This window comes from Pseudomonas sp. Irchel 3E13 (genome assembly GCF_900187455.1).
Classification (GTDB): Bacteria; Pseudomonadota; Gammaproteobacteria; order Pseudomonadales; family Pseudomonadaceae; genus Aquipseudomonas.
Window position 1 is genome coordinate 1 of the sequence record NZ_FYDX01000002.1, and the last position, 57,671, is coordinate 57,671.

Annotated in this window: 47 protein-coding genes and 2 pseudogenes (1 of these 49 running past the window's edge); 22 read left to right on the forward strand and 27 right to left on the reverse strand. The window is 63.4% G+C overall.

Annotation, left to right across the window (positions count from 1 at the left end):
- The coding region (locus tag CKW37_RS02400) for a retention module-containing protein (RefSeq protein WP_143501863.1) at window positions 1-6,256 on the reverse strand (6,256 nt) is incomplete at its 3' end.
- A 513-nt stretch (window positions 6,257-6,769) separates the two neighbouring features.
- Here CKW37_RS02400 and CKW37_RS02405 point away from each other — a divergent pair.
- The 3 genes from CKW37_RS02405 to CKW37_RS02415 are packed head-to-tail and all read left to right on the forward strand — an operon-like array spanning window position 6,770 to window position 11,699.
- Window positions 6,770-8,143 carry a TolC family outer membrane protein gene (locus CKW37_RS02405; protein WP_095153852.1) on the forward strand — a complete coding sequence of 458 codons (1,374 nt, stop codon included), beginning with the start codon at window positions 6,770-6,772 and terminating at the stop codon, window positions 8,141-8,143.
- Between the two features lie 45 nt (window positions 8,144-8,188).
- A complete protein-coding gene (locus CKW37_RS02410; protein WP_371864265.1) occupies window positions 8,189-10,333 on the forward strand; it encodes a type I secretion system permease/ATPase in 2,145 nt (714 codons plus the stop codon).
- Window positions 10,334-10,352: 19 nt separating this feature from the next.
- A complete protein-coding gene (locus CKW37_RS02415; protein WP_095153854.1) occupies window positions 10,353-11,699 on the forward strand; it encodes an HlyD family type I secretion periplasmic adaptor subunit in 1,347 nt (448 codons plus the stop codon).
- Between the two features lie 168 nt (window positions 11,700-11,867).
- On the opposite strand, the gene CKW37_RS02420 is transcribed toward CKW37_RS02415, so the two are convergent.
- The 4 genes and pseudogenes from CKW37_RS02420 to CKW37_RS02430 all read right to left on the reverse strand — a co-directional run bounded on the left by CKW37_RS02420 (window position 11,868) and on the right by CKW37_RS02430 (window position 15,131).
- Entirely contained in the window at window positions 11,868-12,467 is a 600-nt protein-coding gene (locus CKW37_RS02420) for a tRNA-uridine aminocarboxypropyltransferase (RefSeq protein ID WP_095153855.1), read from the reverse strand.
- A gap of 77 nt (window positions 12,468-12,544) precedes the next feature.
- Window positions 12,545-13,519: pseudogene (locus tag CKW37_RS33485) on the reverse strand (methyl-accepting chemotaxis protein); the annotation flags it as partial.
- Between the two features lie 309 nt (window positions 13,520-13,828).
- Window positions 13,829-14,179, reverse strand: a pseudogene (locus CKW37_RS33490) (PAS domain-containing protein); the annotation flags it as partial.
- 58 nt (window positions 14,180-14,237) lie between these two features.
- Window positions 14,238-15,131, reverse strand: coding sequence for a LysR family transcriptional regulator (locus CKW37_RS02430; protein WP_095153857.1), 894 nt, complete (start codon window positions 15,129-15,131; stop codon window positions 14,238-14,240).
- Between the two features lie 224 nt (window positions 15,132-15,355).
- Between CKW37_RS02430 and speB the strand changes: the two genes are divergently transcribed.
- Both speB and CKW37_RS02440 read left to right on the forward strand, forming a co-directional pair.
- Window positions 15,356-16,306 carry an agmatinase gene (speB, locus tag CKW37_RS02435; RefSeq protein ID WP_095154326.1) on the forward strand — a complete coding sequence of 317 codons (951 nt, stop codon included), beginning with the start codon at window positions 15,356-15,358 and terminating at the stop codon, window positions 16,304-16,306.
- Window positions 16,307-16,445: 139 nt separating this feature from the next.
- Entirely contained in the window at window positions 16,446-17,825 is a 1,380-nt protein-coding gene (locus CKW37_RS02440; protein ID WP_095153858.1) for a sodium:solute symporter, read from the forward strand.
- A 103-nt stretch (window positions 17,826-17,928) separates the two neighbouring features.
- Here CKW37_RS02440 and CKW37_RS33095 read toward each other — a convergent pair whose 3' ends face one another.
- The gene (locus CKW37_RS33095; RefSeq protein ID WP_256587674.1) at window positions 17,929-18,051 is read right to left on the reverse strand and encodes a PA1414 family protein; all 123 of its coding nucleotides are present in this window, start codon (window positions 18,049-18,051) and stop codon (window positions 17,929-17,931) included.
- Between the two features lie 112 nt (window positions 18,052-18,163).
- Complete coding sequence (locus CKW37_RS02445) at window positions 18,164-19,057, reverse strand: LysR family transcriptional regulator (protein WP_095153859.1); 894 nt, start codon at window positions 19,055-19,057, stop codon at window positions 18,164-18,166.
- A gap of 106 nt (window positions 19,058-19,163) precedes the next feature.
- Between CKW37_RS02445 and CKW37_RS02450 the strand changes: the two genes are divergently transcribed.
- The gene (locus CKW37_RS02450; protein ID WP_095153860.1) at window positions 19,164-20,345 is read left to right on the forward strand and encodes an MFS transporter; all 1,182 of its coding nucleotides are present in this window, start codon (window positions 19,164-19,166) and stop codon (window positions 20,343-20,345) included.
- A 237-nt stretch (window positions 20,346-20,582) separates the two neighbouring features.
- On the opposite strand, the gene CKW37_RS02455 is transcribed toward CKW37_RS02450, so the two are convergent.
- Together CKW37_RS02455 and CKW37_RS02460 are read right to left on the reverse strand one after the other, a co-directional pair.
- Complete coding sequence (locus CKW37_RS02455) at window positions 20,583-21,515, reverse strand: DMT family transporter (protein ID WP_095153861.1); 933 nt, start codon at window positions 21,513-21,515, stop codon at window positions 20,583-20,585.
- A gap of 107 nt (window positions 21,516-21,622) precedes the next feature.
- Entirely contained in the window at window positions 21,623-22,018 is a 396-nt protein-coding gene (locus tag CKW37_RS02460) for a transcriptional regulator (protein WP_095153862.1), read from the reverse strand.
- A 126-nt stretch (window positions 22,019-22,144) separates the two neighbouring features.
- Here CKW37_RS02460 and CKW37_RS02465 point away from each other — a divergent pair, with 126 nt between their 5' ends.
- Window positions 22,145-22,414, forward strand: a complete 270-nt coding sequence (locus tag CKW37_RS02465; RefSeq protein ID WP_095153863.1) for a hypothetical protein — start codon at window positions 22,145-22,147, stop codon at window positions 22,412-22,414.
- A 59-nt stretch (window positions 22,415-22,473) separates the two neighbouring features.
- On the opposite strand, the gene CKW37_RS02470 is transcribed toward CKW37_RS02465, so the two are convergent.
- Window positions 22,474-23,799 carry a DEAD/DEAH box helicase gene (locus CKW37_RS02470; RefSeq protein WP_095154328.1) on the reverse strand — a complete coding sequence of 442 codons (1,326 nt, stop codon included), beginning with the start codon at window positions 23,797-23,799 and terminating at the stop codon, window positions 22,474-22,476.
- Window positions 23,800-23,945: 146 nt separating this feature from the next.
- Between CKW37_RS02470 and CKW37_RS02475 the strand changes: the two genes are divergently transcribed.
- Window positions 23,946-25,250: a mechanosensitive ion channel family protein gene (locus CKW37_RS02475; protein ID WP_095153864.1), complete on the forward strand. Its 1,305-nt coding sequence runs from the start codon at window positions 23,946-23,948 to the stop codon at window positions 25,248-25,250.
- On the opposite strand, the gene CKW37_RS02480 is transcribed toward CKW37_RS02475, so the two are convergent.
- The 3 genes from CKW37_RS02480 to CKW37_RS02490 form a co-directional block, all read right to left on the reverse strand.
- Window positions 25,188-26,066: a carboxylate/amino acid/amine transporter gene (locus CKW37_RS02480; RefSeq protein WP_095153865.1), complete on the reverse strand. Its 879-nt coding sequence runs from the start codon at window positions 26,064-26,066 to the stop codon at window positions 25,188-25,190. The two genes, CKW37_RS02475 and CKW37_RS02480, sit on opposite strands and share 63 nt — an antisense overlap.
- A 212-nt stretch (window positions 26,067-26,278) precedes the next feature.
- Entirely contained in the window at window positions 26,279-26,878 is a 600-nt protein-coding gene (locus tag CKW37_RS02485; protein ID WP_095153866.1) for an FMN-dependent NADH-azoreductase, read from the reverse strand.
- A gap of 108 nt (window positions 26,879-26,986) precedes the next feature.
- A complete protein-coding gene (locus CKW37_RS02490; protein ID WP_095153867.1) occupies window positions 26,987-27,307 on the reverse strand; it encodes a 3-phosphoglycerate kinase in 321 nt (106 codons plus the stop codon).
- A 49-nt stretch (window positions 27,308-27,356) separates the two neighbouring features.
- Here CKW37_RS02490 and CKW37_RS02495 point away from each other — a divergent pair, with 49 nt between their 5' ends.
- The 4 genes from CKW37_RS02495 to CKW37_RS02510 all read left to right on the forward strand — a co-directional run bounded on the left by CKW37_RS02495 (window position 27,357) and on the right by CKW37_RS02510 (window position 31,558).
- Window positions 27,357-28,280 carry a LysR family transcriptional regulator gene (locus CKW37_RS02495; RefSeq protein WP_095153868.1) on the forward strand — a complete coding sequence of 308 codons (924 nt, stop codon included), beginning with the start codon at window positions 27,357-27,359 and terminating at the stop codon, window positions 28,278-28,280.
- A 12-nt stretch (window positions 28,281-28,292) separates the two neighbouring features.
- Window positions 28,293-29,108: an alpha/beta fold hydrolase gene (locus CKW37_RS02500; RefSeq protein ID WP_095153869.1), complete on the forward strand. Its 816-nt coding sequence runs from the start codon at window positions 28,293-28,295 to the stop codon at window positions 29,106-29,108.
- Entirely contained in the window at window positions 29,102-29,659 is a 558-nt protein-coding gene (locus CKW37_RS02505) for a peptidylprolyl isomerase (protein WP_095153870.1), read from the forward strand. Before CKW37_RS02500 ends, CKW37_RS02505 begins: the two co-directional genes overlap by 7 nt.
- A 66-nt stretch (window positions 29,660-29,725) precedes the next feature.
- Entirely contained in the window at window positions 29,726-31,558 is a 1,833-nt protein-coding gene (locus CKW37_RS02510) for an ABC transporter ATP-binding protein (protein WP_095153871.1), read from the forward strand.
- 12 nt (window positions 31,559-31,570) lie between these two features.
- On the opposite strand, the gene CKW37_RS02515 is transcribed toward CKW37_RS02510, so the two are convergent.
- The 4 genes from CKW37_RS02515 to hrpA all read right to left on the reverse strand — a co-directional run bounded on the left by CKW37_RS02515 (window position 31,571) and on the right by hrpA (window position 39,716).
- The gene (locus CKW37_RS02515) at window positions 31,571-32,695 is read right to left on the reverse strand and encodes a GNAT family N-acetyltransferase (protein ID WP_095153872.1); all 1,125 of its coding nucleotides are present in this window, start codon (window positions 32,693-32,695) and stop codon (window positions 31,571-31,573) included.
- 130 nt (window positions 32,696-32,825) lie between these two features.
- Window positions 32,826-34,139, reverse strand: coding sequence for an OprO/OprP family phosphate-selective porin (locus CKW37_RS02520; RefSeq protein WP_095153873.1), 1,314 nt, complete (start codon window positions 34,137-34,139; stop codon window positions 32,826-32,828).
- A gap of 301 nt (window positions 34,140-34,440) precedes the next feature.
- Window positions 34,441-35,562 carry a beta-ketoacyl-ACP synthase III gene (locus tag CKW37_RS02525; RefSeq protein ID WP_095153874.1) on the reverse strand — a complete coding sequence of 374 codons (1,122 nt, stop codon included), beginning with the start codon at window positions 35,560-35,562 and terminating at the stop codon, window positions 34,441-34,443.
- Window positions 35,563-35,804: 242 nt separating this feature from the next.
- Window positions 35,805-39,716 (reverse strand): ATP-dependent RNA helicase HrpA, encoded by a 3,912-nt coding sequence (hrpA, locus tag CKW37_RS02530; protein ID WP_095153875.1) that lies wholly within the window; start codon window positions 39,714-39,716, stop codon window positions 35,805-35,807.
- A gap of 184 nt (window positions 39,717-39,900) precedes the next feature.
- Here hrpA and CKW37_RS32920 point away from each other — a divergent pair, with 184 nt between their 5' ends.
- The 3 genes from CKW37_RS32920 (at window position 39,901) to CKW37_RS02540 (ending at window position 42,867) form a co-directional block, all read left to right on the forward strand.
- Window positions 39,901-40,059, forward strand: a complete 159-nt coding sequence (locus tag CKW37_RS32920) for a hypothetical protein (protein WP_177454392.1) — start codon at window positions 39,901-39,903, stop codon at window positions 40,057-40,059.
- A 101-nt stretch (window positions 40,060-40,160) separates the two neighbouring features.
- A complete protein-coding gene (locus CKW37_RS02535; protein ID WP_095153876.1) occupies window positions 40,161-41,525 on the forward strand; it encodes a glutamine synthetase family protein in 1,365 nt (454 codons plus the stop codon).
- Between the two features lie 34 nt (window positions 41,526-41,559).
- On the forward strand, window positions 41,560-42,867 hold the full coding sequence (locus tag CKW37_RS02540) for an FAD-binding oxidoreductase (RefSeq protein WP_095153877.1): 1,308 nt from the start codon (window positions 41,560-41,562) through the stop codon (window positions 42,865-42,867).
- A 64-nt stretch (window positions 42,868-42,931) separates the two neighbouring features.
- On the opposite strand, the gene fadD1 is transcribed toward CKW37_RS02540, so the two are convergent.
- Window positions 42,932-44,629, reverse strand: coding sequence for a long-chain-fatty-acid--CoA ligase FadD1 (gene fadD1, locus CKW37_RS02545; RefSeq protein ID WP_095153878.1), 1,698 nt, complete (start codon window positions 44,627-44,629; stop codon window positions 42,932-42,934).
- A gap of 296 nt (window positions 44,630-44,925) precedes the next feature.
- A complete protein-coding gene (gene fadD2 / locus CKW37_RS02550; protein ID WP_095153879.1) occupies window positions 44,926-46,614 on the reverse strand; it encodes a long-chain-fatty-acid--CoA ligase FadD2 in 1,689 nt (562 codons plus the stop codon).
- Window positions 46,615-46,826: 212 nt separating this feature from the next.
- Between fadD2 and CKW37_RS02555 the strand changes: the two genes are divergently transcribed.
- The gene (locus CKW37_RS02555) at window positions 46,827-47,771 is read left to right on the forward strand and encodes an alpha/beta hydrolase (RefSeq protein WP_095153880.1); all 945 of its coding nucleotides are present in this window, start codon (window positions 46,827-46,829) and stop codon (window positions 47,769-47,771) included.
- A 40-nt stretch (window positions 47,772-47,811) separates the two neighbouring features.
- Window positions 47,812-48,282, forward strand: coding sequence for a MaoC family dehydratase (locus CKW37_RS02560; protein ID WP_095153881.1), 471 nt, complete (start codon window positions 47,812-47,814; stop codon window positions 48,280-48,282).
- A 59-nt stretch (window positions 48,283-48,341) separates the two neighbouring features.
- Here the strand turns inward: CKW37_RS02560 and CKW37_RS02565 are convergent, their stop codons facing one another.
- The gene (locus CKW37_RS02565) at window positions 48,342-48,827 is read right to left on the reverse strand and encodes a GyrI-like domain-containing protein (protein WP_371864258.1); all 486 of its coding nucleotides are present in this window, start codon (window positions 48,825-48,827) and stop codon (window positions 48,342-48,344) included.
- 116 nt (window positions 48,828-48,943) lie between these two features.
- Between CKW37_RS02565 and CKW37_RS02570 the strand changes: the two genes are divergently transcribed.
- Window positions 48,944-49,747, forward strand: a complete 804-nt coding sequence (locus CKW37_RS02570; protein WP_095153883.1) for an AraC family transcriptional regulator — start codon at window positions 48,944-48,946, stop codon at window positions 49,745-49,747.
- Here the strand turns inward: CKW37_RS02570 and CKW37_RS02575 are convergent.
- From CKW37_RS02575 to CKW37_RS02590, 4 genes are all read right to left on the reverse strand, one after another.
- Window positions 49,725-50,369 (reverse strand): LysE family translocator, encoded by a 645-nt coding sequence (locus CKW37_RS02575; RefSeq protein WP_095153884.1) that lies wholly within the window; start codon window positions 50,367-50,369, stop codon window positions 49,725-49,727. The genes CKW37_RS02570 and CKW37_RS02575 overlap by 23 nt on opposite strands.
- Before the next feature lie 86 nt (window positions 50,370-50,455).
- A complete protein-coding gene (locus CKW37_RS02580) occupies window positions 50,456-50,788 on the reverse strand; it encodes a type II toxin-antitoxin system HicB family antitoxin (RefSeq protein ID WP_095153885.1) in 333 nt (110 codons plus the stop codon).
- Window positions 50,781-51,038 (reverse strand): type II toxin-antitoxin system HicA family toxin, encoded by a 258-nt coding sequence (locus CKW37_RS02585; RefSeq protein ID WP_095153886.1) that lies wholly within the window; start codon window positions 51,036-51,038, stop codon window positions 50,781-50,783. The genes CKW37_RS02580 and CKW37_RS02585 overlap by 8 nt, the downstream gene beginning before the upstream one ends.
- Window positions 51,039-51,096: 58 nt before the next feature.
- Complete coding sequence (locus CKW37_RS02590) at window positions 51,097-52,053, reverse strand: threonine dehydratase (RefSeq protein ID WP_095153887.1); 957 nt, start codon at window positions 52,051-52,053, stop codon at window positions 51,097-51,099.
- 89 nt (window positions 52,054-52,142) lie between these two features.
- Here CKW37_RS02590 and CKW37_RS02595 point away from each other — a divergent pair, with 89 nt between their 5' ends.
- The 3 genes from CKW37_RS02595 (at window position 52,143) to ada (ending at window position 55,332) form a co-directional block, all read left to right on the forward strand.
- Complete coding sequence (locus CKW37_RS02595; protein WP_095153888.1) at window positions 52,143-53,507, forward strand: PLP-dependent aminotransferase family protein; 1,365 nt, start codon at window positions 52,143-52,145, stop codon at window positions 53,505-53,507.
- Window positions 53,508-53,559: 52 nt separating this feature from the next.
- Window positions 53,560-54,186 (forward strand): DNA-3-methyladenine glycosylase, encoded by a 627-nt coding sequence (locus CKW37_RS02600; protein ID WP_095153889.1) that lies wholly within the window; start codon window positions 53,560-53,562, stop codon window positions 54,184-54,186.
- Between the two features lie 81 nt (window positions 54,187-54,267).
- The gene (gene ada / locus CKW37_RS02605; protein ID WP_095153890.1) at window positions 54,268-55,332 is read left to right on the forward strand and encodes a bifunctional DNA-binding transcriptional regulator/O6-methylguanine-DNA methyltransferase Ada; all 1,065 of its coding nucleotides are present in this window, start codon (window positions 54,268-54,270) and stop codon (window positions 55,330-55,332) included.
- 102 nt (window positions 55,333-55,434) lie between these two features.
- Here ada and CKW37_RS02610 read toward each other — a convergent pair whose 3' ends face one another.
- Complete coding sequence (locus tag CKW37_RS02610) at window positions 55,435-55,680, reverse strand: DUF2790 domain-containing protein (RefSeq protein WP_095153891.1); 246 nt, start codon at window positions 55,678-55,680, stop codon at window positions 55,435-55,437.
- Between the two features lie 277 nt (window positions 55,681-55,957).
- Here CKW37_RS02610 and CKW37_RS02615 point away from each other — a divergent pair, with 277 nt between their 5' ends.
- Window positions 55,958-56,419 (forward strand): GNAT family N-acetyltransferase, encoded by a 462-nt coding sequence (locus CKW37_RS02615; RefSeq protein ID WP_256587675.1) that lies wholly within the window; start codon window positions 55,958-55,960, stop codon window positions 56,417-56,419.
- Here CKW37_RS02615 and def read toward each other — a convergent pair.
- Both def and CKW37_RS02625 read right to left on the reverse strand, forming a co-directional pair.
- Window positions 56,371-56,910, reverse strand: coding sequence for a peptide deformylase (gene def / locus CKW37_RS02620; RefSeq protein ID WP_095153893.1), 540 nt, complete (start codon window positions 56,908-56,910; stop codon window positions 56,371-56,373). The two genes, CKW37_RS02615 and def, sit on opposite strands and share 49 nt — an antisense overlap.
- Window positions 56,900-57,671 carry the 3' portion of a YihY/virulence factor BrkB family protein gene (locus tag CKW37_RS02625; RefSeq protein ID WP_095153894.1) on the reverse strand. Its footprint extends 203 nt past the window's final position, so only the last 772 of its 975 coding nucleotides appear in the window; its start codon lies beyond the right edge, outside the window — the gene reads right to left on this strand; its stop codon occupies window positions 56,900-56,902. The genes def and CKW37_RS02625 overlap by 11 nt, the downstream gene beginning before the upstream one ends.

A 57,671-nucleotide genomic window follows, 5' to 3' on the forward strand; every position in this document is an offset into this window, starting at 1 on the left:
TATAGGTGTAGGAACCATCCGCCGCCAGAACCAATGTGCCGTAGGTGCCCGTGAAGGTGCCGGCGGTGATCGGTCCGGTGACACGGTCGGCGCCTTGGATGTCGTTGGTCAGCACATTCCCCGTCAGCACCGTCGATGCTTCGGTAGCAACCGACGCATTGGTATCCGGCGCAGCGGTTGGTACGTCGTCGACGATGTTTACGTCAAGGCTTCCGCTGGTGGTGCTGCCATCGGTGTCCGTCGCGGTGACGGTGAAGCTTTCGGTGAGGTTGTTGATGCCGCCAGCGTTTGGGTGAGCCTCGTTATCCAGCAGGGTGTAGCTGTAGGTCACCACGCCGGTACTTGCGTTGTAGCCGGTGACGGTCAGCGTATTGCCCAAAGGCGTCGTGGCGGTTTGTGGGAAACCAGCCGCCACACCACCAGAAACAACGTTGATGCCGCCCACGCTCAGGGTTTGTAGACCGTCCGGAGCGGTGACGGTAAAGGTACCGGTTTGGGTCAGTGCCGGCGTGTTCGGGTTGCTGCCGTCGCTGAGGTTTTTCTCGTAGACCGTCAGTTCACCACCCGCAGTATCGAGGCCGTTGAGGGTGACTGAGTCGTTCAGGTTCTTGATATCCAGAACCAGGTTCGCAGTACTGGTATCACCGTCGGCATCGGTCAGGGTATAGGCAAAGGTCTCAGTCCCCGTACCGCCACCATGCAAATTGAAGAAGTCCGGATCGCCAGGATTCAGCGTATAGGTGTAAGACCCATCCGCAGCCAGAACCAACGTGCCGTAGGTGCCCGTGAAGGTGCCGGCGGTGATCGGTCCGGTGACACGGTCGGCACCCTGGGTATCGTTGGTCAGGACGTTGCCGGTCAGGGTCAGTTGGGCTTCGGTTGCGGTGACGGCGTTGGTGTCAGGCGCAGCGGTTGGTACGTCGTCGACGATGTTTACGTCAAGGCTTCCGCTGGTGGTGCTGCCATCGGTGTCCGTCGCGGTGACGGTGAAGCTTTCGGTGAGGTTGTTGATGCCGCCAGCGTTTGGGTGAGCCTCGTTATCCAGCAGGGTGTAGCTGTAGGTCACCACGCCGGTACTTGCGTTGTAGCCGGTGACGGTCAGCGTATTGCCCAAAGGCGTCGTGGCGGTTTGTGGGAAACCAGCCGCCACACCACCAGAAACAACGTTGATGCCGCCCACGCTCAGGGTTTGTAGACCGTCCGGAGCGGTGACGGTAAAGGTACCGGTTTGGGTCAGTGCCGGCGTGTTCGGGTTGCTGCCGTCGCTGAGGTTTTTCTCGTAGACCGTCAGTTCACCACCCGCAGTATCGAGGCCGTTGAGGGTGACTGAGTCGTTCAGGTTCTTGATATCCAGAACCAGGTTCGCAGTACTGGTATCACCGTCGGCATCGGTCAGGGTATAGGCAAAGGTCTCAGTCCCCGTACCGCCACCATGCAAATTGAAGAAGTCCGGATCGCCAGGATTCAGCGTATAGGTGTAAGACCCATCCGCAGCCAGAACCAACGTGCCGTAGGTTCCAGTGAAAGTGCCCGCAGTGATCGGTCCAACAACTCGGTCAGCGCCCTGAACGTCATTAGTCAGCACATTCCCTGTCAGCACCGTGGATGCTTCGGTAGCGACCGACGCATTGGTATCCGGCGCAGCCGTCGGCACATCGTCGACGATGTTTACATCGAGGCTTCCGCTAGAGGTGCTGCCATCGGTGTCCGTCGCGGTGACCGTGAAGCTCTCGGTCAGGTTGTTGATGCCGCCAGCGTTTGGATGGGTTTCGTTATCCAGCAAGGTGTAGCTGTAGGTCACCACGCCGGTACTTGCGTTGTAGCCGGTGACGGTCAGCGTATTGCCCAGCGGAGTCGTGGCGGTTTGTGGGAAACCGGCAGCCACGCCACCGCTGATGACATTGATACCGCCCACGCTCAGAGTCTGTAGACCGTCCGGTGCGGTAACCGTGAAGGTGCCGGTTTGGGTCAGTGCCGGCGTGTTCGGGTTGCTGCCGTCGCTAAGATTTTTCTCGTAGACCGTCAGCTCACCACCCGCAGTATCGAGGCCGTTGAGGGTGACTGAGTCGTTCAGGTTCTTGATATCCAGAACCAGGTTCGCAGTACTGGTATCACCGTCGGCATCGGTCAGGGTATAGGCAAAGGTCTCAGTCCCCGTACCGCCACCATGCAAATTGAAGAAGTCCGGATCGCCAGGATTCAGCGTGTAGGTGTAAGACCCATCCGCCGCCAGAACCAACGTGCCGTAGGTTCCAGTGAAGGTGCCCGCAGTGATCGGTCCAACAACTCGGTCAGCGCCCTGAACGTCATTAGTCAACACATTCCCTGTCAGCACCGTGGATGCTTCGGTAGCGACCGACGCATTGGTATCCGGCGCAGCCGTCGGCACATCGTCGACGATGTTTACGTCGAGGCTTCCGCTAGAGGTGCTGCCATCGGTGTCCGTCGCGGTGACCGTGAAGCTCTCGGTCAGGTTATTGATGCCGCCAGCGTTTGGATGCGCCTCGTTATCCAAAAGGGTGTAGCTGTAGGTCACCACGCCGGTGCTTGCGTTGTAACCGGTGACGGTCAGCGTGTTGCCCAGCGGAGTCGTGGCAGTTTGTGGGAAACCAGCGGCTACACCACCAGAAACGACGTTGATGCCGCCCACGCTTAAGGTCTGCAAACCATCCGGAGCGGTGACGGTAAAGGTGCCGGTTTGGGTCAGTGCCGGTGTGTTCGGGTTGCTGCCGTCGCTGAGGTTTTTCTCGTAAACCGTCAGTTCGCCACCCACAGCATCGAGGCCATTGAGAGTGACTGGATCGTTCAGGTTCTTGATATCCAGGACCAAATTCGCAGTGCTGGTATCGCCATCCGCATCGGTCAGGGTATAGGCAAAGGTCTCAGTCCCCGTACCGCCACCATGCAAATTGAAGAAATCCGGATCGCCAGAATTCAGCGTGTAGGTGTAAGACCCATCCGCAGCCAGAACCAGCGTGCCGTAGGTTCCAGTGAAGGTGCCCGCAGTGATCGGTCCAACAACACGGTCAGCGCCCTGAACGTCATTAGTCAGCACATTCCCCGTCAATACCGTCGCCGCCTCGGTAGCAACCGACGCATTGGTATCCGGCGCAGCCGTCGGCACATCGTCGACGATGTTCACGTCGAGGCTGCCGCTGCTGGTGCTGCCATCGGTATCCGTCGCGGTGACGGTGAAACTTTCGGTGAGGTTGTTGATGCCACCTGCGTTTGGATGAGCTTCGTTATCCAGAAGCGTGTAGCTGTAGGTCACCACGCCGGTACTTGCGTTGTACCCCGTAACAGTCAGCGTATTGCCCAAAGGCGTCGTCGCAGTTTGTGGGAAACCAGCAGCCACACCGCCAGAAACAACGCTGATCCCACCCACGCTCAGGGTTTGCAGCCCGTCCGGAGCGGTGACGGTAAAGGTCCCGGTCTGGGTCAGCGCCCCCGCATCGGGGCTGCTGCCATCTCCAAGATTCTTCTCGTAAACCGAAAGCTCACCACCATTGTTATCCAGCCCGCTCAGCGTCACCGGATCGTTCAGATTGGAGATGTTCAACACCAGGTTCGCAGTACTGGTATCACCGTCGGCATCGGTCAGGGTGTAGGCAAAGGTCTCAGTCCCCGTACCGCCACCATGCAAATTGAAAAAGTCCGGATCCGCAGGGTTCAGCGTGTAGGTGTAAGACCCATCCGCAGCCAGAACCAACGTGCCGTAGGTCCCCGTGAAGGTGCCCGCAGTGATCGGTCCGGTAACCCGGTCGGCCCCTTGAATGTCATTGGTCAGCACATTCCCCGTCAGGACCGTGGCAACCTCAGTAGCAACCGACGCATTGGTATCCGCCACAGCCGTCGGCACATCGTCAACAATGTTCACGTCGATACTGCCGCTGGTGCTGCTGCCATCGGTATCGGTGGCGATAACACTGAAGCTTTCGGTCAGGCTATTGGTGCCGCCGGCATTCGGATGCGCTTCGTTATCCAGCAGGGTGTAGCTGTAGGTCACCACGCCGGTGCCCGGGTTGTAGCCGGTGACGGTCAGGGTGTTGCCGAGCAAGGTGGTGGTGGATTGCGGAAAGCCGGCCGCCACGCCGCCGCTGATCACATTGATGCCGCCGACACTCAGGGTCTGCAGGCCATCCGGCGCACTGATGGTGAAGGTGCCAGTCTGCGTCAGTGCCCCGGCATCCGGGCTGCTGCCATCACTCAGGTTCTTCTCGTAGACACTCAGTTCGCCGCCGGCGCTATCCAGGCCCGTCAGCGTCACCGGATCGTTGAGGTTGGTGATGTTCAGCACCAGGTTGGCAGTACTGGTATCGCCGTCCGCATCGGTGAGGGTGTAGGCAAAGGTCTCGGTCCCATTCCCGCCGCCATGCAGATTGAAGAAGTCCGGATCGGCAGGATTCAGCGTATAGGTGTAGGAACCATCCGCAGCCAGTACGAGCGTGCCGTAGGTGCCGGTGAAGGTGCCCGCAGTAATCGGTCCGGTTACCCGGTCGGCGCCTTGAATGTCGTTGGTCAGCACATTCCCCGTCAGCACCGTTGATACTTCGGTAGCGACCGACGCATTGCTGTCCGCCGCCGCGACAGGCTGATCATCGACGATGAGCACGTTCAGGTTGGCAGTGCTGGAGCTGCCATCGGTATCGCTGGCAACTACGGTGAAGCTTTCCGTCAGGGTGTTGGCGCCGTTGCCAGCCGGATGGGTTTCGCTGTCCAGCAAGGTGTAGCTGTAGGTCACCACGCCGGTGCCCGGGTTGTAGCCGGTGACGGTCAGGGTATTGCCCAAAGGTGTCGTCACGGTTTGCGGGAAAGTGACCGCCACGCCGCCGGAAATAACGTTGATACCTCCCACGCTCAGGGTCTGCAGGCCATCCGCCGCGGTGACGGTAAAGCTGCCGGTCTGGGTCAGCGCGGCCGCATCCGGGCTGCTGCCGGTACTCAGGTTTTTCTCGAAGACGGTGATCGCCCCGGCATTGGTCCCCACCCCGCCCAGCACAACCGGATCATCCAGGTTGGTGATGTTGAGCACGAGGTTGGCGTTGCTGGTGTCGCCATCGGCATCGGTCAGCGTGTAGGTAAAGGTCTCGGTCGCGTGACCACCACCGTGAAGGTTGATGAAGTCCGGGTCCGAGGGATTCAGGGTGTAGGTGTACGAGCCGTCCGCCGCCAGTACGAGCGTGCCGTAGGTGCCGGTGAACGTCCCCGGAATGATCGGATTGGGCGTGCGATCGGCGCCCTGGATATCGTTTGGCAGAACGTTGCCGGTCAGCACCGTCGAGGCTTCCGTGGCCACCGAGGCATTGGTGTCGTCCACCGCCCGTGGCACGTCGTCGAGAATGGTTGCATCGAGGCTGCCGCTGGTGACATCGCCATTGCTGTCACTGGCCGTGACCGGGATGCTCTCGCCCAGCGAACTGCCGGCGGTGGTCAGGGTGTAGGTGTAACCAACGGTGCCGCTGGCCGGGTCGTAGGCGGTGATGGTCAGGACGTTGCCTGTACCAGTGATGAAGGACTGTCCTACGCCGGTGACAACACCGGCCGTCAGCACATTCACGCCACCGACATTGAGGTTGAAGACACCATCAGGCGCGACCACGGTGAAGGTTCCGCCCTGGGTCAGGGCCCCGGCATTGCTCGCCGAACCCAGGGGCAGGTTGGCTTCGTTGACGATGACCTCGCCGCCCTGCACCGCCAGGCCATTCAGGCTGATGGGGTTGTTCACCTGGGGAGCGAAAGGCTGGTCGTGCGTCACATCACCGGTGCGCAGGTCCACCAGGTCGCCCTGGAAGTTGAAGCCGGCGGTAGGAAAACCAATGACCGGATCGACCCGGCCGCCCACTTCGGTCAACAGCACGAAACTGTGGCCGCCGCCCAGCGCACCGGGCGCGCCGTTGCCCGGGCCGGCGGCGGTCGCCTCGGCATCCTGGGTCGGGTCGCCGCCGGCGGCGATGGCTTGCTGGAGTCTCTCGACGTCGCTCAATTGCGCTTCAGTCGGGGTCACGACATCCGGGGCTTGCACATGAGGCGCGTGATGGTTCAGCAGGTTGCTGGAGAGGGTCAGGCTGCTGTCGCGGCCCAGGGTCAGTTCCCCGCCGTTGGCCAGGTGGACCGCCACCGCTCCAGCCGCGCCGGTCTCCAGTTGTTCGCCGACGAACAGGCGATCGCCTTCGACCAATGCCCGCCGGGTTCCGTCACTCGCGACCGCGAACACCAGACCGACCACCTTGCTGACCACACCGATTGACTGAGCCATGTACCCACTCCTCCACCGCCGAGTTCTGCAGGAAAGTGCGTGGTATCTCGTGTGCGGGCCAAATCCATCAGCGCCCGATTCGAAGTACCCGCGACCATCAGGACCGGGGGATTCCAGGGGAAATCCACGATCCCGATCGATGTCGCCGCAGCGGATAGAGAACACCTACTGGCAACTGGCCTTGCGCCAAATTTCCGTCGCCAAGATTTGCGGTGTTTCCCCTCCCCTCCACTCTTTCCATGCCCTATGCCGAAAAACCATCTGAAAACTTTCTGACGCCAGTAAAAAAGCGCTTCAGCGCCCGGTATACGTGGCGCGTGGGTTAAACAATGTGCCGGTTTCCTTAGACCGCATAAGTTTTTTTTCGCATAACCCTTATGAAAATTTCTTCTTAGCTTTGCGTGCAAATGTTCTTAGCTCTGTTGTTACAAGCCTGAAACGGTTTGAACTCAATTTTTCGTCATTTTATTGGCGATGCAGCACCTAAAAATGAAACTCAGGGAGAAGTAACCCATGCGCGTTTTGACCCCCCTCACCAGTGCAGTTTTACTGGCCATGACCTGTGCCAATGCCCAGGCAATGTCTTTGCAGGAAGCAGTGCAAAGCGCGGTGGATTACCACCCGGAAGCCAAGGCGGGAATAAACAGCAGGTTGTCCGCCGATGAAGATGTGAAGTTCGCTCGCGGTGGTTACTACCCGAGCGTCGATCTGGTCGCCGGCTACGGCCGTGAGCGCTCGGACAACACCAACACCCGCGGTATCAATGCCGACGGCACGCGCAACCACAACAAGGAATCCCTGAACTACACCCAGTCGGAACTGCGCCTGCGGCAGATGCTGTTCGACGGTTTCAACACCTCCAATGAAGTGGCCCGCACCGAGGCGGTGGTCAATTCCCGCGCCTACTACCTGCAAGCCACCTCGCAGACCATCGCCCTGCGCGCCATCGAGGTGTACCTCGAAGTGCTCAAGCGCCGCGAACTGGTGACCCTGGCCAAGAACAACCTGCAGGCCCACTTGCGGGTCAACGATCAGATTGGCCTGCGCAGCGAGCGCGGCGTCGGCAGTACCGCCGACCTCGACCAGTCCACCGCCCGCCGGGCACTGGCGGAAAACAACCTGTACACCGCGGAAGTCGACCTGGCCGATGCCGAGGCGAATTTCTTCAGCGTCACCGGCCGCACCGCCGACGAGCTGGAAGCCCCGCCCTCGATCAAGGGCGAAATCCCCACCAGCCTGGTCGACGCTCGCCAGGACATGCTGGCGAACAACCCCTACCTGAAATCGGCCCAGGCCGACATCCAGGCTGCCGAGCAACAATATGAAGTGGCGAAGTCGCCGTTCTACCCGCGCCTGGACGCCGAGCTGTCCACCGCCGCCAACAACAACCTGGGCGGCGAGCCCGGGCATGCCAACACCGACTGGCACGCCGGCGTGGTGATGACCTATAACCTGTTCCGCGGCGGCAGCGACAAAGCCCGCCTGCAGTCCGACGCGCACAAGATCAACCAGGCCATGGACATCCGCAACAACGCGCTGCGCACCCTCACCGAGGACCTGTCGCTGTCCTGGAACGCCCTGCAGAACGCTGCCAAACAGACCCCATCGGCCCGCCAGTACGCCGAGACCACCACCCGTGTGCGCGCGGCCTACCAGGACCAGTTCGGCCTCGGCCAACGTACCCTGCTCGACGTGCTCGACAGCGAAAACGAGCTGTACAACGCCAACCGGCGCTACGTCGAAGTGCGCTACATCGAGGAGTTCTCCGGCTATCGGCTGCTGGCCAACATGGGCGAACTGCTGAGCAAGCAGAAAATCTCGCTGCCGCCTGAAGCCGTCGCCCAGAGCGACGTCAAGACCGACGCGCGGTTGCCTGAAATGCGTTGAGTATTTTCCGCCGCCTCGACTGAGGAGTAGGCCATTGTGACCAGCATGCAACCGGCGAACTCGGCGGACCAACGCCAGAGTTTCGATGATCCGTTACTCGATGGGCTGTTGATTCTCTGCAAGCTGCACGGTTGCACGGCCAGCCGCGCCAGCCTGAGCAGCGGCCTGCCGCTGCCGCAACAACGCCTGAGCGTCGATCTGCTGCCGCGCGCGGCGGCGCGTGCCGGCTTGCAGGCGCGCGTGCTACGCCGTGAGCTGGGCGCGATTTCCGCGCTCAACCTGCCCGTACTGCTGCTATTCAAGGATGGCCGTTGCGCGGTGCTGCAGCGCTGGAAAGAGGGCGATCAGGCGCTGATCCTGCCTTGCGAAGCCGACGGCGGCGAGCAGTGGGTCAGCCGTCAGGAACTGGACGAGGCCTACGCGGGCCAGGTCCTTTTCGCCCGCCCCCGGCATGAACTTGAAGACCTGCGCAACCCGCTGGTGCCGCGGGTCAATGCGTGGTTTCGCGACACCCTCAAACAATCCCGCTGGCTGTACAGCGACGCCCTGCTGGCCAGCCTGCTGATCAACCTGCTGGGCCTGATGGTGCCGCTGTTCGTGATGCAGACCTACGACCGCGTGGTGCCGAACCAGGCCACCTCGACCCTCTGGGTGTTGGTCATCGGTCTGTTGATCGGCACCCTGTTCGAACTGGTGCTGCGCGTGGTCCGTGCGCACCTGCTCGATCAGGCCGGCAAGAAGACCGACATGATCCTCTCGGCAACCCTGTTCGAACGCATCACCGGCATGTCGATGAAAGCCCGCCCGGCCACCATCGGCGGCTTCGCCCAGAGCATCCACGACTTCCAGGGCCTGCGCGAATTCCTCACCGCGGTAACCCTGACCAGCGTTATCGACCTGCCCTTCGTGGTGCTGATGCTCGCGGTTATCGGCCTGCTCGGCGGCTGGCTGGTGATGATTCCACTGATCGCGTTCCCGGTGACCATCGTCTTCGCCCTGCTGATCCAGGTGCGCCTGCGCGACACCGTGCAGAAAAGCCTGAGCCTCGGCGCGGTGCGCCAGGCACTGCTGATCGAAACCCTCGGCGGCCTGGAAACCCTCAAGGCCTGCGGCGCCGAAAGCGAGCGCCAGTACCAGTGGGAAAGCACCCATGGCGCCCTTACCCAACTGGACGTCCACGCCCGCAAACTCTCGGCCCTGGCCACCAACGGCACGCTGTTCATCCAGCAGTTCTGCGGGATGTCCACCATCGTCGCCGGGGTCTACAGCATCATTGCCGGCAGCCTCAGCGTCGGCGCCCTGGTCGCCTGCTATATGCTCGGCAGCCGGGTGCTCGCGCCGCTGGGGCAGATCGCCGGGCTGATCACCCGTTATCAACAGGCGCAATTGACCATGCGCAGCACCGACGCCCTGATGGCCCTGCCGCAGGAACGTCGCAGCGACCAGCAACCGCTGGAGCACACCCGCCTGCAAGGGGCGCTGGAAGTGAGCCGGGTGAGCTTCCGCTATCCCGGGCAGACCGCGCCGGCGCTGAACAACGTCAGTTTCAGCGTCAAGCCGGGCGAGCGTATCGGCATCATCGGCCGCAGCGGTTCGGGCAAGAGCACCCTGGCGCGGCTGGTGATGGGCTTCTACGAGCCGGACGAAGGCCAGATCCTGCTGGACAACCTCGACCTGCGCCAACTGGACATCACCGATTTGCGCCAGCAACTCGGCTACGTCGCCCACGACCTGCCGCTGCTGGCCGGCAGCCTGCGCGACAACCTGACCCTGGGGGCGCGCTACGTGAGTGACGCGCGGATGCTCGAAGTCGCCGAACTGACCGGCGTCAGCGAGCTGGCCCGGCAACACCCGCGCGGCTTCGACCGTCCGCTGGGCGAGCGTGGCCAACTGCTCTCCGGCGGCCAGCGCCAGGCCGTGCTGCTGGCCCGGGCGATGCTGCTGGAGCCGCCGATCATGGTGCTGGACGAACCCACCAGCCACATGGACAACAGCAGCGAAGAACAACTGCGCAATCGCCTGCACGGCTGGATCGAGGGCAAGACCCTGTTGCTGGTCACCCATCGCACCTCGATGCTCAGCCTGGTTGACCGCCTGCTGGTACTGGACAACGGCAAGATCGTTGCCGACGGCGCCAAGGATGCGGTGATCGACGCCCTGCGCAAGGGCCGTATCGGTCAAGCCCTTTAGTCCTACACAGAGGTGCGAGATGTCCGCACTACGCAGTTACTTCCAGAGTTTCAACAAGACCGCCGAGCACGAGTACCTGCCGGACCTGACGAACGCCACCCTGCAGGACTCCCCGCGCCGCTCGCGGCTCACCGTGTGGCTGGCGGCGGCGCTGCTGCTGGTTGCGCTGGTCTGGGCCAAGGTGGCCGTGCTCGACGAGGTGACCACCGGCGAAGGCAAGGCAATTCCGTCGAGCAAGGTGCAGGTGATCCAGAACCTCGAAGGCGGCATCGTCACCGAGATTTTCGTCCGCGAAGGCCAGATGGTGAACAAGGGCGACACCCTGCTGCGCCTGGACGACACGCGCTTCCGCTCCAACAAGGGCGAAAGCGAGGCCGACCGCTACGCCCTTACCGCGCAGGTCGAGCGGCTGTCCGCCGAGACCGAGGGCAAGCCGTTCCAGGTGTCCCCGGAAGTGCGCAGCAAGGCGCCGCAAGTGGCCGAGGACGAAATGGCCCTGTACCAATCGCGCCAGCGCCGCCTGAACAGCGAGAAGCAGACCCTCAACGAACAACTTCGGCAGAAGACCCAGGAACTGGCCGAGTTCCGCTCCAAGCTGGACCAGTACCGCTCGGGCCTGGCCCTGCTGCAGCAGGAGCTGGACATGTCGACGCCGCTGGTGAAAACCGGGGCGATTTCGCCGGTGGAAATCCTTCGCCTCAGACGCAGCGCGGTGGAAGCCCGCGGCTCGATGAACGCCACCAGCCTGGCGATCCCCCGGGCCGAATCGGCCGTGGCGGAGATCAAGAGCAAGATCGAAGAATCCGAGGCGGGTTTCCGCTCCGAAGCGGCCAAGGAACTCAACGAAAAACGCACCGACCTGTCGAAAATCACCGCCACCAGCGTCGCCATCGACGACCGGGTCAACCGCACCACCGTGGTGTCACCGGTGCACGGCATCATCAAGCTGCTCAAGGTCAACACCATCGGCGGCGTGGTCCAGCCCGGCAGCGACCTGGTGGAAGTGGTGCCGCTGGAAGACAACCTGCTGATCGAAGCCAAGGTCCGTCCGCAGGATGTCGCCTTCCTGCATCCGGGGCAGAGCGCGATGGTCAAGTTCAGCGCCTACGACTACTCCATCTACGGTGGGCTCAAGGCCAAACTGGAACTGATCGGCGCCGACACCGTCACCGACGACAAGGGCAACGCCTTCTACATGATCCAGGTGCGCACCGACAAAAATCATTTGGGCGGGGACAACAAACCGCTGCTGATCATCCCGGGGATGGTGGCGACGGTGGACATCATTACCGGCGAGAAGAGCGTGCTGGATTACTTGCTGAAGCCGGTGCTGAAGGCGCGGACGGAGGCGTTGCGGGAACGCTAGTCAGTGGTCCCATCCCCGCGAAGGCGATCCCGACCACAGACTTCACCTGAGGAATGGCTGGGTTGCTGAGGGCCATCGCGAGCGAGCTCGCTCTTACACTGTCCACGGCATGGTGCAATGAACTGTAGGAGCGAGCTTGCTCGCGATGCGGTGTCTAGCCCTCACAAATCAGCGCAAATGATTACGCTCAAACGTTTCCCGCCCCATCGCCGCAATCTGCCCCTCGATCAACGCATCGAAAGGCCTGAGCAATTCATCGAAACGCCCTTCCCCTTCCAGCACATTCAGCGCCTGGGTCACCGCCTCGATGGTCGACAACGCACCCGCTTCCGGCGCCTTGCGCAGCCGATAGCGGGAAGGCTGGACACAGGCCAGGGTCACTCGCGGCAATGCGTCCAGCAGCGGATTCAGGTAGAGCAGTTTGCGCGCCTTGCGCCAGGTGCCGTCCGGCACGATCAGCAACCAGGGACGCGGATCCGGATCCTCGCCATACGCCCGCAACGGCTGCGCCTGTTCACCGGGAAACAACAAGCCCACCCGATACCCCGGCGCAGCAATCAGCTCGGCCAGCCCCTCGAACACCTCGCCCACCCGCAACTCGCCGTTGCGCAGGCCAAGGGCGGCAAGGCGCGCGGTATTGAGGGCATGACGGACTTCATCGGGATGCTGCAACAGGACCACGCGGGTGCGGCTGTCGAGCGACGGGATCAAGGGACAAAGGCAACGGGACTGCGGACGCTGACAGCGCTCGCACTGGATTCTGGACATCGGGTTCTCCTGGGCGGACAAAGTGTGCCACAGCAGTCCCGGAAAAGACCCACATCCCTGTGGGCAGGATGGTACGACTAGCGGTTGAACCGTTCGGCCAGGTCGTGCAGGTACTCGGCCATGCGTTCGAGTTCCTGGCTGATTTCGGCCCCTTGCCTGGCCTGGCCGGCACTGTGATCGCACAACTGCGCAATGCGCACGATCTGTTGGTTGATGTCTTCCACCACATGACTCTGCTGCTCGGAGGCCGTGGCGATCTGCTGGCTCATGCCGGTGATACGACTGACCGCCTCGCTGATCCCGCTCAGCGCGCTCTGCACCGCCTCGACGCTGTGCACGCTGTCGCGGGAGATCTGCTCGCCCTTGTTCGCGCTGGTCACCGCCCGATCGGCACCCGCACGCAGCGAGGCGATGATCTGGTGGATTTCCTCGGTCGAGGCGCGGGTCCGCTGGGCCAGCGAGCGCACTTCGTCGGCGACCACGGCGAAGCCGCGCCCCTGCTCGCCGGCCCGTGCCGCTTCGATGGCGGCATTGAGGGCCAGCAAGTTGGTCTGCTCGGCGATCGAGGTGATCACGTCCACCACGCTGCCGATGGACTGAGTCTGCTCGGCCAGGGCGTGCACCGCCTGCCCGATATCGTTGACCGCATCCGCCATGCTACTCATCGCCCGCAAGCTCTGCTGCGCCAGCGTGCTGCCCTGACGGGTCAGCTCGTCGGCGTCGGACGCCGCGTGCGCGGTGTTCTGCACGTTCTGGGTCACCTGCTGGATGGTCGCCGCCATCTGCGCGATAGCCGTCGCCGACTGATCGGTCTCGCTGCGCTGACGATCGAGCATCTGCGCCTGGGCACCGGACAAATCCGACGACTGCGACGCCCGCGTTCGTACGCTGACGCCGGCATCCACCAGCCGGGTCAGCGCCGTTTGCAGGCGCGCTTCCTCGCTGATCATGGCCAGGTCCAGTTGCCCTTGCAGGCCCAGGTTGCGGCTGTAGGTCAGCGCCACCAGCGGGCTGGTGAACGCCTTGGGGTGCTCGGCCAGGGTACGGCGGATCACCCGGCTCTGGCGGTTTTCCAACAGGAACCAGGCCGACAGCAAGCTAGCCATCAACACCCCGAGAGCGGCGTATTGCGGCAAGACCAGGTAGGCGATCACCGATACCACGCCAGCACCGACCAACGGCCAGCCATGTTCGAGCACATCCAGCGTGCGCGCCGCCCAGGAGGTGGGTGAGCGCCCGGCACGCAAGCGCTCGTACAAGGCCGCGGCGCGCTGCACCTGATCCCGGCTGGGCAGCGAGCGGACCGACTCGTAGCCGCTGATCCGACCGTTCTCGTAGATGGCCGTGACATAGGCGCTGACCCAATAGAAGTCACCGTTCTTGGCGCGGTTCTTGACCACGCCCATCCACGGCTTTCCCTCCTTGATGGTCTCCCACATATGGGCGAACACCGCGGGCGGCATGTCGGGATGGCGTACCAGGTTATGGGGTTGGTGGAGCAGTTCGTCGCGGGTGAACCCGCTGATGGCGACAAAGGCGTCGTTGCAATAGGTAATGCGGCTATTCAGGTCGGTGGTGGAGATCAGCCGCTGCTCTTGGGGGAAGGTTCTTTCCTGCTCAGTGACGGGCAAATTCATGCGCATCTTGGGCGTTCCCTGCTGACAAGGTGGGGAGGAAGTTTCATCACGGCAAGAAAAGTAGTAGCAGAGCATTAACGCTTTCGTGGTGCTTTTTACCACCCGCGCAAAGTAATTTTCGCCGACGTTCGCCTCATGCTGGCGTCAGTTGCGCCCGCAGCAGGTCGCGGAAGGTCTGGATCAGCGGCTCGCGACTGCGGCCACGGCGGATGATCATCGAGAACGGCGCCTGATAACCGAAGGTCGCGGGAGATAGCACCCGCAAGTCGCCCTTGTCGACCCACGCCTGGGCGTAATGCTCCGGCAGGTAGCCGATGTAGGCCCCGGACAGCACCAGGATCAGTTGCGCCTCCATGCTTTCTACCGTCGCGGCGCTGTGCTTGAAGCCGTGCCGGGCCAGTTCCGCCTGGCTCCAGTAGCCCCGGCCGACCATGCGTTGCTGGGTGATGACCTGCTCGGGAATCCGCCGCTCGCTGAACAGCGGGTGACGGTTACTGCAGTACAGCCAGTGCTGCTCGCGGTACAGCGGCTGGTAGACCAGCCCGCTCATGCGTGTGGAAAAAGCGCCGATAGCGAGGTCGAGGCGGTTGTCCTGCACGCCCAGTTGTAACTCGTAGGGGCTGGACACCGACAAATGCAGGTGCACCGCCGGATGTTCCTGGCTGTAAGCGCCGATGGCTTCGGCCAGCGGCAAGGCGCGATCGCCCACGGTGGAGTCGATCACCCCCAGGTTGAGGGTGCCGCGCAGCTCGCCCTTGAGCGCCGCCGCGTATTGCTCGAAACCGTCCAGTTCGGCCAGCAGACGCAAAGTCTCCTGGTGAAACAGCTCGCCCTTGCTGGTCAGGCTGAAGCCGCCACGGCCGCGATGGCACAGCACGATGCCGAGGGCGGCCTCGAGCTGGCTCATGTAGGTGCTGATGGCTGACGTGGAGAGGTTGAGGTCGCGCTGGGCATTGGCGAAACCCTGGTGGCGCACCACGCTGGCGAAGATACGCAGCAGCTTCAGATCGGGCAGGTTCGAGGCCATGAAAACGGAGGTCCGCAGGTCGGAAATGGCGACAGTCTAACCCCGCTCCCAGCGATAGTTCAGAAAAACCTGAACTAAGTATTTGCCTGTAGCGATTCTTCTACGGCACTACCTTTTGCAGACTTTGCCGCACTGCAACTGTTCCAGGGCACTTTCGGCTGGCTGGCCGGTGTTGAGAACAGGTTTCAACAACTAGAACAATCGAACCGATGAGGCCCGAAACCGTGGACAAGATCCTGCACCAACCACTGGGCGGCAACGAAATGCCGCGCTTCGGCGGCATCGCAACCATGATGCGCCTGCCCCACCTGCAAAGTCCCGCCGGCCTCGACGCCGCCTTTATCGGCGTGCCGCTGGACATCGGCACCTCCCTGCGCTCCGGCACCCGCTTCGGCCCGCGGCAGATCCGCGCCGAGTCGGTGATGATCCGTCCGTACAACATGGCCACCGGTGCCGCCCCGTTCGACTCGCTGTCGGTGGCCGACATCGGCGACGTGGCGATCAACACCTTCAACCTACTCGACGCCGTGCGCATCATCGAAGAGGCCTACGACACCATCGTCGAACACAATGTCATCCCGCTGACCCTCGGCGGCGACCACACCATCACCCTGCCGATCCTGCGCGCCCTGCACAAAAAGCACGGCAAGATCGGCCTGGTCCACATCGACGCCCACGCTGACGTCAACGACCACATGTTCGGTGAGAAAATCGCTCACGGCACCACCTTCCGCCGCGCCGTCGAAGAAGGCCTGCTGGACTGCGACCGCGTGGTGCAGATCGGCCTGCGCGCCCAGGGCTACACCGCTGAAGACTTCAACTGGAGCCGCAAACAGGGCTTCCGCGTGGTGCAGGCCGAAGAGTGCTGGCACAAGTCGCTGGAACCGCTGATGGCCGAAGTTCGCGAGAAAGTCGGCGGCGGCCCGGTGTACCTGTCCTTCGACATCGACGGCATCGACCCGGCCTGGGCGCCCGGCACCGGCACCCCGGAAATCGGCGGCCTGACCACCATCCAGGCGATCGAAGTGATCCGTGGCTGCCAGGGCCTCGACCTGATCGGCTGCGACCTGGTCGAGGTGTCCCCGCCCTACGACACCACCGGCAACACCTCGTTGCTCGGCGCCAACCTGCTTTACGAAATGCTCTGCGTTCTGCCCGGCGTTGCACGTCGCTAATAGCCAAGGCAAGGAAAGATATCAGGCAGGAGCCATGACGGCGGCCCGTGAAGAACGGGCCGCACTACGAAGAATGACCCGCGGCGGCCTACCCGACCGCGAGATTGATCTCACATAAAAAAGATAATTGGAGACACCCATGGCCTTGGACATATTCGTTGTACTGATTTATGCCGCCGGCATGCTGATACTGGGCTGGTACGGCATGCGCAAGGCAAAGACCCACGAGGACTACCTCGTGGCCGGCCGTAACCTCGGCCCGAGCCTGTACATGGGCACCATGGCCGCAACGGTACTGGGTGGCGCGTCCACCGTCGGCACCGTGAAACTGGGCTATGTGCACGGTATTTCCGGTTTCTGGCTGTGCGCGGCGCTGGGCCTGGGCATCATCGCCCTGAACCTGTTCCTCGCCAAACCGCTGCTGCGCCTGCGCATCTTCACCGTCACCCAGGTGCTGGAAAAGCGCTACAACCCCATGGCCCGTCAGGCCAGCGCCGTGATCATGCTGGCCTACGCGCTGATGATCGGCGTGACCTCGACCCTGGCCATCGGCACCGTCCTGCAAGTGCTGTTCGAACTGCCGTTCTGGAGTGCGATCCTGCTCGGCGGCGGCGTGGTGGTGGTGTACTCGACCATCGGCGGCATGTGGTCGCTGACCCTGACCGACATCGTCCAGTTCGTGATCAAGACCGTCGGCCTGATGTTCGTCCTGCTGCCGATCTGCCTGTACCGCGTTGGCGGTTGGGATCAACTGGTAGCCAAGCTGCCGGCGTCCAGCTTCAGCCTGACCACCATCGGCTGGGACACGATCATCACCTACTTCCTGATCTACTTCTTCGGCATCCTGATCGGCCAGGACATCTGGCAGCGGGTGTTCACCGCCCGTGACGAGAAGGTCGCCAAATACGCCGGCACCACCGCAGGCGTGTACTGCGTGATCTACGGCCTGGTCTGCGCGGTGATCGGCATGGCCGCTCACGTGCTGCTGCCAGACCTGGGCAACGCCAACAACGCCTTCGCCGCCATCGTCAAATCCGCCCTGCCTGACGGCATCCGCGGCCTGGTGATCGCTGCTGCGCTGGCGGCAATGATGTCCACCGCCAGTGCCGGCCTGCTGGCTGCGTCCACCGTTCTGACCGAAGACCTGCTGCCACGGCTGCGCGGCGGCAAACAGTCGAGCCTGTCGATCAACCGCCTGTTCACCCTGCTGACCGGCCTGGCCGTGCTGGCTATCGCCCTGGTGGTGGAAGACGTGATCAGCGCCCTGACCCTGGCCTACAACCTGCTGGTGGGCGGCATGCTGGTGCCGCTGATCGGCGCCATCTACTGGAAACGCGCCACCACTCGCGGCGCGATCACCAGCATGGCGCTGGGCTTCGTTACCGCGCTGGTGTTCATGATCAAGGACGGCATGGACGCGAACACCCCGATCTACTACAGCCTGGCGATCGCCTTGGTGAGCTTCGTGGTGGTCAGCCTGATGTCCCGCTCGGAAGTGAATGCGGCGAAACTGGCTTGAAACAAGAAGGGCCTGCGCAAAGCAGGCCCTTTTTCTTTGGGATGAAGAGCCTCATCGCTGCGGTTCGGGGCGCCGAACAGCAGCGATGGGGCCTCTGAATACTTCAACGTCGAGGCTGACGCTTGCGCTTCTCGTCGTCGCTGGGGATCGGTACCGGTTGCATCGGCGGGATCAGGCCCAAGGCAACAGCGAGGTCATGGAGCCAGTTCATCATCAGGTTTTTCATAATTCCCCCTTGAGGGTCATCGTCCAATCCAGTTTGGCTACGATGTTTCCTAGCAATCATAGCCTCAAGTCCTACAAATCGCTTGCGTAAATTCCTACACCTGTGACCTGCATCAAGCGCTGAGCGCCGTTCCGACAGGCGGTCCTTCCCGCCCCTCTTCCTGCAGGTTCACCCAGGCATCCAGATTCGCCCCGCGCATGCCCCGCCGCCACACCAGCCAGGTGGTCGCCAGATCGAAAGGCGTCTGCAACCGGTGCACCGCGACGTTCTCGCGCCCCGGCAGGCTGTCGAGCATCGACTGCGACATCAATGCCACCCCGGAACCCGCCACCACACAGGCCAACATGCTCGGGTAGGACTCGATTTCCATGGCCCGGCCCATGGCCGCGTGATCATGGGCGTACCAGGCCTCCAGCCGCATGCGGTAGGAACAGCCCTTGCGGAAGGTGAACACCGCACGCCCCGTCACATCCCGTGCGCTGCGCACGGGCGGATGGTCCGACTCGGTGATCAACACCAGAGTTTCCTCGCACAGCGGCACGCCGTCGAGACCGGCCAGCGACAGCGGCCCATCGAGCATGGCGGCGTCCAGCCGACCGGCGAGCAGCCCTTCCAGCAGCTCGCCGCTGGGCGCGGTCTGCACCTGCAGGTTCACCGCCGGATAGGTCCGGTGATACCGCGCCAGCAACCCCGGCAGGTGAATCGCCGCGGTGCTGTACATGCTGCCGAGGATGAACTCGCCGGCCGGTTCTCCGCCCTGCACCGCCGCGAACGCCTCATCGTGCAGCGCCAGCATGCGCCCGGCGTAGTCCAGCAACACCTTGCCGGCCGGCGACAACTGCAGACGCTGACGCTCGCGGTGGAACAGTTCCACGCCCAGTTGCTCCTCGAGCTGACGCAAACGCGTCGACAGGTTCGACGGCACCCGGTGCAATTGCTCGGCGGCGCGGGTCACCGAACCGGTCTCGGCGACCGCCTGAAAGATGCGCAACTGGCTCAGTTCCATAGCCGTTCTCCAAAAGTGAACAAGTTGCTCATCATTATTCAATTTTTAAGAAAAGCAACCGCCGGTAGTCTGAACGCATCACTTGCCTTGCAGAGGAATACCGGACATGTCGCCGACACTGCGTCTTCTGGCCAGCTTCGTTGCCCTGATGATGGCAATGGGCATCGGCCGCTTCGCCCTCACCCCGCAACTGCCGCATCTGGTCGGCGAAGGCCAGTTGAGCCTGACCGCCGCCGGTCTGGTCGCTGCGGCCAACTACCTCGGCTACTTCCTTGGCGCGCTGGACGCCATGCTCGCCCGCCGCCCACAACAAGTGCGGCTGCGCCTCAACCTCGGGCTGTGGTTGTGCGTGCTGCTGACGGTGCTGTCGTTCTGGGCTGACAGCTTTATCACCCACGCCCTGCTGCGTTTCGGCACCGGCGTGGCTAGCGCCTGGGTAATGGTGATGATCACCAGCCTGAGCCAACCCCTCGCCGCGCGCAGCAACCTGCCGCGACTGGGCGCCCTGGTGTTCGCCGGTCCCGGCCTGGGCATCATGCTGACAGGGCTGCTGGCGCTGGTTTCGAACCTGTACGGGCTGGGGTCGGCGCCGCTGTGGCTGATCTATGCCGCTGCCGCGTTGGTCATGCTGCTGGCCGTGCGGCCAATGCTGCCGCAGCCGGAGGAGGCGCCAGCCACGCCAACACCAACACTGGCCGCCACGCCTTCGCGGGGTATCCCGCGATTGGGCCTGATCTACGGCCTGTACGGCATCGGCTACATCATCCCCGCGACGTTCATGTCGCAGATGGCCAGCGCGCGCTTTCACGGGCAGTGGATGGCCGACCTGTTCTGGCCCGGCTTCGGCCTCGCCGCCGCGGTCGGAGTGATGCTGCTGAGCCTGCGCCGGCCGCAACCGGGCAGCACCTCACGCTGGTTGAGGGTGACACTGTGGCTGCAGGCCATCGGTGTGTTCGCCTGCCTGATGGGCGACGGTCCGGGGCTGGCGCTGGGGGTGATCTTCTGCGGTACGCCGTTCCTGGCCTGCATGCAACTGGTGATGCAGCGCTCGCGGGAACTGGCGCCCCACGCTACCCAACGCAATGCCGGCCTGCTGACCGCCTGCTTCGCCATCGGCCAGCTCGGCGGGCCCTTGCTGGCGGCGCTGAGCAACCTGTTCGCCGGCAGCCTGCAACCGGCGCTGCTGGTCGCTGGCGCCGGGCTGATGCTGGCCGGTGCCCTGAGCTGGGGGCCTGGAACCTATCAGAACGCACCTACTCGTCATTCGCCCGCACCTGACAGGCTCTGATCAGTGCCATAAACGAGCATCACCGCTCCGTTTTCGAAGGAGTGAATGGACCGCTCTGGACTACGGAGGAAAAGCCGACGCGCTTGCCAACAACGCCCAGAGAATCAGAGCAGAACAACAAATCCACTTTCAATTGCTGCCGTCCGCGCTGCGGGCAGAAATAGTACAGCGCAGTGGAGAGGTTCAGGGGCTCTCCTCGACAGCGGCGTCTCTGTACCCGTATTACCCAACCACCCTCTAGCGTTGCCCCAGCAACGAACGCAGACGCCTGCGCAGCCACTGCTCGGCGCTGACCATGACGATACCGAGCAACACACACAGCGCGCCGATCACGAAGTTCAGGCTCAGCGGTTCGTTCAGCAACAGCACACCGAAGGTCACGCCGAAGATCGGCGTGATAAAGGAAAACACAGCAAGGTTGGACGCCAGGTATTTGCGCAGCAGCCAGAACCAGGTCAAGTAGCTGAAGAACGACACCACCAGCGCCTGGAACAGCACGCTGCCGATGGCAATGGGCGTCAGGCTGACGTGGGTCAGCTTGCCGTTGAAGGCAGCGATCAACAGCAGACCGACAAAGCCCACCGCCAACTGATAGAACAGCGTAAGGGTCGCAGGCGCTTCAGACAGCCGCGAGCAGCGCACCACCACCGTGGTGGCGCCCCAGGACGCGCCAGCGAGTACACCGAAGGCATCGCCGAGCAGCATCGGTCCGTTGAGATCATCCAGGGAAATACCGCCAGCGAAGGCCAGGGCAATCCCGCCAAAGGCCAGCAGGATGCCCAGCCACTGCAGCGGCCGCAGGCGCTCGCTGGGCAGCATGAAATGCAAACCGAGGGCGGTGAACACCGGCGCGGTGTAGAGGAACACCGACATATGCGCCGCCGACGTCAGTGTCAGCCCTTCGGCGATGAACAGGAACTCGATCCCGAACAACGCGCCCGCCAGCAGCCCTCCGCGCCAGGTGGTGCCCACGTGCTCCCAGCCACCACGCCAGCACATCAGCAGGCCCACCAGCAACGCGGCGATCCCCGAACGGGTCGCCGCCTGCATCACCGGGGCGACATCGGCGGCGGCCCATTTGACCATCACCTGCTGCACGCCCCAGATCAGGCACAGCCCCAGCATGACCTGAAAGGCGAAGGCATCGGGATCGCGACGGGGTGCGCTCATTGGCGGCACCCCACTTCTGGCAATGGCATGACAACCTCTTGGCAGCGAAGAATTGGCGCCAATTATTGATGGTTGTCGTCAGCTATTACCAGATATGTCTGACTCGCTCAGGCAATCTGCGCCTTCGAGGCCACCTCGTCGAAGGTCGCTTCGTCCAGCGCATCGGCCTGCTCATCGAGGACCTGGCGCGGGTGATCGTTGCCGGGAATGCTGCTGTCGATCAGGCTCAACAGCCGCGAACCACGCTCGGTCAGGACGAAGTTCTCGCCGTTGCCGCCCTCCTCTTCGGGCCGGCTGACGATGTAGCCGCGTTCCACCAGCAGCCGCTCATAGTCGCAGGCGCGGGTCTTAAGGTGGTCGAGGTCGGGCACCGCGTCGCCATCGGCGGCAAGCTGCGCGGCGTGCTGCTCGGCATAGGGGCGCGGGGTGAAGTTGTGTCCGGCACTGTTCTGGACTTCATGCAGCAGACGTTCGATCAGGTCCCAGTCATACACGGTGCTCATGGGTGCGGCCTCGGTGGGGGTATGTAAGGTTGTGACCGGCCGCATGCGCCACGGTTCGACTGAACTTTCCCGATGGCACGCCCCTCAACCGGGAACATCACCCGCCATGGATAACGAGGCCCGACCATGAAGACACTGATGATGCTGACCGCCACCGCCAGCCTGCTGTTCGCCCTGCCGAGCTGGGCATGCACGCTGGAAGAAGCCACGGAGAAACGCGAGGAACTGGCCAAGGAAGTGACCCGCCTGACTGAGCAGAACCCGCAGAAGGCCAAGGAAATCAACGAGGAGTTGCAGGGAATGAAGCTGGGCACGGAGGCCAGTGATTTGCCGGACAAATGTCAGTTGATCGACAAGCGGCTGCAGGAATTGCGGGAGGCCGAGAAGAAAACGTGAGGGTGCTGGAAAATTTGAGGGTCTCAGCGCCGGGAAGCCGGCGATGAGACCCTTGAGCCTTACTCCGCCGCAGCAGCCGGCTTGCGCTTCTTCAGCGGCGCCAGGCCATCAGAGCTGGTCAGCGGTGCATTAGGCTTCGGCTTGGCCGTCGGCTTGCGCTTGGCCACGGCTTTCTTGTCGCCCTTCTTGTCGGTCTTTTTCTTCTTCACGCCAACCGCTTTGCCCGACGCCTTGACCTTCTTCGGGCCGGTGTAGGTGCCCTTCACTTCCTTGATGGTGCGACGCTCGAAGGTCTGCTTCAGGTAGCGCTCGATGCTCGACATCAGGTTCCAGTCGCCGTGGCAGATCAGCGACACCGCCAGGCCTTCGGCGCCAGCACGACCGGTACGACCAATACGGTGCACATACTCGTCGCCGCTGCGCGGCATGTCGAAGTTGATCACCAGGTCCAGGCCGTCGACGTCCAGGCCACGGGCAGCCACGTCAGTCGCCACCAGCACCTTGGCGCCGCCGGTCTTGAAGCGTTCGATGGCCAGCTTGCGGTCTTTCTGGTCCTTGTCGCCGTGCAGCACGAACGCCTTCATGTCCTTGGCCACGAGGTGACCGTAGATGCGGTCGGCCATGACCCGGGTGTTGGTGAAGATAATCGCCTTCTGGTACGTCTCGTTTTCCAGCAACCACTGAGCGATCTGCTCTTTGTGCTGGTTGTGGTCGGCGGTGATGATCTGCTGGCGGGTGCCTTCGTTGAGCTGGCTGACACTGTTGAGCATCAGGTGCTCAGGGTTCTTCAGCACCTTGCTGATCATGTCGCGCAGACCGGCGCCACCCGTGGTGGCGGAGAACAGCAGGGTCTGTTGACGGTTCGGGCACTCGCCGCACAGGCGCTCGACGTCTTCCGAGAAGCCCATGTCCAGCATGCGGTCGGCTTCGTCGAGGATCACCACCTGCACGTGTTTCAGGTCCAGGTTGCCGGCGTTCAGTTGCTCCAGCAGACGGCCCGGGGTGCCGATCAGGATGTCAGGCACCTTGCGCAGCATCGCGGCCTGTTCCTTGAAGTCCTCGCCACCGGTGATCATCCCGGCCTTGACGAAGGTGAACTGGGAGAAACGTTCCACTTCCTTCAGGGTCTGCTGGGCCAGCTCGCGGGTCGGCAGCAGGATCAGTGCGCGGATCTCGACGCGTTTCTGGTTCAGGTCGACCAGACGGTTGAGCAGCGGCAGGACGAATGCGGCGGTCTTGCCACTACCGGTTTTCGCCGTGACCCGCAGGTCGCGCCCTTGCAGCGCCAAGGGAATGGCGGCCGCCTGCACAGGGGTAGGCTCGACAAAGTTCAGTGCGGCCACGGCTTTGAGCAGGCGTTCGTGCAGGGCGAATTGGGAAAACACGGATGTAACCTCGGGCATGAGCGGAAATTCAGCCACATAGGGTAACGTTTTCCGGCGCCCGAGCCGAATTTCTTTTTGCCGCAGGCCCGGTACATTCGTTCTAATTGGCACTTCTTTTAAAAGGTTACGGAGAATTTCCGCAGCGCATGGCTATTCAACAGTTCTGGCAAAACGCCCTCGACCTCTGGGGCACCCTCGACCAACAACCGCTGCTGCACGCCGCGCTCGGCCTGGCGGTGCTGCTGGTCATCGCCCTGGTGCTGGGGCGGGTGGCGCGGTTTCTCATCCTCCACGCGATCAAGCTGCTGAGCCGCCAATCGGCGCTGCTCTGGCTTGGCGACCTGCTGCAAAACAAGGTGTTCCACCGCCTGGCGCAGATGACACCGTCACTGGTGGTGCAATTCGGCCTGAAGCTGGTGCCGGAACTCAGCGCCACCAGCCAGCATTTCCTCGGCAACGTGGCGCTGGCCTTCACCATCCTGTTCCTGGTGCTCGCCCTGAGCGCCCTGCTCGATGCCCTGCTGGACATCTACGCCCGCACCGAACACGCCCGCACCCGCTCGATCAAAGGCTACGTGCAACTGGCGAAGATGGTGCTCTACGTGTTCGGCACGATCATCATCGTCGCCACCTTGATCGACCGCTCGCCGCTGTTGCTGCTGTCGGGCCTGGGTGCGATGTCGGCTGTGATCCTGTTGGTCTACAAGGACACCCTGCTGTCGTTCGTCGCCAGCGTGCAGTTGACCAGCAACGACATGCTGCGGGTCGGCGACTGGATCGAAATGCCCCAGGTCGGCGCCGACGGCGACGTGGTGGACATCACCCTGCACACCGTGAAGGTGCAGAACTTCGACAAGACCATCGTCTCCATCCCCACCTGGCGCCTGATGAGCGAGTCGTTCAAGAACTGGCGCGGCATGCAGCAATCGGGCGGGCGGCGGATCAAGCGCAGCCTGTTCATCGATGCCGGCGGCGTGCGCTTCGTCACCGCCGAGGAAGAGCGGCGCATGGGCGAAGTGCGCCTGCTGACCGACTACATGGCACGCAAGCGCAGCGAGCTGCATAGCTGGAACGAGGCCCAGGGCCAGGTGGCGGAACTGTCGGCCAACCGCCGCCGGCTGACCAATATCGGCACCTTCCGCGCCTTCGCCCTGGCGTACTTGAAAAGCCACCCGGACATTCAGCCGAACATGACCTGCATGGTCCGCCAGATGCAGACCACCGCGCAGGGTGTTCCGCTGGAAATCTACTGCTTCACCCGCACCACGGTGTGGGCCGAGTACGAGCGAATCCAGGGCGATATCTTCGATTACCTGTTGGCGGTGCTGCCGGAGTTCGGCCTGAGCCTGTACCAGCAGCCCAGCGGCAACGACCTGCGCGCCGGCCTGCTACCGGCCAGTATTCCCGGCCAGCAGCGGGCGTTGGGTGCCGAGCCGGCTGAGCCACAGTGACGCGAGAATCACCGCCCCGCCGATGAACAACCGTCCCAGCGGCTCGTGCTGATTCCAGATCAGCAGGTTGAGCAGCAACCCCACCGGGACATGCAGGTTGTTCATCACCGCAAGGGTGCCGCCGGAAACCAGGCAAGCGCCCTTGTTCCACCAGTACAACCCGAGCGCCGTCGGGCACAGCCCGAGAAACAGCAGCACCAGCCACTGCACGTCGGTTGTGGGCAAGTGCTGCGTGTTGCCGAACAGCAGGAACGCCGGCAGCACCACCAGCAAGGCACCCAGGTAGAAATAGCCGAAGCGCCGGTAATGCGGCAGGTCGCTGGGGTGGCTCGCGATCAGGTGCTTGTACAGGACCTGGCCGGCGGCGTAGGTGAAGTTGGCCAGTTGCAGCAGCAGGAAACCGATGAAGAAGTCCGGGTTGATGCTGTCGAAGCGGATCACCGCCGCGCCGGCCACCGCCACCAATGCCGCGATCAACGCCCACGGGTTGAAGCGACGGTTCAGCGCGTCTTCGATCAAGGTCACGTGCAGCGGCGTGAGGATAGTGAACAGCAGCACTTCCGGCACTGTCAGCACGCGGAAGCTCAGGTACAGGCAGACATAGGTGATACCGAACTGCAGCGCACCGATCAGCAGCATGGCGCGCATGAAACGCGGCTCCACCTGGCGCCAGCGGGTCAGCGGCAGGAACACCAGCAAAGCCAGCAGGACCCGGGCCAGCACGGCGAAGTAACTGTCGACATGGCCAGCGAGATATTCGCCGATCAGGCTGAAGGAAAACGCCTGGATCAGCGCGACGATCAATAGGTAGTGCATGGCGGCCTCTCGGGGATCAAGGCGGCGACCTTAGCGGGTTGGGGTATCCGGGTGCAATTGTCGGGATTGGTTTGGGCGGTGTGGTCAAGGACCTCATCGCTGCGGTTCGGCCCGAAACGCCCATAAAAAAGCCCGGTCGAGCGCGAGGCAATCGACCGGGCAGCACACCCAAAGGAGCAAAAAGGGGTGTCAGGCAGGGAAAAACAGTTGAATCACGCCACCGCAGCCAGTTGCGCCTTGGCCTGGTTCAGGCCCTTCTCGTGGAAGTCGCCGCCCATGTTCAGGCCTTCGGCGTGAATAAAGGTCACATCGTGGATACCGATGAAGGCCAGCACCTGGCGCAGGTAAGGTTCCTGATGGTCGCTGGAAGCACCGGCGTGGATGCCGCCGCGGGCGGTCAGGACATAGGCGCGCTTGCCGGTCAGCAGGCCTTGCGGGCCGGTTTCGGTGTACTTGAAGGTGATCCCGGCGCGCAGCACATGGTCCAGCCAGGCTTTCAGGGTGCTGGGGATGGCAAAGTTGTACATCGGCGCCGCCAGCACCAGCACGTCGGCGGCCAGTACTTCGTCGGTCAATTCGTTGGAGCGGGCCAGGGCCTGCAGTTCGTCAGCGCTACGCTGGGCTTCGGGCTTCATCCAGCCACCGAGCAGGTTGGCATCTAGGTGCGGCACAGGATTCACCGCCAGGTCGCGCAGGGTGATCGTGTCAGACGGGTTGGCGGCTTGCCACTGGCTGACGAAATCGCGGGTCAGTTGGCGGGACACCGAATCCTGCTGGCGGGCGCTGCTTTCGATGATCAGTACGCGGGACATGAAGGTTGCCTCCATCGGCAAGGTCGCTAAGTCGATGGAGGCAAGATTAATGATTGACCTATCGATAAAAAAGCGTAAAAACTCGGTTAAATCTATCAGTTAATTTGTTTATTGCGCTTTGCAGTCCACCGCGATACGCAGCTTGAGAATCTCGCGGTTGAATTTGACGTTGCTGTCGACGCTCTGTTTCGCCGGCACCTGCACCCGCCGTACACGCGGCGCTTCGGGGCCGTTGCGGAAGGTCAGCTTGCACTGCGCGGCGACGTCGCCGTAGTTGTTCAGGGTGATCGACCCCATGTCGTAAGCGGTGTCATAGGTGGTGGTATCGATCTTGATGCCGCTTTCCAGGTGCTTTTCCACATCAATGGGATAGGCCCCCAGCGCCGTGAGCGGAAGCAAGGCCAGCAAGGCAAGACAACTTTTCTTCATACGGCGCTCTCCACGCAAAGAGCGCAGCTTAGGACAACAGGAGCCGAAGATGAAAGCGCCGCGCGTTACCCTGGATCAGTGGCGGACCCTGCAAGCCGTGGTCGATCACGGCGGCTTCGCCCAGGCCGCCGAAGCCCTGCACCGCTCGCAATCCTCGGTCAGCTACACCGTGGCGCGGATGCAGGACCAACTGGGGGTGCCGCTGCTGCGGATCGACGGGCGCAAGGCGGTGCTCACCGATGCCGGCGGCGTGTTGCTGCGCCGCTCGCGGCAACTGGTCAAGCAGGCCAGCCAACTGGAAGACCTCGCCCACCATATGGAGCAGGGCTGGGAAGCCGAGGTCCGCCTGGTGGTGGACGCCGCCTACCCCAACGCTCGTCTGGTCCGCGCCCTGAGCGCGTTCATGCCGCAAAGCCGCGGCTGTCGGGTGCGTCTGCGCGAAGAAGTGCTGTCCGGCGTCGAGGAGGTGCTGCACGAAGGCATCGCCGACCTGGCCATCAGCAGTTTCAGCATCGCCGGCTATCTCGGCGCCGAGTTGAGCGCGGTGGAGTTCGTCGCCGTCGCTCACCCCGAGCATCCCCTGCACCGCCTGGGCCGGGTGCTCAACTTCCAGGACCTGGAAAGCCAGTTGCAGGTGGTGATCCGCGATTCCGGCCGCTCGCAGCCCCGCGATGTCGGCTGGCTCGGCGCCGAACAGCGCTGGACCGTCGGCAGCCTGGCCACCGCCGCCACCTTCGTCAGCAGCGGCCTGGGCTTCGCCTGGCTGCCGCGCCACCTGATCGAACGCGAGCTGCGCGAAGGCGTGCTCAAGCCATTGCCGCTGGATCAGGGTGGCAGCCGCCATCCACTGTTCTACCTTTACTCCAACAAAGACAAGCCCCTGGGCCCGGCCACGCAGATCCTCATCGAATTGCTGCGCAACTTCGATACCGCGCCGCTGGACGTGCCCTTCGCCGCTCCCGCCCAAGCCTGACAGGTAACGCCCATGGCCTACTTCGAACATGAAGGTTGCACACTGCACTACGAAGAATATGGCCGGGGCGCCCCCCTGGTTCTGCTGCACGGCCTCGGCTCCAGTTGCCAGGACTGGGAATTCCAGGTCCCGGTGCTGGCCGCCGATTACCGCGTGATCCTCCTCGATTTGCGTGGCCACGGCCGTTCCGACAAACCCCGCGAGTCCTACAGCATCGCCGGTTTCAGCGCCGACCTGATGGCCCTGCTGGAACACCTGCACACCGGCCCGGTGCATCTGGTGGGCCTGTCCATGGGCGGCATGGTCGGTTTCCAGTTCGCCGTGGACCACCCCGGCTGGCTGCGCAGCCTGACCATCGTCAACAGCGCGCCGGCAGTGAAAGTGCGCAGCCGCGACGATTACTGGCAGTGGGCCAAGCGCTGGACCCTGGCCCGTGTTCTCAGCCTCAGGACCATCGGCAAGGGCCTCGCCGCGCGGCTGTTCCCCAAACCGGAACAGGCCGAGCTGCGACGCAAGATGACCGAGCGCTGGGCGAAAAACGACAAACGCGCCTACCTCGCCAGTTTCGACGCCATCGTCGGCTGGGGCGTGGAGGAACGCCTGGGGCGGATCGACTGTCCCACCCTGGTCATCAGCGCGGACCACGACTACACCCCGGTGGCGCTCAAGGAGCGTTACGTCGGCCTGATTCCCGGGGCACGACTGGCGGTCATTGCCGATTCACGGCACGCTACGCCGCTGGACCAGCCACACCACTTCAACCAGACCCTGCTGCAGTTTCTCGCTGCGGCGCCAACCACCTCTCAAGGATCATTGAGTTCATGCTGAAGAAAATCCTCATGACCGCCTGCTCGGTCGCCTTTGCCAGCAGCCTGATGGCAGCGGAAAAAAATCCTCATGTGCTGATGGACACCAGCTTCGGCCAGGTCGAAATCGAGCTGAATGCGGAAAAGGCGCCGATCAGCACCAAGAACTTCCTGCAGTACGTCGACAGCGGCTTCTACAACAACACCATCTTCCACCGCGTGATTCCGGGCTTCATGGTCCAGGGCGGCGGCTTCACCGAGCAGATGGTGCAGAAAGACACCAAGGACCCGATCCGCAACGAAGCCAGCAACGGCCTGCACAACACCCGCGGCACGCTATCCATGGCCCGCACCTCCAACCCCAACTCGGCGACCAGCCAGTTCTTCATCAACGTTGTCGACAACGCCATGCTCGATCCCGGCCGCGACGCCGGCTACGCGGTGTTCGGCAAAGTGGTGAAAGGCATGGACGTGGTCGACCTGATCGTCAATTCGCCGACCACCGTCAAAAAAGGCATGCGTGACGTGCCCGCCGATCCGGTGTTCATCAAATCGGCCAAGCGCATCGATTGATCGCCGTGTCACAGGGATGTGACCCGCGGGCGGTGCGCGAGCCCTCAAACAGGAGTGACCTTCTACATGCTGTTCCGTCGTTTCGAGCAGTTGATCGACATCTTCCGCGAGGCGCCCACCGCGGCGCCGCCCACCACGGTCCTGCCCTTCTATCTGTATTACCTGCGTCAGGTCTGGCCGACGTTCGCGGTACTGATGGTGCTGGGGCTGATCGTGGCGCTGATCGAGGTGGCGCTGTTCAGCTACCTGAGCCGGATCATCGACCTCGCCCAGGGCACGCCCAACGTCAATCTGTTCAGTGAACACGCGGGCGAACTGACCTGGATGCTAGTGGTGGCGCTGATCCTCAGGCCGGTATTCGTCGGTCTGCATGACCTGCTGGTGCACCAGGCCATCAGCCCGGGCATGACCAGCATGATCCGCTGGCAAAACCACACCCATGTGCTCAAGCAGAGCCTGAATTTCTTTCAGAGCGACTTCGCCGGGCGCATCGCCCAGCGCATCATGCAGACCGGCAACTCGCTGCGCGATTCGCTGGTGCAGGCCATGGACGCGCTCTGGCATGTATCGATCTACGCCATCAGCTCACTGGTGCTGTTCGCCGAGGCGGACTGGCGGCTGATGATTCCACTGCTGACCTGGATCGCCTGCTACATCGCCGCGCTGTACTACTTCGTGCCGCGGGTGAAAGAGCGCTCAGTGGTGTCCTCCGACGCCCGCTCCAAGCTGATGGGGCGCATCGTCGACGGCTACACCAACATCGCCACCCTCAAATTGTTCGCCCACACCGACTTCGAACAGCAGTACGCCCGCGAAGCGATTCGCGAACAGACCGAAAAGACCCAACTGGCCAGCCGCGTCATCACCAGCATGGACGTGGTCATCACCAGCCTCAACGGCCTGCTGATCGTCAGCACCACGGGCCTGGCCCTGTGGCTCTGGACCCAATCGCTGATCACTGCCGGCGCCATCGCCCTGGCCACCGGTCTGGTGATCCGCATCGTCAACATGAGCGGCTGGATCATGTGGGTGGTCAACGGCATCTTCGAAAACATCGGCATGGTCCAGGACGGTCTGCAGAGCATCTCCCAGCCGGTGAGCATCACCGACCGGCCCGACGCGCCGGCGCTGAAAGTCGAGCGCGGCGCGGTGCGTTTCGAGCACGTCGATTTCCATTACGGCAAGGGCAGCCGGATCATCAGCGACCTCGACCTGGACATCCGCCCCGGCGAGAAGATCGGCCTGATCGGGCCGTCCGGCGCCGGCAAGTCGACCCTGGTCAACCTGCTGCTGCGCCTCTACGACCTCGAAGGCGGGCGCATCCTCATCGATGACCAGGACATCGCCCAGGTCACCCAGTCCAGCCTGCGCGGACAGATCGGCATGATCACCCAGGACACCTCGCTGCTGCACCGCTCGATCCGCGACAACCTGCTGTACGGCAAGCCCGACGCCACCGATGAAGAACTATGGGCCGCAGTACGCGGGGCGCGGGCCGAGGAGTTCATTCCGAGCCTGACCGATGCCCAGGGCCGCACCGGCTTCGATGCCCATGTCGGCGAGCGCGGCGTGAAGCTCTCCGGCGGTCAGCGCCAGCGCATCGCCATTGCCCGCGTGCTGCTGAAGAACGCGCCAATCCTGATCATGGACGAGGCGACCTCGGCGCTGGACTCGGAAGTCGAGGCGGCGATCCAGGAAAGCCTGGAAACCCTGATGGAGGGCAAGACCGTGATCGCCATCGCCCACCGCCTCTCGACCATCGCGCGGATGGATCGTCTGGTGGTCCTGGAAAAAGGCCGCATCGCCGAGATGGGCAGCCATGCCGAGTTGCTGGCGCATCAAGGGCTGTATGCGCGGCTGTGGCATCACCAGACCGGCGGTTTCGTCGGCGTCGATTGACGACCGCCGCGTTCAGCCCTGTCGGTACGGCAAGGCTGAACGGGCTTCCTCGGCGTAAGCCAGCACCCCGACACGTTCCTGACGCAGGAAATCATCCACCGCCGTGCGCAGGCCGGGATGCAGCAGGTAATGCCAGGACCGGGTGATCACCGGCTCGAACCCGCGAATCAGTTTGTGCTCGCCCTGGGCGCCGGCGTCGAAGCGTTGCAGCCCTTCGGCGATGGCGTAGTCCATGCCCTGGTAGAAACAGGTTTCGAAATGCAACCGGTCGAACTCGGCCAGGCAACCCCAGTAGCGGCCATAGAAGCTGTCGCCCGCGACCAGGCTGAACGCCATCGCCACCTCGCGCCCGCCCTGCATCGCCATCACCACCCGAATGGCGTCGGGCATGCGCTCGGCCAGCAGGCTGAAGAAGGCACGGGTCAAATACGGCGCGCGCCGGCGCACTGCGTAGGTATTGGCGTAGCAGGCGAAGACGAAGTCCCACTGCGCCTCGCTCAACTCGGCACCGCAGTACCAGCGGAACTCGATGCCCTGCCCCGCCACCTGTTCGCGCTCCTTGCGCATCTGCTTGCGCTTGCGCGAGCTGAGGGCGTCGAGAAAATCCTGGAAATCCCGGTAACCCTGGTTGCGCCAGTGGAACTGGCAACCGAGGCGCTCCAGCCAGCCGTCGCGGTGGCGCAAGGCGTCGTCGCTGGCATCCTCGGTGAAATTCACATGCAGGCTGGACAGCCCCTGTTCCAGCAACGATTCCTCTACCTCATCGAGCAAACCGGACAGCGCCTCTGGCGGCCCAAGCAGGCGCGACCCGCCCACCGGCGAGAACGGCACGGCGCAAAGCAGCTTCGGGTAATAGCCGATACCGGCCCGCTCGCAGGCATCGGCCCAGCCGTGGTCGAACACGTACTCACCGAAGGAATGGGTTTTGACGTAGGCCGGCATGGCTGCGAGAAGCGCGCCGTCGGCGGCGGTGAGGATGCGATGGGACGGCGTCCAGCCGGTGCGCGGGCTGACACTGCCGCTGTCTTCCAGGCTGGTGAGAAACGCGTGGCGCAGGAACGGCTGGTCACCGGGAACCAGGGCATCCCAGGTGGCGGCGTCGAGATCGGCGAGGTGATTCAGGGTCAGGATCGGCATGGAGTGGAGTGTGCCGGGTTGGCGGGCAGAAAAGAAGATTCTCTGTTGAGTATCAGGGGCTTGATCGTCGAGCAAAAAAAAGCCCCACCGAAGTGGGGCTGAAATTTAACGGATGAAGGAGCGTTGCTGCTTAGAACACGTACTGCGCGCGAACTACGAAGCCGTCACCATCGTCGTCGCCATTGGCGTTCTGGGCGTTGTCGACCTTGGCCTTGACGTAGGTGCCGCTCAGCTTGATCGACTCGTTGGCGTACCAGTTCAGACCCAGGTTGTGCACCTTGGCTTCGATGTCGCTGACGTTGGCGAAGGCGCCGTTGTCGTCATCGACGCTCAGGTGGTCGTAGCGGTAGAACAGTTCCCAGGCACCGATCTGCTTGTTCGAAGGCTTGATGCTGTCGAACTTGCCGAGTTTGTAGGCACGGGCTTCGCCGGTCAGGGTGTAGGCAACCTGAGCGTAGTAACCGTCAGCCTTGATGTCCTGGTAAGCGGCAGCGTCAGCTTCGACCTTACGCTTGATGTATTCGCCCTGTACCGAGAAAGGACCGGTAGCGAAGGCAGCTTCCAGACCCAGTGCGCGGTCGGTGTCGTAGGCACCGGCAGGGGTGTTGTTGGCGCCGCCGAGGGTCAGGCGGTTGCCGTTGGTGCCGGCATCCTGGCCACCGTCGGTGCTCACGCCACGCATGCCCAGACGGCTGCGGATACGGCCGTCGAACGAGGTGTCGGACAAGTCGCGCTGGGCCAGGTTGACGCCGAAGTGCAGAACGTTGCCGCTATCGTGCATCGGGGCGAAGACAGCGCGCAGGTTGAACTGCTTGGTGCTGTCGCCGTCTTTGTCGGCGTTGGTGGCGTCTTTGGCGAATACGCCGAAGGAGCCGTACAGCGAGTCGCCGGCGTTGCCCGACGCCTGGATGCCCAGGCCGCCGTTGTGGCCGTTGGTCCAGTCAACCAGATCGTACGCGGCGTTACGCTCAGGCGCGGTCACCCACTTGGAACTGGTGGCTTTTTCCAGGCCGAACTCAGGGTCGAAACGACCGATCTTGATCGAGACCGGCTTGAAGCCGTTGTAGGCCAGCGAGGCTTCGTCGAAGTAACCATCTTCGGAACGGTTGTCGCCGCCGGAGTTGTGCGAGAAGTCGTAGTTGATCTGGTAAGCCCAGTCGGTGTAGAGCACACCGCCCAGTTCCAGGTAGGCGCGGCGGAAGTAGCCGGCGTCAGCGGTGTTACCGTTGTTGGTGTAGAAACCGTCGAAGCGGCTGTAGTCCGCCTGGATGCGACCGCCCAGCTTGAAGCTGAATTCCTTGTCAGTGGTAGCGACTTCGAGGCCGCCTTTGGTCTTGACTACGATATCGGCGCCGTCGGTGGTCACGGTACCCGCGAAAGCCTGGGCGGTAACGGCCATTGCCAATGCGCTGGCTGCGAAACCTGCGAAGTGCTTACGGATCATCGATGAAGCTCCCCTAACGTTTATGGTCTTGATTACGTTGAAAAAACACGCGGCTTAGGCCACTTGTGCTGGGGAGGAATCTTGGCGGGGGGTTATTTCAGATCAGTGGCTTTTATATAAATGTTTTGTGACAGGGGAACTTTTTTACTTCGAATAGGCATATGCAAAAGGCCCGGTTTCCGGGGCTTTGCGAGCCATTAAAGGCACTTTGCCTTCATCGCATGAAGATTACACCAGGATAAAAAACGCCCGATCCGGTAACCCGGATCGAGCGTTTTTGGTCTTTCGGCCTCGCGGCGGATCAGCGCTTGCGCAGAATCACGCTGCCGATCGAGTAACCCGCACCGAACGAGCTGAGCACGCCCAGCGCACCCTTGGGCAGGTCGTCCTGGTGGGTGTGCAGGGAAATCACCGAGCCGGCCGAGCTGGTGTTGGCGTAGCGGTCGAGGATCACCGGTGCCTCTTCTTCCAGCGCATCACGGCCCAGGAGTTTCTTCACGATCAGGTGGTTCATGCTCAGGTTGGCCTGGTGCAGCCAGAAGCGCTTGACGTCACTGACGTTGAGGTTGTTTTCCGAAAGGTGCTGGCCGATCAGCTCGGCGACCATCGGGCAAACCTCGCGGAACACCTTGCGGCCTTCCTGGACGAACAGCTTGTCCGGCGCACCGACGCCCTCTTCCGCGGCACGGTTGAGGAAGCCGAAGTTGTTGCGGATGTTGTTGGAGAACTGGGTCAGCAGCTTGGTGCTGACGATGTCGAACTGGTGCTCGGAGGTCGCCAGGTCGGCGCGCTCCACCAGCACAGCAGTGGCGGCGTCGCCGAAGATGAAGTGGCTGTCGCGGTCACGGAAGTTCAGGTGGCCGGTGCAGATTTCCGGGCTGATCACCAGCACCGAGCGGGCCTGGCCCAATTGCACGCTGTTGCTCGCGGCCTGGATGCCGAAGGTGGCCGAGGAACAGGCGACGTTCATGTCGAAGCCAAAGCCCTTGATGCCCAGCGCTTGCTGAATTTCGATGGCGACGGCCGGATAAGGGCGCTGCAGGTTGGAACAGGCAACGATCACCGCATCGACATCGGCGGCAGTCCGGCCCGCGCGGGCCAGGGCCTGTTCGGCGGCGGCCACGCCCATCTGGCAGAGGATCGACTGTTCGTCGTTACTGCGCTCGGGCAAGCGCGGCCTCATGCGTTGCGGGTCGAGGATGCCGTCCTTGTCCATGACGTAACGGCTCTTGATCCCCGAAGCCTTCTCGATGAAGGCGGCGCTGGACTCGGCCAGGGCCTCGACTTCACCGCGGGCGATGGCTTCGGCGTTGTCGGCGTTGAACTGCGTGACGTAGGCGTTGAAAGAGTCCACCAGCTCTTCGTTGGAAATGCTGTTGGCCGGGGTGTACAGGCCAGTGCCGCTGATGACGACGTTATGCACGGTCGATCCTCTGTTCGGGGCCATTGCCAGCCGGGCAACGGCCTGTTCGGTTCGGCGAGCTGGCACCAAGGTGCCAACTCGTACAGGCAATGACCCCGACGCCAGGGGCATTACGCAGTGTTGGGTTGTCGGCCACCCCGTCGGAACAGCGCCGGGGCGGCGGGAAATGCCGCCAAGTGTGCCACAACTGCGCCGGGTTGGCCTCTGTCAGACGACAACCCGGAACAGTGTCGGAAGCGTCGTCAGGCGTCCACCTGACTCCACTGTTTGGCCAGGCGCTTATCGGAAATCGGCACCTTGGTCCCCAGTTGCTGAGCGAACAGCGAGACGCGGTATTCCTCCAGCCACCAGCGGTACAACTGCAACTGCTCGTCGCGCTTGCCTTCCTGGGCATGCTTGTCGGCGCGGGCCTTGTACTGCGCCCAGCAGTTGCTCAGTTCGCCGCTCCACACCCGGTCCCGCTGCACTTGCGAGCCCAGTTTCTCCAGACGCAGTTCCACCGCCTTCAGGTAGCGCGGCAGTTCCTTGAGCCACACCCCCGGGGTTTCCCGGACGAAGCCCGGATAGACCAGATTGGCCAGTTGCTGCTTGATGTCGTTGAGCGCCACGGCCTGGGCCAGGTCGATCTTGCCTTTGAAGCGCTTCTGCAAACCGTGCCAGAGCTTGAGGATATCCAGCACCAGCCGCGCCAGCCGCTCGGCGTGCTCGCTCCAGTCACCGCGCTTGCGCTCGGCCAGCGAGGCCAGCGCGGCGCCGTCGCGGGGCAAGGTGCTTTCGCCTTCCAGCACGCAACTGTCGAGGCTGGCCAGCAGGATGTCCTCGACCAGCGATTCGACCCGGCCCAGCTCGCGGTAGAGCAGGCCCAGTTCGGTCAACCCCGGCAGCTTGCCGCGCAGGAACTTGGCCGGCTCGGCCAGTTGCTGCAACAGCAGGCGCTGCAAGGCGCGGCGGTGCTGGAACGTGGCTTCGGCCTGGGTCGAGAAACGCCCTTCCTTGACCGTGCCGCCCTCCTCCACCAGCGCCGGATAGACCGTCATCGACAGCCCGGCGATCTTCTGTTGCGCGGTCTGTTCGACCTTGCTGAAGACCTTGGCTTCCACCGGTTTCTGAGTCTTTTCCGACTGCGGCACGGCCAGCGCAGCCTGGCTGGCGGCGGCGAAACGCGCGGTCAGCTCGGCCAGGTCGCGGCCTTCGCCAAGGAACTTGCCCTCGCCATCGACCACTTCCAGGTTCATCTTCAGGTGGTTTTCCACCTGCTCCGCCGCCTCGGCCCAAGCCTCGTCGCTGACCCGCGCGCCGGTCATGCGCAGCAGCTCGCGGCCCAGCGCCTGGGGCAGCGAGCCCTCGGCGAAGGTCATGCGCGACAGCGCCGCCTTGACGAAGTCCGGCACCGGCACGAAGTTCTTGCGCAGCGCCTTGGGCAGGTTGCGCACCAGGGCGATGCACTTGGCTTCCAGCAGCCCCGGCACCAGCCATTCCAGGCGCTCGCCCGGCAGGCTCGGCAACAGTGGCGCCGGCACCCGCACGGTGACGCCGTCGCGTGGATGGTTGGGTTCGAAGTGATAACTCAGCGCCAGGCTCAGATCGCCCAGGCGCAAGGTGTCGGGGTACTGCGCGGCAGTGACTTCGCTGGCCTCGCGGGCCAGCACGTCTTCGGCACGCATGATCAGCAACTGCGGGTCTTTCTGGCTGTTGACCTTGTACCAGCTGTCGAAGGTGGCGGTCTGGTGGATCTCCGCCGGCAGCCGCGCTTCGTAGAAGGCGTAGAGGGTTTCTTCGTCGGCGAGAATGTCGCGGCGGCGGGCCTTGGCTTCCAGTTCGTCCAGCTCTTCCAGCAGGCGTTTGTTGGCCGCCAGGCACTTGGCCCGGGAGTTGATCTCGCCGCCCACCAGGCCTTCGCGGATAAACAGCTCGCGAGACATCTGCGGATCGATCGGCCCGAAGTGCACCGCACGCCGGCCCACCACGATCAGCCCGTAAAGAGTGACCTGCTCAAACGCCACCACCTGCCCGCGCTTTTTCTCCCAGTGCGGTTCGAAGTGGTTTTTCTTCAGCAGGTGGCCGGCCAGCGGTTCGATCCAGTCGGAATCGATCTTCGCCACCATGCGCGCATACAGCTTGGTGGTTTCCACCAGTTCGGCGGTCATCAGCCACTGCGGACGCTTCTTGCCGATGCCCGAAGACGGATGAATCCAGAAGCGCCGCTGGCGCGCACCGAGGTAGTCGCCTTCCTCGGCCTTGTGGCCGATCTGGCTGAGCAAGCCGGAGAGGATCGCCTTGTGCAGCCGCGGAAAGTCCGCCGGCTCCTTGTTGATGCTCAGTTGCAGGTCGCGGCAGATCAGCGCGAGCTGGCGATGGGCATCGCGCCATTCACGCAGGCGCAGGTAATTGAGGAAATTCTTGCGGCACCAGTTGCGCAGCGGGCTGGCGGTCAGCGCCTGGCGCTGCTCTTCGAAGCCACGCCAGAGATTGACCAGCCCGGCGAAGTCGGAATCCGCGTCTTTCCACTGCGCGTGGGCCTGGTCGGCGGCCTGTTGGCGTTCCGGCGGCCGCTCGCGCGGGTCCTGCACCGACAGCGCACTGGCGACGATCAAGACTTCCTGCAGGCTGCCCTGCTTGGCGCCTTCCAGCAGCATCCGGCCCAGCCGCGGGTCCACCGGCAACCGCGCCAATTGGCGGCCCAGCGGCGTGAGCTGGTTCTCGCGGTTGACCGCCGAGAGCTCCTGCAACAGGTTGAAGCCGTCGCTGATGGCCTTGCCATCCGGCGGCTCGATGAACGGGAACGCGTCGATCTCGCCGAGGCGCAGGTGCAGCATCTGCAGGATCACCGCGGCGAGGTTGGTGCGCAGGATTTCAGGATCGGTGAAAGCCGGCCGCGCGTTGAAATCCTCTTCGCTGTACAGGCGCACACAAATGCCCGGCTCGACCCGGCCGCAACGGCCCTTGCGCTGGTTGGCGCTGGCCTGGGAAACGGCCTCGATCGGCAGGCGCTGGACCTTGGCGCGGTAGCTGTAGCGGCTGATGCGCGCGGTGCCGCTGTCGATCACATAACGGATACCCGGCACCGTCAGCGAGGTTTCCGCGACGTTGGTCGCCAGCACCACGCGACGCCCCGGATGGGACTGGAAAATGCGCTGCTGCTCGGCCGGCGACAGCCGCGCATACAACGGCAAAATCTCGGTGTGGCGCAACTGCGCCTTGCGCAGCATCTCGGCGGCGTCGCGAATCTCGCGCTCGCCGGGCAGGAACACCAGCACGTCGCCCGGGCCTTTGCCGACACTGCGCTCATGGGCGGCGATTTCATCGAGAGTGGCGAGGATCGCCTGGTCCACCGTCAGGTCGTCCTCGACGCGGTTGCCCTCCTCGTCCTGCTCGCTGGTCAGCGGGCGATACCAGGTGTCCACCGGGTAGGTGCGGCCGGACACTTCGATGATCGGCGCGTCGTTGAAGTGCTTGGAGAAGCGCTCCAGGTCGATGGTCGCCGAGGTAATGATGACTTTCAGGTCGGGACGGCGCGGCAACAGGGTTTTCAGGTAGCCCAGCAGGAAGTCGATGTTCAGGCTGCGTTCGTGGGCTTCGTCGACGATGATCGTGTCGTAGCGTTCGAGGAAGCGGTCGTGCTGGGTTTCGACCAGGAGGATGCCGTCGGTCATCAGCTTGACCAGAGTATTGGCGTCGCTCTGGTCTTCGAAACGCACCTGGTAACCGACCAGCGCGCCCAGCGGCGTGCCCATTTCCTCGGCGACCCGGGCGGCGACGCTGCGCGCCGCGATACGGCGCGGCTGGGTATGGGCGATCTGGCCGAACTGGCCACGGCCCAGCTCCAGGCAGATCTTCGGCAACTGGGTGGTTTTGCCCGAGCCGGTCTCGCCGGCAATGATCACCACCTGGTTTTCCGCCACCAGCTTCTTGATTTCGTCGCGCTTGGCGGCAATCGGCAGGCTGTCGTCGTAGCGGATCCGCGGGATGCTGGCCTGGCGTGCGGCGGCCTGGTCGCAGGAGGCCTGGACCTTCGCAGCCCACTGGGCAAGCTTTGCCTCGTCCGGGCGCTTGCGCAGCTCGTGCAATTGCCGGCGCAGGCGATGGCGCTCGGCGATCATGGCGTGGTCGATATTTTTCAACAGTTGCCCGATGGCGGCGTTCTGGTCAGTCATGAGGTCTTTCGAGGGGCAGGTGGGCCCTGCCTGGACTTATCGGCTTTGGTTGGGCGGCGATTGTCGCAGATTTGCCCCGCCTCGGCACGGCCTGCGGGGCCGGCGGGATTGTTTAGCCATGGCTTGACTGAAGGTATACAAACGCCAATTTAATGAACCTTCGACGGCGTGGGAGTATCGCTGCATGACTTCACCCGCCGCCGTGCCCCGTCCCAACCAGGCCCCTTCGTTCCCGAAGGTGCGGGCCCGCCGTGGTGAAAACCCGCTGTTCAATGTGATCCTCGCCTTCTGGGCGCTGTGGCACTGCCGCCACGCCCGCCCGCCAGACACCACGCTCTCCTGACCGATTCCTCGGCCGCGCCCGTGCGCCGGCCTTTCCGTCGATGACCGCCCGCCGTTGCGCGGCCGGTCCTGTGCGCTGCCATGGCGCAAGCGAGAGCACCCATGCACTTTGCCCCTGTAGAACAGGCCCGGGCATTCCTGGCCGCCAACCCCGATATCGAGATGTTCGAGCTGTTTATCCTCGACGCCAATGGCGTGCCTCGCGGCAAGCTGCTGCACCGCGAGGAACTGCTGGCGGTCTACGAAAGCGGGCGGCCGCTGCCCAGCACCATCCTCGGCCTGACCCTGCACGGCGAAGATGTGGAAAACTCCGGGCTGGTCTGGGATGTCGGCGATATCGACTGCCGCGCCTATCCGCTGGAAGGCAGCCTGGTGCGCCTGCCGTGGCGGCAGATTCCCACGGCGGCGGTGCAGGTCAGCATGCACCCGAGCGAGGGCCTGCCGGCGACCATCGCCGATCCTCGCCACGTGTTGGTGCGGGTGGTCGACGCGCTCAAGGCCGAGGGTTATCACCCGGTGATGGCCTGCGAACTGGAGTTCTACCTGCTCGACCAGAAGCGCGACCACCAAGGCCGACCGCAACCGGCGCTGGACGCCGACGGTGGGCGACCGCGAAGCACGCAGGTCTATGGCCTGCGTGAACTGGAACAGATCGAACCCTTCCTCGCTGACCTCTACGCCGCCTGCAAGGCCCAGGGCATTCCGGCTCGCACCGCGATTTCGGAATACGCCCCCGGCCAGGTGGAAATCACCCTGGAACACGGCGATGCCCTGCTGGCGATGGACCAGGCGGTGCGCTACAAGCGGCTGGTCAAGGGGGTGGCGCACAAGCACGGCATGCAGGCCTGTTTCATGGCCAAGCCGTTCGACCACCTGGCCGGCACCGGCATGCACCTGCATGTGAGCCTGGCCGATGCCGACGGCAATAACCTGTTCGCCAGCGAAGACCCGGCCGGCACCCCGCTGTTGCGCCAGGCCGTGGGCGGCATGCTCGATGCGCTGCTCGATTCGCTGCTGCTGTTCTGCCCCAACGCCAACTCCTACCGCCGCTTCCAGGCCAACAGCTATGCGCCGCTGGCGCCGACCTGGGGCATCGACAACCGCACCGTGAGCCTGCGTGTGCCCGGCGGCCCGGCGCCGACCCGGCATATCGAACACCGCATCTGCGGCGCCGACGCCAACCCTTATCTGGCCGCCGCCGCCCTGCTCGGCGCGGTCCATCACGGCCTGCGCTTGCAGCTCGACCCCGGCGCGCCGGTGGAAGGCAACGGCTACGCCCAGGCCACCGAACTGCTGCCCACCGACTGGCTCAGCTCGCTCACCGCGCTGGAACGCTCGGCCTGGGCCCGCGACACCCTGGGCGCCGAGTTCCTCGGCGTGTACCTGGCGGTCAAGCGCGCGGAGTACCGCCAGTTCATGGCCGAAGTCGGCGAACAAGACTGGCGCTGGTACCTGACCCAGGCCTGAACCGACTTCTCTTTTTCCGCCAAGGATCCGAATCATGAATGCAGCTTTGAACTCGCGTACCGCGCAGCGCGCCGCGTCCTACTACGCCGCCAGCCTCAACGACCCGACCCAGTACCCGACCCTGCAAGGCACGGTCGAGGTCGATGTGGTGATCATCGGCGGCGGCTTCACCGGCGTTGCCAGCGCGGTGGAACTGGCCGAGCGCGGCCTTAAAGTCGCCATCGTCGAAACCAACCGCATCGGCTGGGGCGCCAGCGGGCGCAACGGCGGGCAGGTCACCGGCAGCCTGTCCGGCGATGAAGCGATGCGTAAACAGATGCGCGGCAAACTGGGCGATGACGTCGATGATTTCATCTGGCACCTGCGCTTTCGCGGCCACCAGATCATCGAGCAGCGGGTGCAGCGCTATGGCATCGACTGCGACCTCAAGCACGGTCACCTGCACGCGGCGATGAAGCCGTCGCACATGGCCGAACTGCGCGCCTTCGCCGAAGAAGCCGAGCGGCGCGGCATGGGCGATCAGGTGCAGTTGCTGGACCGCGAAGGCATGCGCCAGCACCTGGATTCGCCGCTGTACCTCGGCGCGCTGAAAAACCTGCGCAACCTGCACCTGCACCCGCTCAACCTGTGCCTGGGCGAAGCCCGCGCCGCCCACAGCCTGGGCGCGCTGATCTTCGAGAACTCGGAGGTGCTGGACATCGTGCATGGCGCGAACCCGGCAGTGGTCACCGCCCAGGGCCGGATCAACGCGAAGCAGGTGCTGCTGGCCGGCGACGTCTATCACAAGCTCGAGCCGGGCCAACTCAAGGGCAAGATCTTCCCGGCCATGGGCGGCATCGTCACCACCGCGCCATTGGGCGACCTGGCAAAGCAGATCAACCCGCAGGATCTGGCGGTGTACGACTGCCGTTTCGTCCTCGACTACTACCGCATGACCGCCGATGGCCGCCTGCTGTTCGGCGGTGGCGCCAACTACTCCGGTCGCGACTCACGGGATATCGCCGGCGAACTGCGGCCGTGCATCGAGCGCACGTTCCCGGCGCTGAAAGGCGTGCCGATCGAGTTCCAGTGGAGTTGCGCCATGGGCATCGTGGTCAACCGCATTCCGCAACTGGGCAAGCTGTCGGACAACGTCTGGTACTGCCAGGGCTATTCCGGGCATGGCGTTGCCAGCAGCCACATCATGGGCGAGATCATGGCCGAGGCGATTACCGGGACGCTGGAGAAATTCGACACCTTCGCCGGCTGCTCGCATGTGCGCGTGCCGCTGGGCGATGTGCTGGGGAATCCGCTGTTGGCGGCGGGGATGTGGTACTACCAGATGCTTGAGAAATTGCGCTGAAGCCTCTTCGCGAGCAAGCTCGCTCCTACAGTGTAGGAGCGAGCTTGCTCGCGAAGGATTTGAATCAAGCGATCTTCTTGAGACCCAACTTCTTCAACTCTTCATCCCGCAGCTCGCGCCGCAGGATCTTGCCGACGTTGGTGGTCGGCAAGGTATCGCGGAACTCGACGAAGCGCGGCACCTTGTAGCCGGTGACGTTGGCACGCATGTGCTCCATCACCTGCTCGCGGGTCAGGGTCACGCCCGGCTTGACCACGATGAACACCTTGATGAGCTCGCCCGACTTCTCGTCCGGCACGCCGATAGCCGCGCATTGCAGCACACCCGGCAGGGTCGCCATGACATCTTCCAGCTCGTTGGGGTACACGTTGAAGCCGGACACCAGGATCATGTCTTTCTTGCGATCGACAATCCGCATGTAGCCGTCCGGCCGGATAACCGCGATGTCACCCGTCTTCAACCAGCCTTCGGCATCGAGGATTTCGGCGGTGGCGTCCGGACGCTGCCAGTAGCCCTTCATCACTTGCGGGCCCTTGACGCACAACTCGCCCACTTCACCCAGCGGCAACTCGTTGCCGGCATCGTCAACCACCCGACACAGGGTCGAGGGCACCGGAATGCCAATGGTGCCGGCCTGGATGTTCTGCGCCGGGTTGACCGACGCTACCGGGCTGGTCTCGGTCATGCCGTAGCCTTCGCAGATCGCGCAACCGGTCACGTCTTTCCAGCGCTCGCCGACCGATAACTGCAAGGCCATGCCGCCGGAGAGGGTCACTTTCAGCGCCGAGAAGTCCAGAGCGCGGAAACCTTCGTTGTTGCACAGGGCAACGAACAGGGTGTTCAGCCCGACGAAGCCGCTGAACTTCCACTTCGACAGTTCCTTGACCATCGCCGGCAGGTCACGCGGGTTGCTGATCAGGATGTTGTGACCGCCGATCAGCATCATCGCCATGCAGTGAAAGGTGAAGGCGTAGATGTGATAGAGCGGCAGCGGGGTGATGAGGATTTCGCAGCCTTCATTGAGGTTCGAACCCATCAGCGCCTTGCACTGCAGCATGTTGGCCACCAGGTTGCGGTGGGTCAGCATGGCGCCCTTGGCAACGCCGGTGGTGCCGCCGGTGTATTGCAGGACGGCAACGTCGTCATGGGCCGGCGAGGCTTCCTTGACCGACTTGCCGCGCCCCTTGGCCAGGGCATCGTTGAACTTCACGGCGGTAGGCAGGTGATAGGCCGGCACCATCTTCTTCACGTACTTGATCACGCTGTTGACCAGCAGCCGCTTGAGCGGTGGCAGCAGGTCGGCAACCTCGGTGACGATGATGTGCTTGACCTGGGTCTTGGGCACGACTTTCTCGGCCAGGTGCGCCATGTTCGCCAGGCACACCAGCGCCTTGACGCCCGCGTCGTTGAATTGATGTTCCATTTCCCGCGCCGTGTAGAGCGGGTTGGTGTTGACCACGATCAGGCCGGCGCGCATGGCGCCGAAGACCGCGACAGGGTATTGCAGAACGTTCGGCAGTTGAACGGCAATGCGGTCGCCGGGTTGCAGGTCGGTGTGCTGCTGCAGATAAGCAGCAAAGGCACCGGACAACTCGTACAATTCGCCGTAAGTCAGGGTCTTGCCCAAGTTGCTGAATGCCGGTTTATCGGCAAAGCGCTGGCAGGACTGCTTCAACACCGCTTGGATATTCGGATACTCATCAGGATTGATTTGCGAGGCAACCCCGGCTGGGTACTTATCCTTCCAAAAGTTTTCAATCATGGAAGCCCACTCCTCCAGCACAGCGAATTCTTCACCGCGTCGATGCGATTATTATTGATATTTGATGTCGGTTTATTGCAAACCGATTGATCAGAAGCGCGCCGAGAGTAGCAGCTTTACCAGGGGTCGCCTAGAGCTAAAGCGGCCCAACTGGTCACTAAAATGACTCATGAATAATCATTGGTCATGTTTAGAGTAAAGATTCTAGGCGCGAGTAAAAGCCATAAATAACAAGCCGCAGGATAGTGCGACAAACCGCTCTATCCTGCCGCTTTCAGCTTATAGCTTGTAGCTGCTCAAGCCGGTTCGCGCAACTCGCGACGAAGAATTTTGCCCACCGGCGTCATCGGCAGCGAGTCGCGCAACACGATGTGCTTGGGCACTTTGTAGCCGGTGAAGTTGGCTTTGCAGTAGGCCTTGAGCTCTTCAAGGCTGACGCCGCCCTCGCGCGCGACCACGAACAACTTCACCGCCTCGCCGGAACGCTCGTCCGGCACGCCGATGGCCGCGCAACTGGCGACCTTCGGGTGCGCCATCATCACGTCTTCGATTTCGTTCGGGTACACGTTGAAACCCGAGACGATGATCATGTCCTTCTTGCGGTCAACGATACGGGTGAAGCCGTCCGGATCGATCACCGCGATATCGCCGGTCTTGAACCAGCCTTCGGCGTCGAACGCTTCGGCGGTGGACTCCGGACGCTGCCAATAGCCCTTCATCACCTGTGGCCCCTTGATGCACAGCTCGCCGCGCTCGCCCAGCGGCAACTCGTTGCCGTCGTCATCGGTGACCTTGAACGCCGTGCCCGGCACCGGAATGCCCACCGTGCCGAGGCGCGCCAGTTGCCCGTAAGGGTTGGTGCTGGCCACCGGCGAGGTTTCGGTCAGGCCGTAGCCTTCGACAATGCGACAGCCCGTGATCTGCTCCCAGCGCTCGGCAGTGGCCTTGACCAGCGCGGTGCCGCCGGAGTTGGTGACCTTGAGCGCGGAGAAATCCAGGTCCTTGAAACCGGGGTTGTCCATCAGCGCAACGAATAGCGTGTTCAGCCCCAGCAGCGCCGAGAAGCGCCACTTCTTCAGTTCCTTGACGAAGCCGGGAATGTCGCGCGGGTTGGTGATCAGTACGTTGTGGTTGCCGGTGACCATCATGCACATGCAATTCGCGGTGAAGGCATAGATGTGGTACAGCGGCAGCGGCGCGATCATCACCTCCTGGCCGTCCTTGAGCAGCTTCTGCCCGTCAGGCCCGATCTGCGAGAAACACGCCAGCACCTGGAGCATGTTCGCCACCAGATTGCCGTGGCTGAGCATCGCGCCCTTGGCCACGCCGGTGGTGCCGCCGGTGTATTGCAGCACCGCAATGTCCTCGTGGTTCGACTGCACCGGCTTGAGCGAATGGCCCCTGCCCTGGCGCAGCACCTGCTTGAACGGCAACGCCTGCGGCAAGTGATAGGCGGGGACCATCTTCTTCACCTTGGCCACCACGGTATTGACCAGCCAGCCCTTGGCGGCAGGCAGCATGTCGCCCATCTTCGCCTCGATCAGCACCTCGATGCCGGTATCGGGCAGCACTTCCTGCACCAGCTTGCCGAACATGTTCAGGTAGACCAGCGCGCGGGCGCCGGAGTCCTTGAATTGGTGGCGCATCTCGCGAGCGGTATACAGCGGGTTGGTGTTGACCACGATCAGCCCGGCGCGCAACGCGCCGAACACGGCGATGGGGTATTGCAGGACATTGGGCATCTGCACCGCGATGCGATCGCCCGGCTTCAGGTCGGTGTACTGCTGCAGCCAGCCGGCGAAGGCCGCGGAATAACGGTCCAGCTCGGCATAGGTAAGGGTCACGCCCAGGTTGGTGAAGGCCGGACGGTCGGCGAACTTCTTGCAGGAGCGCTCGAACACTTCGATCACCGATTTATAGGTGCTCATGTCGATCTGCGAAGGGACGCCCTCGGGGCGCTTGTCGTTCCAGAAATCGGCGTGCATTTATTATTGTCCTCGTTCCTGAGCCTTTGACGGGGCCGGTTGCCTGCTTGCAAAACGGCATTCTGCCGACGTTAGCAGCTCCGCCACAGGCGGCAAATACGCCAAGGACCGTCATTGATTGTGTGAATCTCGGCGCCCCGCGTGGCTCGATCCAGGCGCTGGCTATAGGCTATACAGTAGCTGCACCCGCGATCCGCACAGGGAAATCCGCCATGTTCCACGACGCCTTCTGGCTGCCGGCCAGCAATCACTGCAGCCTGTATGTCCACCAATGGCTGCCGACTACACCAGTCCGCGCCGTGGTGTTGCTGGCCCACGGCATGGCTGAGCACGCCGGTCGTTACCAGCGCCTCGGCGAGGCCCTGAGCAGTGCCGGTTTCGCGCTGTACGCCCATGACCAGCGCGGCCACGGCCGCACTGCCGAACTCGGCACCCTCGGCCTGTTCGCCCGTGAAAATGGCTGGAATGCCGTGGTCAACGACCTGGGCCTGCTCAACCAGCACATCGGCCAGCAATACCCGGGGGTGCCGGTATTTCTGTTCGGTCACAGCATGGGCAGCTACATCGCCCAGGCCTACCTGCTGCACCACAGCGGCAGCCTGCAAGGCGCGGTGCTCAGCGGCTCGAACTTCCAGCCTCCGGAGCTCTACCGTGCGGCGCGGCAGATCGCTCGTCTGGAGAGTTGGCGTCAGGGCCCGCAAGGGCGCAGCGCGCTGATCGAATGGCTGTCGTTCGGTTCGTTCAACAAGGCGTTCAAGCCGACCCGCACGGCCTTCGACTGGCTCAGCCGCGACCCCGCCGAAGTCGACCGCTACGTCGCCGACCCGCTGTGCGGCTTCCGCTGCTGCAACCGGTTATGGATCGACCTGCTCACCGGCCTTGAACACATCAGCCGCCACGCCAACCTCGCGCAGATCGATCCGAACCTGCCAATTCTGGTCATGGGCGGTGAATGTGATCCGGTGAGTGCCGGCAAGCGTCTGAAAGATCTGACCGGCGCCCTGCGCCTGTCCGGGAACCAGCACGTGCAACTGCGACTCTATCCGCGGGCACGGCATGAATTGCTCAACGAAACCAACCGCGACGAGGTTACCGCGCAGCTTATCGACTGGCTGGAACAGACCCTGGCCCTTGGCCGGCCAGCCCGCAGCGAGTAATACTGCCCGCCCCCGTCGCGCCCTGAAGGAAGCACCACGAATGACCCAGGTCACCAACACGCCTTACGAATCCCTCGAAGTCGGCCAGACCGCCAGCTTCAGCAAGACCGTCGAAGAACGTGACATCCAACTGTTCGCCGCGATGTCCGGTGACCACAACCCGGTGCACCTGGATGCCGAGTTCGCGGCCAAGAGCATGTTCAAGGAGCGCATTGCCCACGGCATGTTCAGCGGCGCGCTGATCAGTGCGGCGGTGGCCTGTGAACTGCCAGGCCCCGGCACCATCTACCTGGGCCAGCAAATGAGCTTCCAGAAGCCGGTGAAGATCGGCGACACCCTGACCGTGCGCCTGGAAATCCTCGAAAAACTGCCAAAATTCCGCGTGCGCATCGCCACCCGCGTGTTCAACCAGAACGAAGAGCTGGTGGTGGACGGCGAAGCCGAGATCCTCGCCCCGCGCAAACAGCAGACCGTCGATCTGGTCAGCCCGCCGCCGATCACCTTCGGCTGACGCCCTCCCGCAAGCGGCGCTCGCTGCAGCGCCGCTTGGGACGACAGGTTGGCCGCGTGTCAGCCCTCCAGCGGGATCCAGATTTCTACCAGCCCGCTGGCAGTCTCCGCATCGAAATCATCGCCATAACGCTCGAACTCCGGCGCCTCGGCGGCGCGTTCACCGGAAGCCGGCAACCACTGTTTCCAGATTTTTTCGAAGGTGTGGCCCAGGCCGCTCACCTTGCCACGGTGTTCGAACACCGCATAACGCTGCGGCGCCAGGGTGTGCCAGGTGAAATACGGCGGCAGGACACTGGTGCTGCGCACCTCCACGCCGGCGATATACAGGAACCCGCCGTGGCCGTCGAAGTTGCAGCACACGCCGTAGGTATCGTCACCGATCTGCCCTGGGATCTTGCCGATTTGCGGTGCCAGGCGCTCCCAGAGCGCGGGAATGCTTTTGTTGGTCTGTTGGGTGTAGCGCTCGCCAAAACCGGCGATGGTGAATGACCGCCCATGTTCGAATCGTGCGGGAGCAAACCCGGCTTCCATTTGGGTCGACATATCCATGCCTCACAAGGTCAATTCATAAAGATCCATGACGGGCGGCATTATGGGTTGCCGCGCCTAATGGCACTCCGCTAGCGTAGCCGCGTTGCATACTCGGGGAAACCTGCCAAATGGCATTAATCAGTCAGCCACTCCAAGCCTTCGGCCTGGTCGAGTCGTCCTGGGTCAGGGCCAGTTCGGCCTGCTTCGAGCGGCATACCCACGACGAATATGTGCTCGGCGCCAACCTGCGCGGCAACGAGCGCATCTGGCTGGACGGCCAGACCCTGGAAGTGCCGCCCGGCAGTGTCACGCTGTACAACCCGCTGGCGGTGCAGGCCTCGGAGTTCGCCGAGGACGGTGTCGAATACATCAGCCTGCACCTGGACCCGGACGCCCTGCGCCACATCGCCAGGGACAACAATCTGCAACAGTTTGATGACAGCTTGAGCTTCGCCCAGGGTGTGCTGCACAACACGGCGCTGTACCGCGCCATTGTCGACTTCGCCAAAGCGGACGCCGGCGAACCGGCGTATCAGGAAGAAGCGCTACTGGCCCTGCTCGCCCAGTTGCTCGAACAACCGACGGCGCCAGCCATCGAACAGGCGGGCTCACTGCGCCTGGCCATGCAACTCATGCGCGACACGCCGCAGGCCAAACTCGCGCTGGAGGATGTGGCCGCCGCTGCAGGGCTGAGCAAATACCACTTCGTGCGCTGCTTCAAAAAGGCCACGGGGCTGGCGCCCTTGCAGTACCACATGCAATTGCGCCTGAGCGAAGCGCGGCGGCGCTTGCGTGATGGCCTGCATCCCGCGGAGGTGGCGGATGCCCTGGGCTTCTACGACCAGAGCCACTTCATCAACGCTTTCCGCCGGGTCATGGGCGTGACGCCGAACAGCTATTGGCAGGCGTTCAGAGCGTCGGCGCGAGGATGAATTCGCGGTAGCCGGAAACGATCACATAGACCGCGAAATAGCAGAAGATCGCTGCCGAAGCGAGGTAAGACCAGGTCAACAAACGATCACCGAGCAGCCGCCCACCGTGGCTGGCCACCCCGCACAGTGTCACGCACCAGAGCACCCCGGCGCTGAAGAAGCCGCTCAGGAACACCCCCGCCTCCACCGGCCCACCGGCGCCGGAGCGAGAGATCAGCACACCGCCCACCGCGGCGAACCAGAGGATCGCGCTGGGCGACGACATGGCCAGAAAGATCCCGCGCAAGAACTCCCGCCAGGGCGACTCGCGCACCACCTTCGCCTCGGTGTCCAGATGCGCATCACCGCGGATCGCGGCCAACAACATCTTCACCGCGAACCACACCAGCAGCAGCGAACCGCCAACCCACAGCACCCAGCGCACGGCGCTGAACTGCAACAGCATGGTCATCCCCGCCAGCGCCGCCAGGGCGTAGAGCAGATCGCCGACGCACGTCCCCAGTCCCAACCACATGCCCTGCCAGAAGCCACGCTGCATGGCCAGGGTGATCATCGCGATATTGGCCACGCCGATGTCCAGGCACAGCGACAGGCTCAGAAGAAATCCGTTGGAAAAAGGCATGAACGATCCGCTACCGGCTACAGGAAAAGGCAGCCGGCATTAAAACGGATCTGGTGGGGGATGTATTGGAAGAAATTGCGCGCGGATCAGACCAGAGCGGCCTGCTCGAACACCTCATCGGCCCACTGATTGAGGCTCTTGCCGGCCTTCTGCGCGGCGATGGTTGCGGCGGCGTGCACTTCCGGGCGGATGCGCAGCATCACTTTGCCGGAAGCCGGTTTTTCCGGCGCGACCCCGCGCTCCGCGCAATCGCTCAGGTAATCCTCCAGCGCCAGCCGGAACGCCTCGTGCAGCGCACTGACGGAACTGGCGTGGAAGCTGATGATGTCCCGCACACCCAGGACACGCCCGACGAAGATGTCGTCGCGGGCGTCATAGTCGATTCGGGCCGCATAGCCCTTGTAACTCATGCTACTCATGTTCAACTCCTGCCCGCAGGAGAAACTCCCGGGCTTCCTCAACCTGATAACGCCTGGCCTCCTTGCCGGGATGTGGCCGGTGGCAGCGCCATTGCTCCTGCCCCAGCACCAGCTTGACCCTCGACCCTTCACGCTCATGCACCGAGCCGCCTAGAAAGACGATCAAAGCTTCAATGTCGGCGAACACCAGTGAACTGCTGGTGGGTGACCGAAAGAGGGTTTCGAGGGTTTTGCGATGTCGATTTTTCATTCGCGGATGCTATCAAATCAAGATAGCACTCTTTCCGCCGAGATCCATTCAAGACTTTTCAGTCACCCGCCAACACCCGCGCAAACTGCTCCCGATCAATATTCGCGCCGCTGAGAATCACCGCCACCTTGCGCCCCTTTTGCCGCTCGCGTTCCTGGTGCAATGCGGCAAGGCCGGCCGCGCCGGCGCCTTCGGCGGTGTTGTGGGTGTCTTCGTGGTAGATGCGGATGGCGCGGGCGATTTCATCGTCGCTGACCCGGACGATGCGCGCCGCGCCCTCGCGGATGATGTCGAAGGCTTCCGGCTGCGGAATGCGGCAGGCCATACCGTCGGCAAAGGTGTCGGCGGTTTCGGTGGTGACGATGCGGCCCTGCTCGACACTGCGGGCAAAGGCATCGGCCTCGGTGGAGACCACGCCGATGATCTCGGTCTTCAGCCCGAGCAGATCACGGGTACGGATCAACCCGCAGATGCCAGAGCCCATGCCGATCGGAACGTAGACCGCATCCAGGTCCGCCACCGCCTCGAACAGTTCCAACGCATAGGTGGCCACGCCGCGAATCAGTTGCGGGTGAAACGGCGGCACGCTCTCGTAGCCATGCACTTGTCCCAGCCGCGCGGCCTCGGCCCTGGCCTGGTCGAAGTCGCTGCCGTGCTCCACCAGCTCGGCGCCAAGGCCGCGCATGGCTGCGTTTTTTTCCCGGGAGTTGCCTTCGGGCACCACGATGATGATCGGCAACCCGGCATTGCGCGCCGCCAGCGCCATGCTCTGGCCGTGGTTGCCGCGCGTAGCGGTGACCAGGCCACGCACGGCTGGCGAGCGGCCATGCAGAGACTGCACGTAAAGCAAGCCGCCACGCACCTTGAAGGCACCGGTGGGCGTGTGGTTTTCATGCTTGACCCAGACCTCGCAACCCAGCCGCTCGGCCAGCCGCGGCCAGGCGTACTGCGGGGTGGCGGGCACCTGGGCGTGGACCAGGCGGGCGGCTTCGCGCAAGGCAGGCAGATCGAACATGGAACACCTCGGGTCAGGGGATTTGACCCGATCCTAGTGGCCGCGCATTGTATGGGTAAAACCTTATATTGCATGGCCGACAATAAAACATGTGGATCCCCAGCCTTCCCGACGACGGACAACCCCGCTACCTGGCCCTGGTCGCCGCCATCGCCCGCGCCATCGAAAGCGGCGAGCTTCAGGTCGGCGCCCGCCTGCCACCGCAGCGGCGCCTGGCCTGGGCGCTGGGCCTGAACCCGAGCACCACGCAACAGGCCTATCGCGAGGCGGCGGCGCGGCATCTGGTGTCCGGCGAGGTCGGTCGCGGCACCTACGTGCTGGCCGGCAGCAAGGAGGCCACCCTGTTCCGCCTCAAACAGCGGGACAACGGTAGCTCGCAGATCGACCTGTCGACCAACGTGCCCGTGGTCGATACCGACAGCGAAGATTTCGACCGGACCCTGCGCGAGTTGCTGCAGCAAAACCCAAGCCACACCCTTGAACACTACCTCGGCGCCGAACAGTTGCTGCTCGGTCGCGTGCACGGCGCCAGTTGGTTGTCGCAGCGCGGACTGCACCTGACCGCCGCGCAGGTGCTGCTGTGCGGTGGCGCTCAGCAGGGGCTGTTCAGTGTGCTGTTGTCGTTCTGCCAGCCCGGCGAAGCGGTGATGGTCGAAGCGCTGACCGCTCCCGGGATCAAGGCTGCTTGCCGGCAATTGCGCTTGCCGCTGCACGGCGTCGCCATGGACCACGAAGGCATCCTCCCCGACGACCTCGACCGCGTCGCCCGGGCCAGCGGCGCCCGGGTGCTGGTGCTGACGCCGGCGCTGCACAATCCCACCGGCGCCTGCATGGGCGAACAACGTCGTCGCGATATCGCAGCGGTGGTGGAACGGCTGGACCTGTTGCTGGTGGAGGACGATGTCTACGGCGCCCTGGGCGACCAGCCACCCTTGCTGCCGCTGTTGGGCCCGCGAGGGTTGCTGGTCAGCAGCCTGTCCAAGACCGTCTGCGCCGGCCTGCGCCTGGGCTGGATCGTCGGCGACGCGGCGTTGCTGGAGCGCATCGACCCGTATTCCCAGGCCACCCATTGGCCCATCGCCCCGCTGGTCCTGCAAATCGCCTGCCGCTGGATCGAGGACGGCACCGCCGCGCGCAAGCTCGCCTGGCAGCGTGAAGAGGTCAATCAACGCTGGCGCCTCGCGGCCAGGCTGCTGGGCCCGGCGCTGGCCGATCAAAGCACGCCGTCGCCGCACATCTGGGTCAGCGGCCCGCGTCCGGGCGAAGTGCTGGCCGCAGCCTGCCGGGCCAAGGGCGTCGAAGTCGTGCCCGCCCAGGTGTTCGCGGTCAAGCAGGGCCAGGTGCCGGCTATCCGCGTCAGCCTCACGGCCGCCCGCAGCCGGGCCGAACTGAAGCAGGCGCTGGAACGGGTGGCGCAGGTGCTGGACGAATTCGCCGCGCAGGATCCGGAGTGACAGCCGCGCCGGCCCTCCTACACTCAAGCCGCCGTTACGGAACCGGACGCTCATGACTTCACTCGAAACCTTCTACACCCAGGCCGCCGCCCACCTCAGCCAGCAAGACCCGGCGTGGGCCGCGCACATTGAGGCCATCGGCCCGTGCCTGCACACCCCGCTGCCGACCCGCGATCCTTACCAGGCGCTGGTCCGCGCCATCGCCTACCAGCAACTGCATGCGCGCGCCGCCGAGGCGATCCTCGCGCGCTTTCTCGCGCTCTATCCTGATTCCGCGTTTCCCACCCCCGCGCAACTGCTGGCGACCACGCCGGAGCAACTGCGCGCCTGTGGATTTTCCGGGCGCAAGATCAACACCGTGCAGGCCGTCGCCCAGGCGCGGCTGGACGGTTTGGTGCCGGATCACGACGAGGCCCGGCAACTGGCACATGAAGTGCTGATCGAGCGCCTGACCCGGCTGCCCGGTGTCGGCCGCTGGACCGTGGAAATGCTGCTGATCTACACCCTGGAACAGATGGACATCCTGCCGGTCGATGACTTCGGCGTGCGCGAAGGCTACCGTCGTCTGCACGGGCTCGCGGCACAACCGACGCGCAAGCACCTACAGGAACTGGGCGCGGCCTGGAGCCCGTACCGCACGGTCGCGGCGTGGTATCTGTGGCGGGTGCCAGCGAAGTGAATTCAAAAGCAAGCGACGGAGTTTTTCGTGGCCTGGGGATTTCTAGACTGTGCTCCAGCTTCAGCCGTTCGGAGAAAGAACATGCGCCCTAAAACCCAACCCACGGTCAGCGAATCCGATCCACGCTGGCAAGCCCTGCTCGCCCGCGACCCGGCCGCCGACCCGTCGTTCGTCTACGGCGTGCGCACCACCGGCGTCTATTGCCGCGCGTCCAGCCCGGCGCGCCGGCCGCGCATCGAAAACGTCGAGTTCTTCGCCACTGCGGCCGAAGCCGAAGCCGCCGGCTACCGACCAAGCCGACGCCGCGGCACCGACCAGAACGATCTGGCGCGGCAACACGCAGTCCAGGTCGCCCGGGCCTGCAAGCTGATCGAAGAAGCCGAGACCGAACCGAGCCTGGAGCAGTTGGCCGAGCAGGTGAACATGAGCCCGTACCATTTCCACCGGGTGTTCAAGCGCGCCACCGGCCTGACGCCCAAGGCCTACGCCACGGCGCACCGCGCGCAAAAGCTGCGCCAGCACCTGCAGCGTGCCGACTCCATCACCGAGGCGGTCTACGAAGCGGGTTTCAATTCCAACAGCCGCTTCTACGAATCCAGCAATGCCCGCCTCGGCATGACACCGGCGACCTACCGCGATGGCGGCGCCAAGACCGATATCCACTTCGCCATCGCCCAGTGCTCGCTGGGCGCAATACTCGTCGCACAGAGCACCAAGGGCATCTGCGCGATCCTGCTGGGCGACGACCCGCAGGCGCTGCTGCAGGACCTGCAGGACAAATTCCCCAAGGCCCATTTCATCGGCGCCGATGCCGCGTTCGAACGTTTGGTGGCGCGGGTGGTGGGTTTCGTCGAAGCGCCGGCGATCGGTCTCGACCTGCCGCTGGACCTGCGCGGCACAGCGTTCCAGGAGCGGGTCTGGCAGGCGTTGCGGGATATTCCGGTGGGCAGCACTGCCAGCTATGCCGAGATCGCCGAACGCATCGGCTCGCCCAAGGCGGTTCGCGCCGTGGCCAAGGCCTGCGCGGCCAACAGCATCGCGGTGGCGGTGCCCTGCCATCGAGTAGTGCGCAGCGACGGCAACCTGTCGGGTTATCGCTGGGGCGTGGCGCGCAAACAGCAGTTGCTGGAGCGGGAAAGAACCTGATTGGTTATCGAAGCCACCCTAATAAACCGTCTACAAGTGCAAACTCAAGACAATAAAAAGCCCCCGTTAAAACGGGGGCTTTGAATCAACCAAGTGCAACTTTCAACCCTGGCTGCAACCGTCACCCATGACCCGGTATTCGACGGTGTGGCGCTGGCCCTGATGATCTTCGTAGACCATGGTCGCCGGTACCACTTCACAGACATTCGGAACATTCGACAGGCTGATGACCTTGGCGATATCCAGCTTGGTGCCGTAGCTGTATTGCTCAACGGCGGGCTGTACGGCCGTGTCGGCAAGGGCGAACGAAGAGACGGCAAGCAGTGCAGCTGCAATTAATGCTTTCATGAGAGTTGGGCCTTTAAAGCAATCGAGCGAACAGATTGACTTCATGTGCCGAGGTGGCGCGGAGAAGTTGTTATATCAATAAGTGGACATAACACGAAGTACCGATCCCGGTAGAAGTTGTTGACTGGGGATGCGCTCAGTTTACTGATCTGCTAACTTCGTTGAATCGCGAAGCCTGACATTCACTGTTACCGTTTTCGCAACAATAATCGCCGATCCTTACCTGCCGGCAACGCTTTGCGCTCAGCGCAAACGCCCGTGCCAGAGCCCTCGCCCCGTGCCAAACCCGAGCCCGATCCCGTGCAGCCTGCTTAGTACCTCCGAGCGGCCGCTGCTGAATAAATTCTACAAACGCCATGCTTCGCCAATGCGCGCCAACGAGAACAGCGTGGTTTGGGTCGCCCGGGCGGGTGAAATCATCGCCGCGCTGAACCTGACAGCGGTGCCGGGTGGTCAGTGGCTGACGGGGCTGTTGGTCGCGCCGGACTGGCGCAAGCAACAGGTCGCCCGGCGCCTGATCGACGAAGCCAGCCAGGATGCCGAAGGCTTCATCTGGCTGTTCTGTCATCCGGATCTGCGGGCGTTCTATGAACGGCTCGGCTTCGTCGTCGATGAAACGCTACCCGCGGTCCTCGCCGAACGCCTGGCCCGCTACCGACGCAGCAAGCCATTGCTGGCGATGGCGCGGGATCAGTCGTCGCTGGCCGGATCCAGCCCGGGGAACAGCACCTCGGTGTAACCGAAGCGGCTGAAGTCGTGGATGCGCGAGGGGTAGAGGCGACCGATCAGGTGGTCGCACTCATGTTGCACCACCCGGGCGTGGAAGCCTTCGGCGGTGCGGCGGATCGGCTGGCCATCGGGGTCGACGCCTTCGTAGTAGATGCCCTTGTAGCGGCTGACCACGCCGCGCAGACCCGGCACCGACAAACAACCTTCCCAGCCCTCTTCCAGTTCGCTGCCCATCGGCGTGATGACCGGGTTGAGCAGGATGGTCTGCGGCACCGGTTCGGCATCCGGGTAACGCTCGCTGCGCTCGAAGCCGAAGATCACCAGTTGCAGGTCGACACCGATCTGCGGCGCGGCCAGGCCGACACCGCCGACATGGCGCATGGTTTCGAACATGTCGTCGATCAGTTGCGTCAGTTCGGCGCTGCCGAACATATGCTCCGGGACCGGCGGGGCGATGCGCAGCAAGCGCTCATCGCCCATCTTGAGAATGTCATGAATCATGGGGGGCTCGGTTGACAGGTTCTGCCTCGGGAGCCAGGGAATGATCGCGCCCCAGCCCGGAAACATGCTTTTTATCATGCTCGGCAGCGTTTTCACCGGGTTCTTTTTCCCCCGGGTCCTTGCCCTCGTCGGACATGTGCTCGATCACCGCATTCATTTCCGCACCAAGCAGCAACACCGCCGCAGAAATGTAGAAATACAGCAACAGCACGATGATCGCGCCGATGCTGCCGTACATCGCGTTGTAGTCGGCGAAGGTCTTCACGTAGTAACCGAAGCCCAGCGAGGCGATGATCCACACCACCACCGCCAGCACCGAGCCGGGGGTGATGAAGCGGAATTCCTGTTTCACATCGGGCATCACGTAGTAGATCAACGCCACCGCCACCATCATCAGAATCACGATGGCCGGCCAGCGCAGCACCGTCCACACCGTGACGATGATTTCTTCCATACCGATTTGCGACGCCACCCAGCTCATGACCTGAGGCCCCAGCACCATCAGCGCCGCAGCCGCCAGCAGCATGCCGGCAATACCGACTGTGTAGAAAATCGACAGCGGAATGCGCTTCCACACCGGACGGCCTTCGGTCACGTCGTAGGCGGCGTTCATCGCGCTCATCATCAGGCGCACGCCGGCCGAGGCGGTCCACAGGGCGATGACGATACCCACCGAAAGCAAGCCGCCCTTGGATTGCTGCAACTGGTCGATCACCGGGTTGACCTGTTCCAGCGCCTGCGGCGGCAGCACCAGCTCCGAC

Coding starts and splice junctions, on each gene's coding strand:
- CKW37_RS02610 (WP_095153891.1), bottom strand. CDS start 55,680: ATGAAAGCATTAATTGCAGCTGCACTGCTTGCCGTCTCTTCGTTCGCC.
- CKW37_RS02580 (WP_095153885.1), bottom strand. CDS start 50,788: ATGAGTAGCATGAGTTACAAGGGCTATGCGGCCCGAATCGACTATGAC.
- CKW37_RS02585 (WP_095153886.1), bottom strand. CDS start 51,038: ATGAAAAATCGACATCGCAAAACCCTCGAAACCCTCTTTCGGTCACCC.
- CKW37_RS02460 (WP_095153862.1), bottom strand. CDS start 22,018: ATGAGCACCGTGTATGACTGGGACCTGATCGAACGTCTGCTGCATGAA.
- CKW37_RS02560 (WP_095153881.1), top strand. CDS start 47,812: ATGACCCAGGTCACCAACACGCCTTACGAATCCCTCGAAGTCGGCCAG.
- CKW37_RS02500 (WP_095153869.1), top strand. CDS start 28,293: ATGGCCTACTTCGAACATGAAGGTTGCACACTGCACTACGAAGAATAT.
- def (WP_095153893.1), bottom strand. CDS start 56,910: ATGATTCATGACATTCTCAAGATGGGCGATGAGCGCTTGCTGCGCATC.
- CKW37_RS02440 (WP_095153858.1), top strand. CDS start 16,446: ATGGCCTTGGACATATTCGTTGTACTGATTTATGCCGCCGGCATGCTG.
- CKW37_RS02465 (WP_095153863.1), top strand. CDS start 22,145: ATGAAGACACTGATGATGCTGACCGCCACCGCCAGCCTGCTGTTCGCC.
- CKW37_RS02405 (WP_095153852.1), top strand. CDS start 6,770: ATGCGCGTTTTGACCCCCCTCACCAGTGCAGTTTTACTGGCCATGACC.
- CKW37_RS02415 (WP_095153854.1), top strand. CDS start 10,353: ATGTCCGCACTACGCAGTTACTTCCAGAGTTTCAACAAGACCGCCGAG.
- CKW37_RS02590 (WP_095153887.1), bottom strand. CDS start 52,053: ATGTTCGATCTGCCTGCCTTGCGCGAAGCCGCCCGCCTGGTCCACGCC.
- CKW37_RS02505 (WP_095153870.1), top strand. CDS start 29,102: ATGCTGAAGAAAATCCTCATGACCGCCTGCTCGGTCGCCTTTGCCAGC.
- CKW37_RS02430 (WP_095153857.1), bottom strand. CDS start 15,131: ATGGCCTCGAACCTGCCCGATCTGAAGCTGCTGCGTATCTTCGCCAGC.
- CKW37_RS02420 (WP_095153855.1), bottom strand. CDS start 12,467: ATGTCCAGAATCCAGTGCGAGCGCTGTCAGCGTCCGCAGTCCCGTTGC.
- CKW37_RS02510 (WP_095153871.1), top strand. CDS start 29,726: ATGCTGTTCCGTCGTTTCGAGCAGTTGATCGACATCTTCCGCGAGGCG.
- CKW37_RS02495 (WP_095153868.1), top strand. CDS start 27,357: ATGAAAGCGCCGCGCGTTACCCTGGATCAGTGGCGGACCCTGCAAGCC.
- ada (WP_095153890.1), top strand. CDS start 54,268: ATGCGCCCTAAAACCCAACCCACGGTCAGCGAATCCGATCCACGCTGG.
- CKW37_RS02455 (WP_095153861.1), bottom strand. CDS start 21,515: ATGAGCGCACCCCGTCGCGATCCCGATGCCTTCGCCTTTCAGGTCATG.
- CKW37_RS02450 (WP_095153860.1), top strand. CDS start 19,164: ATGTCGCCGACACTGCGTCTTCTGGCCAGCTTCGTTGCCCTGATGATG.
- CKW37_RS02565 (WP_371864258.1), bottom strand. CDS start 48,827: ATGTCGACCCAAATGGAAGCCGGGTTTGCTCCCGCACGATTCGAACAT.
- CKW37_RS02445 (WP_095153859.1), bottom strand. CDS start 19,057: ATGGAACTGAGCCAGTTGCGCATCTTTCAGGCGGTCGCCGAGACCGGT.
- hrpA (WP_095153875.1), bottom strand. CDS start 39,716: ATGACTGACCAGAACGCCGCCATCGGGCAACTGTTGAAAAATATCGAC.
- CKW37_RS02575 (WP_095153884.1), bottom strand. CDS start 50,369: ATGCCTTTTTCCAACGGATTTCTTCTGAGCCTGTCGCTGTGCCTGGAC.
- CKW37_RS02520 (WP_095153873.1), bottom strand. CDS start 34,139: ATGATCCGTAAGCACTTCGCAGGTTTCGCAGCCAGCGCATTGGCAATG.
- CKW37_RS02515 (WP_095153872.1), bottom strand. CDS start 32,695: ATGCCGATCCTGACCCTGAATCACCTCGCCGATCTCGACGCCGCCACC.
- CKW37_RS02410 (WP_371864265.1), top strand. CDS start 8,189: ATGCAACCGGCGAACTCGGCGGACCAACGCCAGAGTTTCGATGATCCG.
- CKW37_RS02475 (WP_095153864.1), top strand. CDS start 23,946: ATGGCTATTCAACAGTTCTGGCAAAACGCCCTCGACCTCTGGGGCACC.
- CKW37_RS02490 (WP_095153867.1), bottom strand. CDS start 27,307: ATGAAGAAAAGTTGTCTTGCCTTGCTGGCCTTGCTTCCGCTCACGGCG.
- CKW37_RS32920 (WP_177454392.1), top strand. CDS start 39,901: ATGACTTCACCCGCCGCCGTGCCCCGTCCCAACCAGGCCCCTTCGTTC.
- fadD2 (WP_095153879.1), bottom strand. CDS start 46,614: ATGCACGCCGATTTCTGGAACGACAAGCGCCCCGAGGGCGTCCCTTCG.
- CKW37_RS02485 (WP_095153866.1), bottom strand. CDS start 26,878: ATGTCCCGCGTACTGATCATCGAAAGCAGCGCCCGCCAGCAGGATTCG.
- CKW37_RS02595 (WP_095153888.1), top strand. CDS start 52,143: ATGTGGATCCCCAGCCTTCCCGACGACGGACAACCCCGCTACCTGGCC.
- fadD1 (WP_095153878.1), bottom strand. CDS start 44,629: ATGATTGAAAACTTTTGGAAGGATAAGTACCCAGCCGGGGTTGCCTCG.
- CKW37_RS33095 (WP_256587674.1), bottom strand. CDS start 18,051: ATGAAAAACCTGATGATGAACTGGCTCCATGACCTCGCTGTTGCCTTG.
- CKW37_RS02535 (WP_095153876.1), top strand. CDS start 40,161: ATGCACTTTGCCCCTGTAGAACAGGCCCGGGCATTCCTGGCCGCCAAC.
- CKW37_RS02540 (WP_095153877.1), top strand. CDS start 41,560: ATGAATGCAGCTTTGAACTCGCGTACCGCGCAGCGCGCCGCGTCCTAC.
- CKW37_RS02570 (WP_095153883.1), top strand. CDS start 48,944: ATGGCATTAATCAGTCAGCCACTCCAAGCCTTCGGCCTGGTCGAGTCG.
- CKW37_RS02480 (WP_095153865.1), bottom strand. CDS start 26,066: ATGCACTACCTATTGATCGTCGCGCTGATCCAGGCGTTTTCCTTCAGC.
- CKW37_RS02600 (WP_095153889.1), top strand. CDS start 53,560: ATGACTTCACTCGAAACCTTCTACACCCAGGCCGCCGCCCACCTCAGC.
- CKW37_RS02555 (WP_095153880.1), top strand. CDS start 46,827: ATGTTCCACGACGCCTTCTGGCTGCCGGCCAGCAATCACTGCAGCCTG.